The sequence below is a fragment of the Streptomyces sp. NC-S4 genome, from assembly GCF_054353315.1.
The window spans coordinates 7,933,313-7,989,720 of sequence record NZ_CM135937.1; the positions used below are offsets into that span (position 1 = coordinate 7,933,313).

Below are 56,408 nucleotides of genomic sequence, written 5' to 3' on the forward strand. Positions count from 1 at the left end.
CTCGGTGCGGGTGGCGCCCAGCCGGGCACCCAGGGCGTCGGCGGCGGCCAGGGCCCGTGCGGGCTGCGGCTGGGTCGCACTCATGCGTCGTCGTCCTCGCCTTCGTCTTCGTCCTCGTCGTCCTCGTCTTCCTCGCGGTACGCCCAGTGATCGTCGTACCAGTCGGCGCCGATGCCGGGGAACTCCTCGTCGGCGCGGTCCCGCAGGAAGGTGAGATCGGTGCGCTTGTAGCGGCGGATCTCCTGGGACAGCGACAGTTCCATCTCGTCGACGACGTCGATCCGGGCGCCGGCCGCCAGCAGGGCCCTGACCAGGTCCGCCGAACCGCCCCAGTGCACGGCCGACAGGAGCGGGGTGCGTTCGTTCTTGTCCCGGGCCTCCAGGTCGAGCCCGGCCGCCAGCAGCCGGGGCAGCAGCACCTCGTGGTCGAGCAGGTGGAGCGAGTGCAGCAGCCCGCGGCCGCGGGCGTCCCGGATCCGGGGGTCCATACCCGCGTCCAGCAGTGCCACCACACCCGGGGTGTCGCCGTGCTGGAGACGAAGGAAGAGCTCGTTCCGCTCGGCCCGGAGGGCGCGCGGCAGCCGTCCCTCGCCCGTGGTCCAGCTCTGCTGCACGGCGAAGCACCCCGAGACCGCGCCGCCGAACGCCCTCATCGCGCGCTCCCGTTGCTGCTCCTCGGGGGTGTGAGGTACGTCGAGCACGCCGTTCCGCGAGCGCACCTCGTGCCATCCGCCGCGGCAGCGCACCCGTACCGGCTCGTCCGTGCCGGGGCCGGTCGGGGGCGCTGCGGGTCCGGCGCCGGGGAACAGCGCGGCGGACACCAGCGGGTGCAGCTCGTGCGGGGAGACCACGCCCGTCCGGACCAGTTCGAGGTCGGGCAGCCGTTGCCGGACGTACCGGGGGAGGGGCGAGGCTTCGAGTGCCTCGGCCTGTTCGACGAGGCGGGCCCGCAGTCCGGCGGGTCCGGTGTGTTCGAACAGGAGGAACGTACGCCAGCCGGCCGAGAGCCGGTACCGCTCTCCCGCTCCGGCCGTCACGAGCCGCGCCACCTCCGGCGCGAGCCGGGTGAGGTCGAAGGTCATTCCGGCGAGGACCGCCTCCGGATCGTTCGACCGGCGGTACTGCTGCGGAACGGGGCCGGTCAGGTCGCACGCGATACCCGCCGCCGCATAGGCCCCGACCACGTCCCCCTGCGCCCAGAGCGGGGCGATCCGCTCGGCGAGGCCGTCCGGATCGGCGAAGCGCTCGCCCAGCCCGGAGGCGCAGCGGGCGTCCCAGAACGGCCGAACCGCTCGCCAGTCCTCCGCGGCGAACCCGCGCCCGGTGTACTGGTTCCGCTTCTTCGCGGTGACCGGCGCGCAGTGCAGGCGCAGCCGCTGCGGGCCCTCGCTCATGTGGGGCGTGGTGACCGACAGGGTCGGACCACCGGGGCCGCCGTAGGAGGCGAGCAGGATCCGCAGGTCGGTGGCGATGGTGGTGCGGCCGCCCAGGTACCGGGGCAGGTGCCAGCGCAGGAGGTCCGGGGCGAAGGACCGCAGGTCCTCCGCCACCGACTCGGCCACGGCGGCGCCGTAGCGGGCGGCGAGTTCGGGCAGCTCGAAGCCGACGTCCACGGCGGCGGCCGCGCAGGCCGCCCGCCAGTCACCGGCCAGCCGGTGCGCGGTGGCCTGCTCGATCATCCAGCCGGGCACGGCGTAGCGGCGGATCCGCCGCCAGGCCGGGCGGTCCTCCGGGAGCATGCCGCCGGGCAGGTCGGCCGGTTCGGCGTTCTCCACGCTCACCGGTACACGCTGCCGATGGCGCGCACGTCCGGGTGGGCCGCCCGGGCGGGTCGGAGCCGTTCGGTGAAGGAGCGCTTCACACGGCGGGGCAGGCCCGGGCCGAGACCCACGTACTCCAGCGGGCTGTCCGCGGGCACCGCGGACAGCAGGCACTTCGCACCGCGCCCGGTGAGGCCGGTGTGGCGCAGCTCCAGGCGGCGCAGCGGACTGCCGGGAAGGGCCGCGGCCAGGGCGTACGCCCCTTCGTCGCCGGGGTCGTTGCCGGGGGACCCGAGGCTGCGCTCCGACATGGTCCGCCCGAGGTCGAGCGCTTCGATGCCGCCGAGGGAGGCGGCCAGGCTGCGCGCTCCGGCGGCGCCTATGCCGTTGCCGCCGAGCCCGAGACGGACCGGGTGGGCGGCGTCGGCCGCGGCGGAGGCGAGGGCCGCGGCGCCCTCGTCGCCGAGGTGGTTGGCGGGGACGTACAGCTCGCGCACCCCGGCGTCCCGGATCAGGGCGGCCAGCAGCGGGGCGGCTTCGGGGCCGAGGCCGTTGCCGCCCAGGAAGAGCCGTTCCAGCGGCTGTTCGCGCTCCAGCAGGGCGTCGAGCAGCAGGCGTACGCCGTCGCCGCCGATTCCGGTGTTGACCAGGTCGAGGGTGCGCAGGGCGGTGTTGCGGCGCAGCAGCGCGGCCAGGACGCGGGCGCCGTCACCGAAGAGCGGGTTGCGCTTGAGCCAGAGGGCGCGGACGGTCGTGTCGTCGCCGAGGGCGCCGGCCAGGGCACCCACCCCGTCGGGGCCGATCCGGTTGCAGCCGAGGTAGAGGGTGTGCAGCCCGTGGTCGCCCGTGAGGGTCCCGGCCAGGGTGGCGGCGCCCGTGTCGCCGATGGCGTTGGTGCCGAGGAGCAGGTGCCTGGCGTGCGCGGAGGCGGCGGCGGCCGGCAGCAGGCGGGCGGCGCCGGCCGGGCCGAGCCCCTGCTTGCAGAGGTCGACGCGGCCGTCGGTGCGCAGGGTGCCGAGCGGGAAGGTCTCGTCGGCCTCGACGGGCCGGTCGGCGGCGAGCCGGGCGAGCAGCGGGTCGAGGCGGGCCGGGTCGGCCGGCGGCAGGTCGGGGTGCTCTATCGCGGGGCACCGTACGGGTGTCGGCTGTGTCATCACCACTCCACCGGTTTCATTCGCCGGTGCCCGGCGTCCATCACGACTTGATAGGGGGAACTGCGGAAGTAGACGCAAGACCGGTCGGATTCGAACCGACGTCCTCCAGCTCGATGCGTGGGCGCGACGACCTCTGCGCTACGGCCTTGCTGTCGGCGATCATACCCACCCGGCGGCTGAAAATCGATCACCAGTTTGGCCGACCGGCCGGGCGTGTGGTCGGTGTGCGGCCATCGTGCGGACCGAGTGGTTCCGGACAGGTTTTCGAGGGCGCGGGTGCCGCCCGCAGCTGCGGAGGCTCTGATTCTGCTTGGCGTTGCGGCGGTGGCGCGTGGCAGCGAGTGGCCGATATTCGACCATATGTTCCTGATTTGCGAAGCCCTGATACATCGTCGACATCTCCGTACGCTACGGTAACTTGACTGTCCGTTATTCCCCGGACGTCCCTTGAATCCCTCTGTCAACCACCGCCCTGGCACTCCCACGCCCCGGGCGGACCACGGAGAGCGACACACATGAGCACCACCGCACACAGTCGAATAGAAGCCTTAGGCATCTGCCTCCCGGTAGGAGTCCAGACCACTCCTCAACTCGCCGCCCTGGTCCCGGGGCTCGGGGACGTGGACATCGAGAAGATCACCGGGATCACCGAGCGCCGCGTGTACGACCCCGAACCGGCCGCCGGCGAGGACTCGTTCGGGATGGCCCTGGCCGCCGCCCGGGACGCACTGGAGGCCTCCCGCTATCGGGCCGAGGACCTCGACATCGTCATCTCCGCCTCGATCACCCGCTTCAAGGACGGCAGCCGCTTCACCTTCGAGCCGTCCTTCGCCGCGATGCTGGCCGGTGAGCTGGGCGCCCGCTCCGCCATCCACTTCGACGTCTCCAACGCCTGCGCCGGCATGATGACCGGCGTGTGGCTGCTCGACCGGATGATCCGCTCCGGCGCCGTGCGGCGCGGCCTGGTCGTCAGCGGTGAGCAGGCGACCCGCGTCGCGCAGACCGCCGCACGCGAGATGGCCGACTCCTACGACCCGCAGTTCGCCTCGCTCTCCGTCGGGGACTCGGCCGCCGCGGTCGTCCTGGACGTCTCCGCGGACGCCGCCGACCGCATCCACTACATCGAGCTGATGACCTGCTCCGAGTACTCCCACCTGTGCATGGGCATGCCCAGCGACCGGACCCCGGGCATCTCCCTCTACACGGACAACAAGAAGATGCACAACCGCGACCGGCTCAAGCTGTGGCCGCGCTTCCACGGGGACTTCCTGGCCAAGCGGGGGCGGGAGTTCGCCGGTGAGGAGTTCGACCACGTCATCCAGCACCAGGTCGGCACCCGCTTCATCGACTACGTCAACCAGACGGCCGAGGCCGAGTTCGGCGCGCCCATGCCCGACTCCCTCTCTGTGGTGGAGCGCTACGGAAACACCGCCACCACCTCGCACTTCCTGACGCTGTGCGAGCACCTCAGGTCGGGCGGCGCCCGCCCCGGGGCCAAGTACCTGCTGGTGCCGGCCGCCTCCGGGGTGGTCACCGGTGCCCTGTCCGCGACCATCACGAACGTGGGGTTCTGAGCCATGGGCATGATCATCACCGCGGCGGCGACCGCCCTGCCCGTCACGTCCGACACGTCCGCCCCGGCCTCCGGCGTGGACCTCGCGGGCCGGGCCGCCCGGGGCGCCCTGACCCGCGCAGGGGTGCCGGCCTCCTCGATCGGCACGCTCATCAACGTCGGCGTCTACCGGGAGCACAACACCTTCGAACCGGCCATGGCGGCCCTGGTCCAGAAGGAGGTCGGCATCAACCTCGACTACATCGCCGACCCCGAACCGGCCGCGGGCTTCTCCTTCGACCTGATGAACGGAGCCTGCGGCGTGCTCAACGCCGTCCAGGTGGGCCAGTCACTGGTGGAGACGGGAACCACCGAACGGCTGCTGATCACGGCTGCCGACGTGCACCCCGGCGGCGACGCGGACCGCGACGCCGACTACCCGTACGCGGACCTGGCCGGCGCCCTCCTGCTGGAGCGCAGCGCCGACCCCGGCGCCGGGTTCGGGCCGGTGCGCCACTACACGGCCGACCGGCCCACCGACGTCGAGGGCTACCTCGACACCGCCACCATGGGCCGCCACGGGCGGACCACGATCACCGTCCGGCGCGAGCCGGACCACGCGGAACGGCTGGGCGAGTTCGCGGCGCGGGCCGTCGCCGACTACGCGGGGGAGTTCGGCATCGACCTCGACCGGACCCTGGTGATCGGCCCGTCCGCGACCTCCGACGGCGAGGCCGGCCGGGGCGAGCCCCACACCGCGGCGCCGGTCCTCGGCTACCTGAGGGCGATGGACGGCGCCCGCCGCGACGACCACGACCAGTTCCTGTTCGTGTCCGTCGGCGCAGGCCCCAGCGCCGCGTGCGCCCTCTACCGGCCCGAGGGGTGGTGAGCCCCGTGCCGCAGACGAGGACCACCGGAGAGCCGGCCGTGGAAGGACCGGCCACCGACCCGGCCACCGACCCGGCCGGTGTGGCCGGGTGGCTCGAACGCAACGCCCGCGCCTTCCCCGGCAAGGCGGCCGTCATCCACCCCGACGGCCGCGGCACCGGCGGCTACGCCACCTTCACCTACGGCGAGTTGCAGGACTCGGTCGAGGAACTGGCCCGCGGATTCCGGCGCGCCGGGATCACCCGGGGCACCCGGACGGTGCTGATGGCACCGCCCGGGCCGGAGCTGTTCGCCCTCTGCTTCGCGCTGTTCCGGGTCGGGGCCGTGCCCGTCGTCGTGGATCCCGGCATGGGAGTACGGCGCATGCTGCACTGCTACCGGGCCGTGGGCGCCGAGGCGTTCATCGGACCGCCCCTCGCGCAGCTCGTGCGCGTCCTGGGCCGTCGTACCTTCGCCGGGGTGCGCGTGCCCGTCACCCTGGGGCGTCGCCGGCTCGGCCGCGGCCACACGCTGGCCGCACTGCGCGCCACCCCCGCGGCCGGCCGGTACGCGGACACGGTGGCGCCGGCCGGCGGGGACGACCTGCTGATGATCGGTTTCACCACCGGAAGCACGGGCCCCGCCAAGGGGGTCGAATACACCCACAGCATGGCGCTGTCCATCGCCCGCCAGATAGAAGCCGTCCACGGCCGCACCCGCGACGACGTCTCCCTGGTCACCCTGCCCTTCTACGGGGTGCTCGACCTGGTTTACGGATCCACCCTGGTCCTCGCGCCGCTGGCCCCCGCCAAGGTCGCGCAGGCGGACCCGGTGCTGCTCGTGGACGCGCTGGAACGATTCCGCGTCACCACGATGTTCGCCTCGCCCGCCCTCCTGCGGAACCTGGCCGGACACCTCACCGGCGCCGCCCGCGGCCGCCACCCGCTGCCCGACCTGCGCTGCGTGGTCTCCGGCGGGGCCCCGGTGCCCGACGCGGTCGTGGCCGCGCTGCGCTCCGTCCTCGACGAGAAGGCACGGATCCATGTGACCTACGGGGCCACCGAGGTCCTGCCGATCACCTCGATCGAGGCGGCCGAGATCCTCGGCGACGACGAGGCCACCACCGGTCGCGAGGCCGCCACCGGTCACGAAGGCGGCACCGGTCACGAAGGCGGCGGTACCGCGGCCCGTGCCGCGGCGGGCGAAGGGACCTGCGTCGGCCTGCCCGTCCCCGGCACCCGGGTGGCCATCGCCCCCGTCACCGACGGTCCGCTCGCCCGCTTCGACCCCGCGACCGGCCTGTCGGCCGGGCGCGTCGGCGAGATCCTGGTCCAGGGCGACTCCGTCAGCCGGCGCTACCACCGCGCACCGCATTCCGACGCCGCGCACAAGGCGACCGAGGAGCGGGCCGACGGCGAAGCGCCCCGCATCTGGCACCGGACCGGCGACCTGGGCCACCTCGACGCCGAAGGACGGCTCTGGTTCTGCGGCCGCGCCGCCCAGCGGGTCCGCACCGGCCACCGGGACCTGCACACCGTGCGCTGCGAGGGAGTCTTCAACGCCCATCCGCTGGTCCGGCGCACCGCCCTGGTCGGCATCGGGCCGGCCGGCGCGCAACGGCCCGTCGTCTGCGTGGAGACCGAGACCGCGGCGGACGGGGCGGCGCTCGACGAGGCCGCGTGGACGGAGCTGGTCGCCGAGCTGCGCACGATGGCCGAGGAGCACGCCGCGACCACCGGCCTCCAGGAGTTCCTGCGCCATCCCGGCTTCCCCGTGGACATCCGGCACAACGCCAAGATCGGCCGCGAGGAGCTGGCCCGCTGGGCCGAGCGCCTACAGGCCCGGCCCGCATCCTCCCCCGGCCAACGGGCGGCCCGGATCGTGCCGCTCGCCGGATGGGCGTACCTCCTCGGTGGGGCGGTCTGGGCCGCGGTCGGCGACGTCCCCGACGTCCCCGTGCTGCGCTGGCTGTGGTGGACCGACGCCTTCCTCAGCATCGGCGTGCACGCCGCGCAGATCCCGCTCGCGCTGCCGCGCGGCCGGGCGGCCGGGCACGGGACCGCCGCGGTGGTCGGGCGCACCATGCTCTACGGCGCGACCTGGTGGCGGACGCTGTGAAGATCCTGGTCACCGGAGCATCCGGATTCCTGGGCGGACACCTGGTCGACGGGGCCCTGCACCAGGGCCACGAGGTACGTGCCCTGGTCCGCCCCGGCAGCGCCGCCGCACGGCTGCGCTCCCTGCCCGGCGTCGAGGTCGTCACCGGCGACCTCACCGACGACGCCTCGCTCGGGCGGGCGGCAGCGGGCTGCGAGGCGGTCCTGCACAGCGCGGCCCGGGTCGTCGACCACGGCACCCGTGCCCAGTTCGAGGCCGCCAACGTCACCGGCACCCAGCGGCTGCTGGCGGCGGCCCGGTCGGCGGGGGCGCGGCGGTTCGTGTTCGTCTCCAGCCCGAGCGCGCTGATGCGGGTCCGGGAGGGCGACCGGCTCGGCATCGACGAGAGCACCCCGTATCCGGAGCGGTGGTTCAACCTCTACTGCGAGACGAAGGCCGTCGCCGAACAGTACGTACGAGCCGCCGACGGCCCGGAGTTCACCACCTGCGCCGTACGCCCGCGCGGCATCTGGGGGCCGCGCGACCACGCCGGATTCCTGCCGCGCATGGTCGAAGCCATGCGCGCGGGACGGCTGCCCGACCTGTCGGGCGGAAAGCAGGTCCTGGTCTCGCTCTGCCACGTCGACAACGCGGTGGACGCCTGCCTGCGGGCCGCCCTCGCCCCCGCCGGGCGGGTCGGCGGCAAGGCCTACTTCGTCGGGGACCGCGAGGAGACGGACCTGTGGCCGTTCCTGGCCCGGGTCGGAGCGCTCTTCGACTGCCCGCCGCCCGCCCCGCGCATCCCGCTGGTCCTCGGCCGCGCCGTAGCCGCGGCGGTCGAGACGGGCTGGCACCTGCGCCACCGGTCCGCGGCCGGCGGCGGGGGCGTCGGTACGGACGCGGGTCCGCCGCTGAGCCGCTACATGATGGCGCTGCTGACCCGCTCGGCGACGTACGACACCGCCGCCGCCCGTCACGACCTCGGCTACGCGGCTCCGCGCACCCAGGCCGACGGGCTGCGAGCACTGCGGGAGTGGGTGACCGAGGTGGGCGGCGTCACCGCCTGGACCACGGGCCCGGCCGCCGCCACCGGCACTGCCGCAGCGGCCCGCCCGGCACCCGACCACACCGAACAAGGGAACACGAAGTCATGACATCCCAGCAGGCCGACGCAGGCGCCCGGGTCGGCACCGGCGTCCGCTACCGGCGTCCGGTGTCGCCCACCGAACGCCTCTACCTCTCCGCCGGGGACGCCCGCGGGGCCATGGCCCTGCGCATCGTCGTCGAGGGCCACGGAGTGCCCGACCCCCAGGACTTCCGGGCAGCCCTGGCCCGGGCCGCCGAGTCCTGCCCGGGGTCACGACTCGTGCGCGCCGGGGCGATGTGGAGCGCCCAGGGGCAGGCGCCGCAGGTGCGGTACGACACGGCGCGCCCCGGCGCGTACGCCGATTCGGCCCCGGGGACCTTCGCGCTGCCCGCCGGAGCGTCGCGGCGAACGGAGCCGCCGGGCTGCGAGGTACTGGTCGTGCCCGGGTCGGGCGAGCGGACGGCGGACGGGAAGGCGACCACCACCATCGTCTTCAGCGCCTCGCACGCCGTGATGGACGGTCACGGCGCCCTGACCTGGGTACGGGAGGTCTTCCGGGCCCTGCGCGGCGAGGCCGCCCGGCCCGCGCCCGACACGGACACCGACGCCGGAATGCTGCGCCGGCTCGGCAGCACCGGGCCCCGGCCCACGCCGGGGCCTCCCCGGCGCTCCCCGCTCGGCCCGGCCGACGCCGGCGGCCGCCCGCTGCGGACGCTGTGGCTGCGCCGCACCCTGCCCGGCCGCCGGCCCGCGCTCACCGCCCGCCTCGCCCAGGCCCTGGCCGACGCCGCAGGGCTCGACACCCGCGTCATGGTCCCCGTCGACCTGCGCCGCCACCGGCCCGGGATCGCGGCCACGGGCAACCTGAGCCTGCCGCTGTTCCTGGATCTGCGCCCGGGGGAGGACTGGGCGGCCGCGCACACCCGCCTGCTGACCGCCCTGGCGGGCAACCGCGAACTCGCCGCCGGATTCGAAACGGCCCTCGCGCCGCTCCCGCGGCCCGTGACCGCGGCCCTGCTGCGCACCGCCCAGGCCGTGGCCTCCCGCACCGACCGGCACCTCGCTTCGGCCGTCGTCTCCCACCTCGGCCGCCTGGACCCGGCGGACTTCTCCGGCGGCGGTTTCACGGCGTCCACGACCTACGCACTGCCGGTGCACGCCCCGCTGGTCCCGCTCTCCTTCGTCGCTGCCGAGAGCGGCACGGCGACCGAGATCACGCTGGGCGTCCGGGGCGGGGGACCGGATCTCGGCGCCCGCGCCGCGCGGTTGCTGGACACGGTCCTGGCCGGCCTCGAACCGACCGCGGGGCACGGCCCCGTCGAGGCGGAGGCCGTGGCCGCGGACCCCGTACTCCGGGCGGCGGTCCCGGCTCCGGCGGTCCCGGCTCCGGCGGTCCCGGCTCCGGCGGTCCCGGCTCCGGCGGTCCCGGCTCCGGCGGTCCCGGCTCCGGCGGTCCCGGCTCCGGCGGTCCCGGCTCCGGCGGTCCCGGCTCCGGCGGTCCCGGCTCCGGCGGTCCCGGCTCCGGCGGTCCCGGCTCCGGCGGTCCCGGCTCCGGCCGTCCCGGACCCGGCTGTTCCGGACCCCGCCGTCCCGGACCCGGCCGTTCCCGAGCTCACCGTCGTGGACGCCTTCCGCGCCCAGGCCGCCCGCACCCCCGACGCGCCCGCGCTCGACGGGCCCGCGGGCCAGGTCACGTACGCCGAACTCGACCGGCGCTCCGACACCGTCGCGGCCGGGCTCCGCCGCCGTGGCGTGGGACGCGAGGACCTGGTGGGACTGGTCGTCGACCGCACGCCCGCCGGAGTGAGCGCCCTGTGGGGCATCCTCAAGGCGGGCGCCGCCTACGTGCCGCTCGACCCCGGCCATCCCGGCGCGCGGATCGCGGAGATCCTCCGGGGTTCCGCGACCGGTCTGTGCCTGACCGGACGACACCTGGTGGAGGAACTCGCCCCCTTCGTGCCGGGAACCCTGCTCGCCGTCGAAGACCTCCTCGACGGCGCCCCCGGCCAGGACGCGCCCGCGGCCGGATCCGCCGCCCCGGCGGACGTACGGCCCGCTGACCTCGCCTACGTCATCCACACCTCCGGTTCCACCGGACGCCCCAAGGGCGTGCAGATCGAACACGGCAGCCTCATGGGATTCGTGCGCTGGATGACCGGCGTCTGCAGGGTGACCGCCGGCACGCGCTTCGGCTTCGCCTCCTCCTACGCCTTCGACATCTCGTGCTTCCCCCTCTTCCTGCCGCTGCTGGCCGGCGGTACGGCCGTCCTCGCCCCCGGCAGGCCCTCGCCCGCCACCCTGCGCGAGCTGGTCACCGAGCACGGTGCCGACGCCCTCGCGCTCACGCCCTCCCACCTGGCCCTCCTCGGCGCCGCGGGCAACGGCCCCGCGGGCAACGGCCCGACGCACCGCCCGCGCCCGCGCACCCTGCTGCTGGGCGGCGAGCCCCTCACCCCCACCGCCGTACGGTCCGCGCACGCCGCCTTCGGGTCCGACTGCCGGGTGATCAACGCGTACGGGCCCACCGAGGCGACCGTCGCCGTACTCGCCCACACCGTGGACGGCGGGGAGAGCGGCGCCACCGTCCCGATCGGCCTCCCCGGCCCGTACGCCCGGGTCGACCTCGTCGCCGAGGACGGCGAGACCATCGGCTGCGGACCGGGCGACACCGGCCGCACCGGCGAGATCGTCGTACGCGGGGTCCAGGTGGCCCGCGGCTACCTGGGTCCGTCCGACGGCCGTCCTTCGCCCTTCGGCACCGGCCCCGACGGCGTCCGGACCTACCGCACCGGAGACCTCGGACGCCGACTGGCCGACGGCGGCGTCGAGTTCGCGGGGCGCATCGACGAACAGGTGAAGATCGCCGGGCACCGCGTCGATCCCGCCGAGGTCGTCGCCGCCCTCGAAGCCCATCCGGCCGTGCACCGCGCCGTCGTCGTGCCCCGCCGCCGCCCGCACTCCACGGCGGCCGTGCTCTGCGCGTACGTACTGCCGGCCGACGACGACCCCGCCGTCCGCGCGGAGCTGGCCGGGGCCCTGCGGACCGAGCTCACCCGGAGACTCCCCGCGTACCTCGTTCCCGCCCAGGTCCTCGTGATCGACGCCCTGCCCAGCACGGTCAGCGGCAAGGCCGATCTCGACGCCCTCCCCGACCCCTTCGCCCACGCCGCGCCGGGCGTACCCGCCCCCGGCACCCTGGAGGAACGGGTCAGGCACCACTGGGCGGAGGTCCTCGGCGTCGACGGCGCGCAGCTGTCGGCGGACTCCGAGTTCCACGCCCTCGGCGGCGATTCCCTGGCCCTCGTCGAGATGCTCACCGCCGTCTCCTCGGACCTGCTGACCCCGGGTCAGGCCACGCGTTTCACCGGCCGTCTCGACTGCCTCGTGCGCGACCTGACGCTGGAGCAGGTCTGCGAGCACCTGGCCGCCGCCCGGGAGGAGGTGCCCGCATGATCTTCGTCGGAGAGGGAGCCCTGCTCCGCCGCGCCGTCACCCACGCGGCCACCCGCGGCCACGCGGTCGACCTCGTCTGCTCCGCCGACCCGCTGGACGCCGCGGCCGCCGGCGCGCCCCACCTCGCGGCCGCGGACGTCAACGCCCACGCCGACTCGCTGGCCCGGGCCTGCACCGACGGCATCGTCTGGTCCCTCAACAACCGGCAGATCTTCCGGGAACCCCTGCTCCGGGCCGACGGGCTGCGCATCCTCAACATCCACAACGGACTGCTGCCACGGCATCGCGGACTGCCCTCCGTCGCCGTCCTGTTCGCCCTGCTGCACGGCGACACGGAGTACGGCGCCACCCTCCACGAGGTCGACGCGGGCATCGACACCGGCCCGGTCCTGGCCGAACACCGCTTCCCCGTCGGGCCCGAGGACCGCTACCACCAGGTCATGCTGCGCGGCATCCGGGCCTGCCGGGCCCTCTTCGAGCAGACCCTCCCCGCGGTCACCGCCGGGACCGCCCACCCCGTACGCGCTGCGGCGGCGGAGCCGTCCGCGTACTACGGCCTGCGCGCACTGGACCGGCTGGACACCTACCGGGACCACCCCGCCTACCCCAGGGCGACGGACCTCGGCCCCTTCGCCGCCCACGCCCCGGAGCTCGCCCGGGCGCTGAACCGCCCGACCCCGCCCGGACTTCCCGGGCGGTGACCGGCCCCGTGGTCCCGGCGGCACGGGCTCAGCCGCGTACGTGGAGGCCGAAGCCCGTGCGGCCCGCGGGCTCCAGGCCCTCCTTGAGGTGCAGGGAGGGGATCTCGTAGTCACCGAAGTTCTGCCGCCGGAACGCGATCGGCTCGGTCGACTCCAGGGTGAGCAGGCGCTGCTGCCAGGCCCTGGCGGCGTCCGCGTAGTCCTCGTCGGTCATCCGGTCGGTGCCGTGCAGGACGAACGGCGGCAGCACATCGATGCCCGGGTAGTAGAGGATGCCGTGCTGGAACGGGAACAGCAGGTCCTCGATGGGGCCGTTGATCCCGCGGGGCGAGTAGTGCGACTCCGGGCCGCCGACGGTCACCGACAGCAGGGCCCGGCGGCCCGCGAGGGTGCCTTCGCCGAAGCGCTCACCGTACTTGGTGTCGCTGTGCTCGCCGACGCCGTAGGCGAAGCGGTAGGTGAACACCCGGTCCACCCAGCCCTTGAGGATCGCGGGCATGCTGTACCACCACAGCGGGAACTGGAAGACGATCGTGTCGGCCCACAGCAGCTTCTCCTGCTCGGCGAGGACGTCCGGGGTGAGCGTCCCGGCGTCGAAGGCCCGGCCCGAATCCAGGGCGACGCGCAACGGACTCGACGCGTGGGGGCCGTAGTCCGCGGCGTCCACGACCGCCTTCCAGTTCATCGCGTACAGATCGCTCACCCGTACCTCGTGCCCGGCGGTCTCCAAGGTGGACACCGCGAGGTCCTTCAGCGAGCCGTTGAGCGACTTCGGCTCGGGGTGGGCGTGGACGATCAGCGTCTTCACGGGAACTCCTTCGGATCGGATGGACCGATCCTGGCCGCGGCGGCGCCCGGCGTTCAGGGGCGCTCCTTCCGTCGGACCGGAGTTCCTGGTACTGACAGGACCACCCTCACCGGCGCCGCCGAAGCCATACTGGGAGCCATGGACGATCTTGCGGGCTTCCTGCGGACCCGGCGCTCCCGGGTCGACCCGGCGGCCGCCGGCATCCCCGTCGACCGCCGCCGCCGGGTGGCGGGCCTGCGCCGCGAGGAGGTCGCGCACCTGTCCGGCGTCAGCGTCGACTACTACGTACGACTGGAGCAGGGCCGCGCGACCCAGCCCTCCGAGCAGGTCCTCGACGCCCTCGCCGGCGTCCTCGGCCTCGACGAGACCGAACGAGGGCACCTCTGCAGGCTCGCCCGGCAGAGCCGCCGCCGGGCCAAGGCACCGGGCAAGGGGGGCTCACCGGCCGGAGGCCGGGGGAGGGTCCGGCCGGAGGTGCTGCGCGTCCTCGACCTGGTCGTCGGCGCACCCGCGCTGATCATGGACCACCGCCTGGACGTGCTCGCCGGGAACCGACTCGCCGGGCTCCTCTACGGCCGGCCGCTGCCGGGCCTGAACACCGCCCGGCACATCTTCCTGGAGGAGGCGGAGCGCGGTCTGTACGCGGACTGGGAGCGATGCACCCTCGACGTGGTCGGCCACCTCCGGCTGGCCGCCGGCCAGTACCCCGAGGACCCCCGCCTGGCCTCGCTCATCGGTGAGCTGGCGATGGGAAGCGAGCGCTTCCGGCGGCTCTGGGCCCGCGCGGACGTGCGCGCCCGCACCCACGGACTCAAGGCGTACCGGCACCCGTTGGTGGGACGGCTGGAACTGCACCAGGAGAACTTCGCGCTACCGGGTGAATCCGGCATGGAGCTGCTGGTGTTGTCCGCGGCCCCGGGCAGTCCCGCCGAGGACGGACTGCGGCTGCTCGCGGGCCTGGGTGCGGACGGCAGCGGAGCCGAGCGGGTGTCGAAGCGCCCGGCGGCCACCGCGGCCGCCACCCGCACCTCGATGTGATCTCCGGCCCCCAAGGGGCGGGCGGGCGCTCGGCGTACGGGACTACACGCCCGCGACCGGCCGCGCCGGTGCGGGCACCGGGCCGCCGCCCGACATCGCGCGGGCCATCCACGCGGAGGAGCGCAGGGTCTGCGCCACGAAGGCGCCGCGGCCCACCCCCAGGGTCCGCAGGGCCGGACCGTGGTCCACCGCGACCAGGCCGGCGGCGCCGGCGAGCAGTCCGCGCCAACCCGCCGTCACCGCCCGGCGGGCGGGCCGGGGCAGCCCGGCGAGCCCCTCCCGCAGGCGCAGGCAGTGGAAGGGGACGTGCCGTTCCTCGTCCGCCAGGATCCGGCCCGCGACCTCGGCGGTCAGCGGGTCGTCGGCGCCGTCGCGCAGGGCCTGGTAGTACCCCAGGGCCACGACTTCGGCGACCATCAGCACCAGCAGTTCCACCCGCAGTCCGAGGAGCCGCCGGATCCGGACGAAGGCCGCGTCGCTCCAGTGCCCGTCGAGGGTGTCGGCCCCGCCGGCCGCCAACAGCAGCTTCAGCATCCGTGCGTGGTTCTGTTCCTCGGCGATGAAGAGCCGGACCGCCTCGGAGTAGACCGGGTCACCGGCGAGGTCGGCCTTGCCGCAGAGTGCGGAGCCGTCGCCGTCCTCGCCGACCTGGAACTTCTGGATGCTGCGGACGATTTCGGCCGGCAAGCGCGCGCCCTTGTCCCAGCCGGGGTCGCCCAGAACCGCCCGGCGCTCCCGCTCGGCCTCGAACTCGGCCACCCATGCACCGTACTCACTTTTGATCATGTTCAATAAACTAGCGATTGTTGATCGTGTTCAAAAGTACTGGAATGTCATGGGCCGGTAACAGAAAGGCGCGAACCGCCGGCCGTCCGGTTCGGTCGGCGCGCTTCCCCGTCGCCTTCAGGGTCGGAGTCCTCTTTGCCGACAGCGCGGCCGCGCCCGCCGCGTCGCGAACGTCGGCTCCGTGAGCACGGGCACCGTACCGGCGGGGTACTTCTGCGCCGCTGCCAGGGCCTCCGCCGCCACCGGCGCACCCCGCGGCCGCGTACCGGCACCTACGGCGCGAGGGTTCGACCGGACCGGCCGGCTCCCGCGCGGGGGTCGACCGGTGTGAGGACGCCGAGCCGGTCCTCGATCGCCTGGGCCGCGTCCAGGCACAGGTCCTCGCGAAACGCCCGCCCGACGATCTGGACCCCGCAGGGGAGTCCGTCGGCCGTTCCGGTCGGCACGGCCACCCCGGGCACGCCCACGAAGCTGGTCACGGTGCACAGCCGCATCCCCGACCCGACGCGGTCCCGGCCCGGCCGGTCCCGCGACTCCAGTCCCGGCTCGACGGGCGGCTCGGTGAAGACCGGGCCGAGCAGCAGCGGGTGCTCGTCGAGGAACTCGGCCCAGGAGCGGCGGATGCCCAGCCAGCTGCCCATGAGCTTCATGAGGACGTCGGCGCTCACGGGCGGGGTCCGCTCCATCGCCATCCCGATGTAGCGGTCCCCGCCCTCGCCGAGCAGCCTGCGCACCACCGGCCAGGCCGGGGCGAACTCGGTCACGGTGATGCGGCCGTAGGCTTCGAGGGCCTCGTCCAGCCGCGGTACGTCCGCCACCTCGCGCACGTCGTATCCGGCGTCGCGCAGCGCGTCGGCCGCCGCCCCGACGGCTCCGCGGACCGTCGGATGGACACCGTGTCCGCCGGGGTCCGCCACGACCGCGACCTTCACGCGCCCGGGGAGCGGTTCGCCGTAGGCGGGCACCGGCACGGCGCGCGGGTCCCGCGGATCGGTTCCGGCCAGCACCTCGTACGCGAGCCTCAGATCGCCCACGCTCCGGGCCAGCGGGCCGTCGGTGACCAGCAGCTGGGACGCCGGGCCGGGGTCCTCCGGGCCGAGGACGCGGTGGTCGGCGGGGAACCGGCCCGTGGACGGCTTCAGCCCGGCCACACCGCAGAACTGGGCCGGGATGCGCACCGACCCGCCGGAGTCGTTGCCGAGCCCGAGCGCCGCCATGCCCGTGGCGACGGCCACCGCGTCGCCCCCGCTGGAGCCGCCCGGCGTCCGGCTGCTGTCCCACGGGTTGACCGTGTCGCCGAACAGCTCGCTGCGCGTGTGCATCCCCGCCAGGATCAGGGTGGGGATGTTGCTGTGCCCGATGGGGATGGCCCCGGCCGCCCGCAGCCGGGCCACCGGCGGTGCGTCGGCGGGCGCCACCAGATCGCGGAAGCGCTCCGTGCCGAACGTGGTCGGCACGCCTTCGACGGCGGTGCTCTCCTTCACGGTGAACGGCACGCCCGCGAGCGGTCCCAGCGCTTCACCGGCGGCCCGCCGGCGGTCCAGCCGCGCCGCGGCCTCACGAGCGCGCTCCGCGAGGAGCTGCGTGACCGCGTTCACCCGCGGATTGACCTCGGCGATGCGATCGAGGTGACTGTCGATCAGTTCGAGCGCCGAAACCTCCGCGGTGCGCACGGCTTCCGTCTGCGCGGTGGCCGGCATCTGCCACAGGGCGTCCCGCATGGCCCCACCTTCCTCGTCCGGGTACGTACCGATGCGCTTGCATCGGAATCGCATCGTACTCTTGGATTCGATACGGCCGCATCGAATAAACTGGGCGGCGAAGCGGAGCACCGTGGAACGGGGAGGGCGGGCATGCCCAGGCAGGTGGATCACGAGAGCCGACGCCGTCTCATCGCCGAGGCCGTCTGCCGGCTCGCCGACGAGCGCGGGCTGGAGGGCGTGACCCTGCGCGATGTCGCCGCCCGCGCGCAGGTGTCCATGGGGGCCGTCCAGCGGTGCTTCCGCACCAAGGAAGAGATGCTCGTGTTCGCTCTCGGGTACATCGGCGAGCGGATCGGCGAGCGCGTCGGGGCCCGCCTCGTCCGGAGCCCGGCCCAGTCGGCGGCCACTGCCCTCGGGCTCGCGGCCACCGAGATCTCACTGCTCCGGGAGGAGCAGCGTGCCGAGGCCAGGGTCTGGCTCGCCTTCGTAGCGCAGGCGGCCGTCAGCGAGGCGCTGGCGGGCACGCTGAGGGCGAACTACGCCGCGCTGCAGGAGGCGTTCGCGCGCCTCGTCGCGGAGGCCGGCGGGGGCGCCGACCGCACGGTGCCCCTCGATCCGCGACGCGAGGCCCGTACGCTCCTCGCCCTGGCGGACGGCCTCACCACGCACGTCCTCATCGGTCACCTCACCCCGCACGAGGCGCACGAGGTCCTTCACGCACACCTGGCAGGCCTCCTGGAGTGACCACCCCGGCCGCGGCGGCCGCTCAGGACGGCGCGGCGGGTGGCGAATTGACCGCCCCGAAGGGTACGTGGACGCTCGGCGTGCCGGGTGCGGTGCCGTCGAGGTTGGCGACCTGGTCGTCGAAGAAGATGTGCGGGTCGAGGGCTTTCAGGACCGCGGCCTTGTCGATGCCGCCGAGGAAGAAGGCGTCGTTGACCCGCAGCCCCCACTGCTTGAGGCTCAGCAGGGCGCGTTCATGGGCGGGCGCGTCCCGAGCGGTGACCAGCGACACGCGCAGCCGGGGCCGGTATCCGCAGCCCTCCCGCCGCCGCTCCTCCTCGAGGCGCTGGACCCGGTTGACGCCCGCCAGGAAGTCCCGCAGCGGTCCCGGATCGTGCGGGGTGGTGGCGTGCCCGACCTCGTACGCGCGGAACTCGTCGATTCCACCCCGCTGGTAGACCTGCTCGGCCGCGTCGCTCGCCACCACTCCGTCGAAGTCGAACGCGATCCGGAGCTCCGGGTCGGCCTCGTCGTCGATCCGACCCGTCTTGAGGACGTGTCCCGCGGGCAGCCCGGCCGCCACCGCGTCCCTGACGTCGGGCCCGTCGGCCGACAGGAACAGCGACATGTTGAGGGCCGGCATGAACTGGTGCGAGGGACGGCCCTGCCGGAACACCGCCCGGCTGATCGGCAGGTCGTGCGCGGTGATCGAACGCATGACGCGCATCCCGGTGTCGGGGTCGTTGCGGGAGAGGATGATGACCTCGACCAGGGGGTCGGCCCGGTCCGCGAGGTCGTTCAGCGACAGCAGGCGTCTGACGAAGGGGAACGCCACCCCCTTGGCCAGCGGTTCGTCGACATGGGTCTCCTGGTAGGTCCGGTAGGCGTCCTCGCCCCGCTCCCGGAACACCGCCTCGCAGTCGGCCAGGTCGAACAGGGCGCCGGAGGCGATCCCCACCACCAGGCGATCGGACAGGTCGTACCGCATGGCACCCCCCGCTGGCACATGTGCGACGTCGGGATGCTTATCACCCCTGCACGCGGTCCGGAAACGCCTCCCGGTCCGCCGATAGGGTCGGTGGCCGGATGCGACTGCTGGGGAGTACGAGGTGGGGATGAAGATCCGCCGTCCGGGACGGCCGGAGGACCTTCCGGGAGCGAGCGTGCTGTGGGCCCGCTGGGCCGCGCTCGCCGTGGCGACCTGGAACACCGAGGAGGAGAAGGAACGCTTCCGGTACGGGTACTGGTTCGGCGGGAGCGACGAGCTGCGCTACGACGACGGCGCGTGCAGCCGGTGGGTCCTGATCCGGGCCGATGGCGGCCGGGCCGTTCTCTTCGGGCAGGACGACTCCAGCGGGGTCGCGCGGTACGAGCCGCCGATCGACCTCCTCGCCGGAGCTCCCGGGTGGGTGCGCGACGATCGGGTGCGCGACCTTCTGGAGCGGGGAAGGGCCGAGTGCGTCTACTGGTTCGAGGACGGTTCCTGGCACCGGGCTCCGTACCCCGACGACCTGCGCGATGACGGGCTCGACTGCGGGATCGGCCATCTGACCTCGCGTGAGCTCGCCGTCGACGCGCTCTGTGCGCTGTTCGAGTTCGACGAGGACTGCGGGGGCGCCGTGGAGGCCTGCGAGCAGTTCCTCGAGCACGCGGAGCGGGGCACGGTCACCGGCGAGGTGGTGCGCTCCTTCGCCGATGCGGTATTCCGGATCCAGACCGAGCACGAACTGCTCCGGCCCGAGGTCCCGGTCGCCCGTCCGGAGCCGGACCTCGCCGCGATGACGGCGCTCGCGCGCCGGCGGTGACACCGCCGGCGCGCGGACGGTCCGGGCCGCTCAGGCCGTGGCCGGGGCCGTCGCCTCGGGGGACTTCGGGGCCTCAGGGGCTTCGGCGTCGGGGTGCGGGATCCGGTGCAGCCCCTTGCGGTCGTAGAGGCGGGTGACGGCGAAGCCGAAGAGCAGCGCGGCGACGAGGGCGACGCCCATCGAGGCCCACGCCCGGGTCAGGCCCGCGTCGGCCTGGGCTCCGTAGTAGAGGAGGGAGCGCAGCCCCTCGGTGATCTGGCGCAGCGGCTCGAACTCGGCGAGGGCGCGGAAGAACCCGGGGAGAGCCTGGACGGGCACGGTGGCGCCGGAGGAGGGCACGGCCATCGCCACGAAGACGATGGTCGCCAGGAGCATGCCGGGCGTGCCGAAGGCGGCGAACAGGGCCAGGCTGCCGATGCCGACCACCGCGATGGTGGCGACCGAGTAGAGCCACAGCAGGCCGAGGTGGGAGGCGTCCATGTCGAGGATGCCGACCGTGGCGACCTCGACCAGGGTGCCCATCACCAGGGACAGGCCGAGCATGAGCGCGATGCCGATGGCGAGGGTGCGCACGCGGCTGGTGTGCCGGACGGGCTCGCGCTTGCGGATCGGGCCGTAATCGGTGTGCAGGTACCCGAGCGCGGTGTCGACCTGGGAGTTCACCACGTTGGCGCCGAGCATGCCGCAGACGACCAGGACCAGGGCGTAGTAGAAGGCGCTCAGACCCATCGCGCTGCGGGCGCCGACCGGGTGGCCGTCGGCGACCGTCACGGTCACCGGGTCGGCCAGCTTGAGCTGGGCGGCCGTCGGCAGCGGGGTCTTCTGGGCGCCGGCCTGCTTGAGGAGTTCCTGGCCGAGCTGGGCCGAGGCGGCGTGGGCGGCCTTCTGGGCGGCCTGGGAGGACATGGAGGAGCCGATGCTGCCGGCCGCCTGGTTGGTCAGGACGGTCATGGTCGGCGGCGCGGCCTTGCCCTGGGCCGCGGGCTGCGGGGCGGTGAGCCCGGCCACCGTCGCGGAGTAGTCGGCGGGTATGACGAGGGCGCCGAAGACCTTGCCCCGGCCCAGCCGCTTGTCGGCCTCCGCGCGGCTGACGACCTGCCAGTCGATGCTCTTGTCGCCCTCGGCGGCCTTCCGGATGCCGGCGACGACCTGCTCGCCCAGGTTCACGTGGCGGCCGCCCATCTCCGCGCCGGTGTCGGCGTTGACCAGGGCCACGGGCAGGTCGCGCAGGTTGCCCCGGGGGTTGACGTTGCCGCCCACGTAGAGCAGGGCGAACAGTATCGAGACCACTGCGGCGATGAGGCCCGTTCCGATCCACAGCGCGGGTCGGCGGAGCACGGAGGGGGGCGTGGGATGAGGCATCGATTCTCCGGTGCGGCGGCGGTCCAGGGGCTGGATACTCATGGTATCCAGTTACTGGATAGTGGCAGTATCTTGCTGTGGTGTCCAATCGTCGATGCCGGATACCGGACCGCACGACCAGCAGGGAAGCCGTATGAAGATCTCGGAGCTCAGCCGGCGGACCGGCGTACCGGTCGCCAGCATCAAGTACTTCCTGCGGCAGGGACTGCTGCCCGCGGGGCGGGCGACGGCCGCGACCCTGGCCGAGTACGGGGAGGAGCACGCGCAGCGCCTGCGGCTGATCAAGGCGCTGACCACGCTCGGTGGCCTGTCCATCGCCGCCACCCGTGAGGTGCTCGGGGCGGTCGACCGGGCCCACAGCTCGGAGAGCGCCCTCGGCGCGGTCAGCTACGCGCTCCCGGTGCCGGTGGCGGCGCAGGGAGCCGCCGCGGACCACGAGCAGGAGGCCGGGGCCGACGCGAGCGCCGCTGCCGAGGTGGCCGAGCTCCTCGCGGCGCTGGACTGGCAGGCGCCCGGCACCTCACCGCACGTGAAGGGGCTGACGGTGGCGCTGGAGGAGCTGCGCCGGCTGGACGCCCAGTACGCGCCGGGGGAACTCGCCGCCTACGCGCGGCTGGCCGAGTCCGTGGCCCGGCTCGACCTGGAGCGCGCGGCCGGCCTGGACGACCCGGTGGCCCTGGCCGAGCGGGCGGTCATCGTCTTCGCGATCTGCGCCCCGGTGTTCGAACTGCTGCGGCGCCTCGCACAGGAGGACCAGGTCCGGCGACGGGTCTCGGGCACGGTGTGACCGGCGGGTCGGGCGGGCGGCTCAGCGGACGGGTCCCCGCTCGGCCCCGATCGGCTGTGCGGCCTTGTACTCCACCGGCAGCTCGAGCAGGCCACGGGCCCGCAGGGACGGCCGCCACCGGGGTTCGCCCTCGGCCGGCGTCAGGCTGCCGAACCGCTCGAGGAGCGCGGCCAGCGCGATCTCGGCCTCGGCGCGGGCCAGCGGTGCGCCGAGGCAGTAGTGGATGCCGTGGCCCAGCGCCAGGTGTCCGGAGGCGTCGCGCTCGAAGTCGAGCCGTTCGGGGTGGGAGAAACGGGCGGGGTCGCGGTTGGCGGCGGACAGCGACAGCAGGACGGTGTCCCCGGCCGGGACGGTGACGTCCGCGATCGTCACGTCCTCGGTGGCGAAGCGGCGGATCGCCAGCAGCGCCGGTCCTTCGTAGCGCGCCAGTTCCTCGATCGCCCCGGGGAGCTTCGAGGGGTCCGCGCGGAGGCGTGCCAGGTGCTCGGGATGGTTCAGGAGCACGTGTATCGCATTGCCGATGAGCTGGACGGTGTTCTCGAACCCGGCGCCGAGTACAAGGAACGCGAGCGACAGGAGTTCGTCCTCGCCGAGACGGTCGCCATCGCCGTCGCGGACCGCGATCAGGTCGGAGAGCAGGTCGTCGGCAGGGTGCCGGCGCTTGTAGGCGATGAGCTCGGCGAAGAACGCGAGCATGGCGGCGCCCGCCTGCTTGGCGCCCTGGGGGCGGCTGGGATCCGGTGAGATCATCTCGCCGGTCCAGGCGCGGAAGTCCTTGCGCTGGTCGTCCGGGACGCCGAGGAGATCGCAGATGACGGTGATGGGCAGCGGCGCCGCGTACGCGGCGATGAGATCGGTGCGGCCCTCCGTGCCGAGCGCGTCGAGCAGCCCGTCCGCGGTCCGGCGGATCGGGGCGCGCAGCGCCTCCACGCGGCGCGGCGTGAAGGCGCGGCTGACGAGCCTGCGCAGGCGGGTGTGGTCCGGGGGATCCATGTTGAGGAGGTTGGCGTCCAGGGCCGGCGGCAGGAACAGGCCGCGGTACGAACTCTCGGCGGCGTTGGCCTTGTCGAGGGAGAGCCGTGGATCCGCGAGGGCCGAGCGCACGTCGTCGTATCGGGTGACGAGCCATGCCGGTTCGCCGGTGGGCCCCGCGATGCGCTGTACCGGCGCAGTGTCCCGCAGGTGCCGGTAGGCGTCGTATGGGTGCTTCATGAGGTCGCCCTGTAGATCCATGAGGTCACCCTAATTCGTCCCGCCGGCCGGACAACGCCCTGGCCAGGCACAGGGGATGAGCCGCCCTGTCACCGCAGCAGGACGGTCGTCCAGACGTACGGGCCCACGTGGCGGATCTGGCCCCGGACGGTGCATCCGTCGGGGAGGAGGCCGGGAGCGGGCCTCAGGCACAGCTCGTTGCCGTTGTCACCGCCGTGGCCGGGATCCGGGAGGACCTCCAGGTCGTGGAAGACCGGCTCGCGGGGGAGGGGCAGCGCGGTGGCCGCCTTGTAGAAGGCCTCCTTCGCCGAGAACATCACCGTGAGGAGCCGCCCGCCCGGGTCGCCGCCCGCCAGCAGCGCGCGCTCCCGTGGGGTGCAGACGAGCCCGGCGGTCTCCGGCGAGAGCCGCCCGACGCGCTCGACGTCCACCCCCACGGCCGACACGTCCGGCCGGGTGGTGGCCAGACAACTGGCGACCGCGCCCCGGCAGTGGCTGATGGATCCCCGCACCCCCGCCGGGAAGAGGGGCCGCCGGGCCTCGCGCAGCACCGGTCCCGGCCGGCCCAGCAGCCGCAGGGCGGCGGCGGCCGCGGCGCGCCCCGCGGAGAAGTCGCGGCGGCGGGCCGGTGAGCTGCCCCGGACCAGGGCCCGCTCCGCCGGGTGCAGACCGGCCGCGTCCGCGCCCGGCAGGCGCAGGACGGCGACAACACCCCGCGCGGGCCGCACCGCCAGGACCGGGGCGCCCGTACTCCTCGCGGAGGGGTCTTCCCTGCCTCCAAAGTGACAGATTCCGTCCATCCGGCCTTTCCTCCCCTCACTTTTATCGGGCTTTCATGGCGGCGCCCCACGATCAGACCCGAGGCGGAGCGAGACGGAGAAGGAGGGGGAGGCCCATGCCCGGCGGGTGTGCGGTGTCCTCACGCGGGCACGCTCCACGACGGACCCTCGGCCGGTTCGAGTCCCAGCTCGTCGCGGAGCATGGTCCTGAGCGCCTGGAAGGCGCTGCGCGCCTCACCGCGCCGGCCCGACTCCCGCAGGGACTCGATCAACGAGTGGTGGAACCACTCGTTGAAGGGGTGCGCGGCGACCAGGTCGCGCAGTTCGGGTACGAGATGGGTGTGGCGGCCGCGGCGCATCTCCGCCTCGACACCCACCTGGTGGGCCCGTACGCGCAGCTCCTCCAGGTACTGGACGTGCCCGGCGAGAACCCGTCCCGGACGCACCGTGGCCAGGGCGCGGCCCTGCCACAGCGCCAGCCCCGCGCGGCAGGCGGCGACGGCCTCGTCCGGCCGGTCCCGGGCGAGCAGCCGCTCGCCCTCCCGCAGGAGCCGGGTGAACCGGGTGGCGTCCAGCTGCTCGGGGTCGATGTCCAGGAGATAGCCGGACCGGCTGGTGCGCAGCAGCTGCTGGGCCGGTGCCTCCAGGACCTCGTCGAGCTGACGGCGCAGGTGGTAGACGTGCGTGCGCAGGGTGCTGAGCGCCCAGCGCGGGGGCCGCTCCTCCCACAGCTCGTCGACGAACGTGTCGACCTCCACCACCTGGCCCGCCCGCAGCAGGAGCAGGGCCATCACCTTGTTCACCATCGGGCCGCGCAGGGTGTGGGGAGTGGCGCCCGTGGAGACACCGAGGGCTCCGAGCACCGAGAAACAGATCTGGCCGGCCACTGCTGTCCGCCCCTCCGTCAGTACGTCGGCGACACCGTGCGCATCGCCGTTCACCGGCTGGAATACAAGCACGCACAGGGGCCCTGGCCAGCGGCTCTGCCCCGCAAGAAGCGCACGGCTGCGCCTAAAGAGACATCCGTACAGAAGGTGGAATCATGACCGAAACGTCGCAGGTGCTCATCGTCGGAGCGGGCCCGGTGGGTCTCGTGACGGGGATCGAACTCCTCAGGCGCGGCGTGCCGGTGCGCGTCGTCGACCGCTCCGAGCGCCCCAACCCCCACTCCAAGGCGATCGCCCTGTGGCCGCGGGGCATCGAGGCCCTGGCCCGGTTCGGCGCCGCGGACGAACTGCACCGGCGCGGCGTGGTGTTGCGCGCGCAGAACTACCACTCGCAGGGGGAGCGGGTCGCCCGGCTGGCGTTCGGCGGCATGCGCCGCACCCGCTACCCGTACGCCCTGTCGATCCCGCAGCAGGAGACGGAGGCGGTCCTGCGGGACACCTTCCGAGGGCTGGGCGGGACCATCGAGTTCGGGACGGCCCTGACCTCCTTCACCCAGGACGGCGCCGGGGTGAGCGCCGAACTGGAGACGGCACGGGGCCGGGTGACGGAACGCGTCGGCTGGCTCGTCGGCTGCGACGGCGCGCACAGCAAGGTCCGGGAGGTACTGGGAGTGCCCTTCCGGGGCAGTTCCTACCCGCAGCAGTTCCTGCTCACGGACGGGCCGGTCCGCACCTCGCTGGCCCATGACGAGGTCCACTACTTCATGTCGCCCGCCGGAGTGCTGGTGGTGGTGGGGCTGCCGGGCGGCATGTACCGGACCTTCGTGAGCGCGGCGCCCGACCTGGCGGTGGACGACGCCCGCGAAGCCGTGCAGCGCGCGGCGTCCGAGCGCTGCCCGGTGCCGATCGAGCTGCTCGGTGAGCAGCGCAGCGGGGTGTTCCGGGTGCACCGCAAGGTGGCCGACCGGCTGCGGTCCGGCCGGGTGCTGCTGGCGGGAGACGCCGCGCACATCCACAGCCCGGCGGGCGGTCAGGGGCTGAACACCGGTATCGAGGACGCCGCTTCGCTGGCCTGGCGCCTCGCCGGGGTGCGCGAGGGCCGGTGGGACGAGGCGGTGCTGGCGCAGTGGGAGGAGGAGCGGCTCGGGGTCGCGCGGGCCGTGGTCGGCGACACCGACCTGCAGACCCGGATGTGGATGATGAGCGGCTGGCGCGCGCGGGCCCGGGACGCGGCGCTGGAGGTCGCGGGCCGCAGCGGTGTCCTGAACCGCGTCGTCGTGCCGCGCCAGGCGCAGCTGTCGTTCGAGCTTCCGGGCCCGCGGCAGCGGTCCGGCCATCTGCGGACGGGGATGCGGCTGCCGGACGTGCCGCTCGACGCGGAGCGCGGCCGCTGGCTGCGGGACGAACTGGGCTCTCCCGAGCCGCTGTTGCTGCTGTTCCCGGGGACGGGCAGGCACCGCAGGGAAGTCCAGGGCGTGGCCGATATCTTTCGGAAAGCGCACGAGGGCCTTCGCGTCACCGTGATTTCCGATGCGAACGATATCGGCCATTCGCTGCTGCGACTCAGCCACCCCTGTGCCGTTCTCGTACGGCCCGACGGGACCGTCGCCGCGCTGCTCGACCCGTTCCGTGACGAACTCCACTCGGAGGCACGGCATTTGACCGGGCACGCCGCTCCGGCGCGATAGTTAGGATGACACGTGCTTCTTTCAGAATTCTCGCAATTGCCTCTCCCCGCTGTCCTGTTCGCCGACGGAGTATTCGCCCATCCCGAGGGAAAGACCGTCCAGGGGGTGATCCGGCACAGTACGGTGCTCCGCCCCGTCGCGGTCGTCGACCGCTCCCACCCCCACCCGACCTCGGCATCCGTCCTGCCGGGGACGGACATCCCGGTCGTCGGGTCCGTCGCCGAGGCCATGAAATACGGCCCCGAGGCATTGGTGGTGGCGCTGACCGAGTCCGATTTCGGTGAGTCGCTCGACGGTAAGTTCCTGCACACGCCGAGAGATCCGGGCGACCTGCCGGACCTCTGGTGGGACGAGATACGCACCGCGGTACGCGGGGGCCTCCACGTCATTTCCTGTCTTCATGTGCGGCTGCTCGAAACGGAGATTGCCGGGATGCTCTCGGAAGGGCAGCGCATTGTCGACGTGAGGCGGCCGCACGACGTGCTGCCCAAGTATTCCGGACGGGTCCCCAGGAGCCGGGCCAAACTGATTCACGTCGCGGGCAGCGACTGCGTCGTCGGAAAGCGCACCACGGCTCTCCAGATACATCGGGAAGCCCTTTCCCGTGAGATCGACTCGGGCTATGTGGGAACCGGCCAGACCTGCCTGCTCGCCGGATGCACCGAAGGCGCGATCATCGACCGGACACCGGTGTTCCAGGCGGCCGGTCTCGTCGAGCACCTGGTGCAGCAGGCCGACCCCCGCCACGACCTGCTGATCATCAAGGGGCAGGCGTCCGTCATGCACCCGGCGTTCGGCGGCCTGGCGAGCGCGATCCTCCAGGGCTCGCAGCCCGACGCGGTCATCTTCGCGCACGACCCCGAGCGCGCCTCGCGCTACCACTGGGACCATCTGCCCCTCGCCGACCTGGAGACGGAGATCCGCACGGTCGAAGCCCTCGGTGGCGCTCCCGTCGCGGCCATCGCCACCCGTGGCCGGGACAGCGTGCGCCGGCTCCGCCATCTGGGACTCCCGGTCGCCGACGTCCTCGACGGTGACGGTGCGGCGGTCCTGCTGGACGCGGCCGAGGCCGTGTGGTCCCCGAGCACGGGTACGACCGGGGACGCGGGCCGGGCGGGGGCCGCGCGGTGAGCGTGGAGGTGGTGCTGCGCGCGGCGGCCGCCTTCGCCGAATGCCCGACCTGGGACCCGGCCGACGGAACGCTGCTGTGGGTCGACATGAACCGCAGCGAGGTGCACCGGCTGCGCCCCTCGGACGGCACCGACACGGTCCTGCGCTTCGCACAGCCCGTCGCCGCCGCCAAGCCCCGGGCCGGCGGCGGCCTGGTGCTCAGCATGCGCGACGGGGTGGCGGTGCGCGAGCCCGACGGTTCGCTGCGCCCGCTCGCCGACTGGTCGGCCGAAGGAGTACGGGGCAACGACGCGGGCATCGACGCGCGGGGCCGCCTCTGGGTCGGCACCATGGCCGGCCCGTCCGCCCCGGGCTGGCTGGGCCGGGTCTCGCCCCGGGGCGAGACGCACCGCGCGCTCTCCGGCACCCGCCTGAGCAACGGCATCGCCTGGAGTCCGGACGGCCGGCGGATGTACTTCGTCGACACCCCCACGTGCCGGATCGACGTGCTCGACTACGACCTCGCCGAGGGGGAGGCCTCCGCTCCGCGTCCGTTCGCCGAACTGACCGGCACGGCCGGGGTGCCCGACGGCCTGTGCGTCGACACCGACGGCGGCGTGTGGGTGGCCCTGTTCCGCGGCGGCGCGGTCCGCCGGTACACGCCCCGGGGCACGCTCGACCGGGAGATCCGCTTCCCCGCCGCGCTCACCACGGCGTGCGGCTTCGGCGGTCCGGACCTGACCGACCTCTACGTCACCACGGCTCGGCGCGCGCCCGAATTCGACGAACCCCTCGCGGGCAGTGTCTTCGTCGTGTCCGGGGCCGGACAGGGCCTGGCCGCCACGGCGTTCGCCGGCTGAGACCGCTCACGCCCTGACGGCCGGGCGGTCCGTGACGGGCCCGGCGGGCGGCGCGGCGGGTATGCGGGCGAAGGCCCGGGAGACCTCGACCAGCCAGCGCACGTCGGCGGAGAAGTCCAGGTCGTCCGGACTCATCACGGGTACCGGCCCGGCGTCGTCCGCGCGGTCGTCCTGCCGCCCGTCGCGCCCGGGCCGCGCCGCGAGGGCGGCCGCGACGCGCGCCGCCTCCCACCGCGCCCGCTCCTCCTGGCTCCCGTCCGGCCCCGGGGCGGGAGCCAGCCCGGGGGCGACCTGCCCGCCCACCGCCAGGTAGCCGTCCCGGATCTCGATCACCCGCCGGTGCAGGCGGAAGCGCAGGTCCCAGAGGGCGAAGAGATCGCTGCGGGGAGCCGGCTGCAGGGACGTCTCGGGGTGCGCCCGGTACAGGGCGTACCAGAGCGGCCGCAGCCGGCGGAAGCGCCGGTAGTCGGCCCACCAGGCCAGCACCGCCTGTACCCGCGAGCCCCACAACGGCGCCGTCCACCCGATGGTGTTCAGGGTCAGCCCCACCGTCAGGCAGGTCCGGGTGACGTCCGCCCACGCGGCCGGGTCCCATCCGCGGTGCACGAGGAAGATGTCCGCGAACCGCCCCAGGGAGTACACGAGGTCGAGGCACGCACCGACCGCCGCGGTCCGCAGCCCGCGCCGTACCCACTTGTCCTCGGTCAGCCGGGCGTAGTACCAGCACGCCTTCGCCACCACGGCCTTGCCGAGGGCGAAGGCCGTGAGGTAGACGACCTGGTAGGCCACGAAGTACGGCTGCTCCCGCGGGTGTACGAAGGTGTTCCGGGGATGCCCGTGCATCAGGGCGAGCTCGAAGAGGACGGCCATCGCCACCGGCACGCAGGCCAGCAGGGCCAGCCTGCGGCGCGCGCGGACGCGGGCCGCCTCGCGCGGGTGCAGCCAGTGGATGAGCAGCACCTGCTGGCAGGCGATCGCCGCGATGATCCACATCTGGACGGACACGTTGTACCAGGTGACCGGGCCGAAGAGCTTCCCGGTCAGGTGCGTGGGCGTGGACATGGCCAGGTACATGCCCTGGCAGCCGAAGGACGCGCACAGGGCGACGAGCGCCGCCTCCCGTCCGCGCCGCAGGACCGGCGGAAGGGTACGGGCGAACGCCAGCCAGCAGACCAGCGCGCCCAGCGGATAGCGGAGACTGTTCACGTCCGGTCCCGTCGGCGCCAGTCGAGCGAGCCCTGGATGCGGCCGAGCACCCCGTCCGCCTCGGCGGCGGCCGTGCCGGGCTGCGAGCGCAGGCCCTCGCCGAGGAGGAACGCCATCACCTCCGCCTCCCGCTCCTGGGTGTCGGAGTAGTTGTCCCGGCACAGCAGGTCCTGCACCAGCGAGGGGTCGAGGTCCGGGAAGAGGGTGGCGACGGCCGGCGAGTCGGCGGTGCCGCTGCGGTGGCCGCACAGCATGTGCGCCAGCTCGTGGGCGATGATGTGCTCCTGGTGGTGACGGCTGGTGTTCTGCTCGTAGACCACGTAGTCGGCGTCGGCGAAGGCCAGCCACAGTCCGCACGGACCCGACGCGTCCAGGGGCATGGGCAGCAGGTGGACGGGCCGGCCCCGCGTGTCGCTGAGGTGGTCGCACAGGGTCATGAGGTCGTAGGAGCCGGGCAGTCCGAAGGAGGCCAGCCGCTGCCGGCTCTCCCGGCGCAGTGCCTGGAGGTCCGACCGTCGCCGGTGTCGCTGCAGGAATCGCATGGGCTGTCTACTCCCCGGCGCCCGCCGTGCCGCCGGACTCTCTGCCCTCCGGGGCGTCGGCCGTCCCGCTGCCGCGCTCCGCCTGCCCGCGGGCGGATGCCGCCGAGTGCAGCAGACTGACCTCGCGGATGATGCGTGCCAGGTGCTTGCGGCCGGAGTCGTCCATGCTCATGGCCCGCAGGGCGATGTCGCGGACCTCGGCGTTGCCCATGGCCGAGGCGATGGCGAGCTGTGCGTCGACCCGCTCGGCGGTGTCGTCGTCGAAGAAGTACGCGGCCGGCACGCGGAAGAACGCCGCCAGCGCCTCCAGATGCCGTTTGGTGGGGTTGTCGCGCTGTCCGGTGCGCAGCTGCCACACGTACGTCTTGGAGAACGTGCCGCCGCTCAGTTCGCTGCAGCCACGGGCGACTTCCTCGTACGTGTACTCCCGCCCGTTGGTGCGGATGGTCCTGAAGAGCTTGTCGACCTTGTCGGCCAAGGGGGGCATCAACACTCCTTCTCGTCCGCCAGTGTGAACCAGCAGGGTGGGCGCGCTTCATCGTAGTTGACAGCCCGGGGGTCCGCACCTACGGTCGGATCGTTAGCTGAGATGAACAGGCGGGTGGATTCCGGCAGCCGCAGACAGTCGGCCGGTCGGTACGGGGCCCGCTTCGGGGGAGGCTTGGGTGGGAGACATCTCTGTGCCGGACCAGGGCGGCGACGCGGCCGGCCCACGGCTGAGGGAGGCGGCCGCCGAGGTGCTGGCCCGCTACGCGGACGCCCTGCGGGCCGAGGGCCATCCGCTCCTGGACCTTCCGGACCTGTGGCGGGACACCCGGGCCGGGGCCGCGCTGGTCCTCGCGGAGTGCGTCCGCGCGCTGGAGGCGCCCGCCCGGCCGCGCCCCCGCGGACACCTGGACCGCGTACGGCCCGCCGAGGCGTCCTTCCACGGGCTCGGCGCCCGGTGGGCCGCCGCGGACCTCGGACTCGCCGACTGCCTGTCCGCCATGGACCGGCTCGCGCAGACGCTCGTCGCCGCGGTGGACCCGGCGGGCGCGGTGGACACGGCCGGCCGGGGGCCGCGCGCCGGGCAGGACGCGGCGGACCTCGTGCGGGAGGTGTCCGCCCGTCACACCCGGGCCGCCGCCCAGGGCTACGAGAACCGGCTGCGGGCGCCCCGGCCGGGCCCCGGCGACGACTGCTGCGGCCGCCTGGCCCGCGAAGCCCATGACCACCTGGGCGGCAGCCTCGCGCTCGCCTTCCGCCACCTGGAGCTCCACCGGCTGCGGACCCGGACCGCGGGCGCGGGCGGTCCGGGCGCGGACCGGCACCTCGCGGCGATCCACGACGCCCTCCAGGAGGCCACCGCCGTCACCCGCGCACTGGTGAGCGGACTGCGCGAGGCCCGCGCCAGCGTGCGGGAGGGCCTCGGGGAATCACTGCGCCGCCATGCGGACCGGCTCAACCTGGCCGGACTTCCCGTCCGGCTCACGGTGGAGGGCGACGAGTCGCGGGTGCCGCCCGCCCACCGCCGGGAGATCGTCCTCGTCGTCGGGGAGTTCCTGCGCAACTCCTTCGCCCACGCCGATCCGCAGGCCCTGACGATCGCCGTACGCGTTTCGCACCACCGCGTCGCGGTCCGGGCCACGGACGACGGGCGGGGCTTCCGGTACGACACCCTGCGCACGCACGGAGGCGGACTGACGGCCATGCGCGAGCGGGTGGCCGGGATGGGCGGGCGCAGCCTGCTGCTCAGCGCTCCGCGAAAGGGCACCCGGCTGCTGCTGTGGGTGCCGCTGACCAGCGGCCACGGGCCGCACCCGGGGGAGAAGACATGGAACTCATTCGCATCCTGATAGCCGACGACCACACCCTGCTGCGCGACGCGCTGGCGGAACTCCTCGACGCGGAGGAGGACTTCGAGGTGGTGGGCGTGGCCGGCGACGCCGCGGGCACCGTGCGCCTGGCCGCCGAACTCCGGCCCCACGTACTCCTCCTGGACATCGAGATGCCCGGCAACGAGGACCCGGCCACCACCGTCCGGCACCTGCGCCGGGCCGCGCCGCAGACCCAGGTCATGGTGCTGACCATGCACGACGACCCCGGGCTGGTCCAGGCGCTGCTGCCGCTCGGCATCCGGGGTTTCCTGCACAAGACCGTGAGCCACCAGTCGCTGGCCGGCACGGTGCGCGATGTGTGCGCCGGCGGGAGCCGGGTCACCATCTCGCTCTCCGCCAGGAGCCTGGCCGCCCCCGTACCCGCGGACGACGCCCCGCTCTCGGTCCGCGAGACGCAGGTCATGGAGCTCGCCGCCGGGGGACTGAGCAACTACCGCATCGCACGCCGGCTCGACATCGCCGAGGGAACCGTGAAGCGCCACATGCGCAACATCTTCGACAAGCTGGGCGCGGGCTCCCGGGTGGAGGCGGCCAACAAGGCGGTGGAGCGCGGCCTTATCGCTCCTCCCGTGACCGCCCCCCCGCGGGCTGCGGGACCCCCGCCGGCTGCCTGACGTCGTACTGCGGGGCCCGCACGGCCTGCCCGAAGCCGTCCTGAGGTAGCACCTGGAGGGACGGCCCCGGGCGCGCGGGTCCCGCGGACGGGTCAGACGCCCATGCCGATGCCGCCGCCCACCGGCAGGACCGCGCCGGTCACGTACCCGGCCTGCTCCGAGGCGAGGAAGCGGACCGCGGCGGCCACCTCATCGGCCGTGCCGGGCCGGCCGAGCGGAGTCATCCCCATGACCTCCTTCATGCGCCGCTCGGTCAGCCCGCTGGTCATGTCCGTGTCGATGATCCCCGGCGCCACCAGGTTCACGGTGATTCCCCGCGAGCCCAGTTCCCAGGCGAGCGAGCGGGCGAACCCCAGCAGTGCGGTCTTCGCCGCGGCGTAGTTGGTCTGCCCCGGGGAGCCCAGGAAGCCCAGCGCGGACGACACCAGCACGATCCGGCCCCGGCGGGCGGCGAGCATGCCGCCCGCCGCGGCCCGCACCGTACGGAACACACCCTTCAGGTTCGTCTCCAGCACCTCGTCGAACGTGGCGTCGTCCATGCGCAGCAGCAGGGTGTCCCGGGTGATGCCGGCATTGGCCACCAGCACCTCCACAGGACCCTGCTCCTGCGCGACGGAGGCGAAGGCCGCCCGGACAGAGGCGTCGTCCGTCACGTCGCAGAGCACCCCCCGAAGCCCTTCCGGGGGCGTCCCGGTCCGGTGGCCGACCGTCACCCGGTCGCCGTCCGCGGCCAGGGCCCGCGCCACGGCCAGACCGATCCCCCTGTTGCCGCCGGTGACGAAGACGGAACGTGACATGTTTTTTCTCCTTCTGGGACACCGGGCGCTCGCCCGGTCTCGTGAACGGCGCGAAGGTCATCGCGCCGGGGACTCCACCAGCAGGCACGACCAGGTGAAGCCGGCCCCCGCGCTGAAGACGAGGGCACTGGAACCGGGTTCGGGCAGGCCCAGAGCCGTCAGGTCGGCGAGACCGGCGAGCGCGTCGCCCGCGCCCAGGTGTCCGGTCTCCCGGCCGAGGTCGAGCAGGTGCGCGCCGCCCACCTGCTCCGTCAGGACCGGGATCCACGACTCGGCCAGCGTCTTGGCCCCGAACCGGGGGAGCACGACGTGCGTCAGACGCGGGTCGCGTCCGTCCATGCCGCCGTTGGCCAGCGCCTGTGAGACGACCGTGCGGATCGCCCGGCGGTTGGACGAGGTGAACGGCAGCGTCCCGTGCGTGCGCAGGTAGGACCGCTTGGTGGCGCGCATGTCGACCCGGTCGCGATGGCCGCGGGCGACCGGCGAGAAGGGATCCGTGCCGCGGTGCATCTCCTCCAGCAGGGGGTCCGCGACCGTCGCGACCGACCGCAGCAGCAGTACGTCACCGTCCGCGGCCGGCCGGCGGAGCAGCACGGCCGTACCGGCGTCTCCGTACGCCACCCCGAAGTCGCCCGCCCAGCGGTCGAATCCGGGCTCCGCGAAGCGGTCCCCGGTGGTGACCAGGCCCAGCCGCGACCGCGCCGAAGGGCCCTGGTCCGACGAGGCCAGCCACGCCGTCACCAGCCCCAGCGCGGCGGCGCCGCCGTTGCACACCTGCTGGATGCCCACCGGCACGGCCCGCAGCGCGCCGAGGCGGCGGGCGACGTAGTGGGCGGGCGACCACAGGTCGTGCCCCTGGTAGTACATCCACGCGTGCGCCAGCACATCCAGCTCGCCGGCTTCCAGCCCCGCCGCGTCCAGTACCCCGCGGGCCGCGAGGACCGCGGCGTCGGGCGGGGCCACGGCCCGCGCGTCCGGAACGCTCTCATGGCCCAGGGCCACCGCGTCACGCTCGCGCAACCGCCCCGCGGCGACCGCGTCCGAGGCGCTGGAACGCCCCTCGGGCAGCCACAGTCCGGCCGCCACTATTCCCACCGGCTCGGTCGGTCTCATCCCCCGCACCACCTGTCCGTACATCGGGTCGTCCTCAACGCCGGAATGCTCGGGCGCCCCGATGAAAGCGCGGGCAAAAGACGGCCGGAAACCCCACCGCCCGGGGCGGAACACCCCCATGGGCGGACGGGACCGACTCCGGCGGGGCAGCACCCATGTCACTTTCGGAGTGCTTGCCGCTGCCTCCGGACCTGGGATTGGCTGGTTCAAGCCGCACCGGGAACACGTAGATCCCCTGGTTCCGGCCTCCCACAAGCAGCGATTCGAAGGGCCATCAGATGAGTGACATCGCGATATCCGAGGACCGGCGCGCACAGGTGCGGGCCATCGTGGCGGACGTCCTCGAGGTGGACCCGGACGCCCTGACCGACGAGAGCAGCTTCGCCGAGGACTTCGACGCGGACTCGCTGCTGATCATCGAGATCTTCTCGCGCTTCGAGCGCGACCTCGGCATCCGGATCCCGCAGGAGGACCTCACCGAGCTCGACGAACTGCCGAGCGCCTACCGCCTGGTCGAGAAGCACAGCACCCCGGAGGCGCTGGGTGTCTGACGGGGCCTCCGCCACCGGGCGCCGGGTCGTCGTCACCGGGCTCGGCGCGGTGAGCAGCCTCGGGCTCGGCGCCCGCGCGCTCACCGCGGCGGTCCGGGCCGGGCGCAGCGGCATCGGCCCGATCGGGCAGTTCGACGGTACGGGCTTCGAGCGCGTCCTCGCCGGTGAAGTGCGCGGATTCCACGCGGAGATGCACCTGCGGGGCACCGACCCCGCGCAGTGGGGGCGCAGCGGCCGCTTCGCCGCGGCGGCCGCGCGCATGGCGGTCACCGACGCCGGAGCGAATCCGGCCGCACTGTCCGAGGGAAACACGGCGAGCTGCTTCGGCACCACCAACGGCGAGTCACAGGTCCTGGAGGAGCTGACCCGGCAGTGGGTCGACGACGGCCTCGCCGCCCTCGATCCGGCGCTGGCCGGTCAGGCCGACGCCGGCCGGATCGCCGCCGCCGTCAGCGCCGAACTCGACCTGAGCGGCGAGTCCGTCACCCTGGGCACCGCCTGCGCCGCCGGCAACTACGCCATCGGCTACGGCTACGACCTGGTCCGCACCGGCGAGGCGGATGCCGCACTGTGCGGCGGAGCCGATGCCTCCAACCGGGCCACCCACGCGGGGTTCCACCGCCTCGGGGCCCTCGCCGCCGACGTGCCCCGCCCGTTCGACGAACACCGCGACGGCATCGTCACCGCGGAGGGCGCCGCCGCACTGCTCCTGGAAGACCTCGACACGGCGCTGGCCCGCGGGGCCCGGATCTACGCGGAGGTCCTCGGGTACGGCATGACCTGCGACGCCCGCCACATGACCAACCCGGACGCCGCGTCGATCGCCGAGTGCATCCGGCGCGCCCACCGCCACGCCGGCATCGAGCCGGGCGACGTGGACTACATCTGCGCCCACGGCACCGGCACCAGGGCGAACGACTCCACGGAGACGGCCGCCGTGCGCGAGGTGTTCACCGACGGCCTTCCGCCGATCAGCTCGATCAAGTCCATGCTCGGGCACACGATGGGCGCGGCCGCCGGTTTCGGGGCCCTCGTGTGCTGCGCCGCCCTGTCCGAAGGCTTCCTGCCGCCGAGCGCCACGCTCCGCCAGGTGGATCCGGCACTGGGACCGGGACTCGACTGCGTCCAGGGGCGGGGCCGGGCCGCCCGGCCGCGCATCGTACAGAACCACGGCTTCGCCTTCGGGGGGAACAACGCCGTGACGATCTTCGGAGAGTTCACCGCATGAGCATCGTGGACGACCAGCGGCGTCCGGCCGCCACCGCGCGGACGGTGGTACCCCTGGCACTGGAGACGGCCGGCGTGGTCAGCGCGGCCGGCCCGGGACTGCAGCCCCTCGCCGACGCACTGCGGCGGGGCACGGCGGTGGGCGGCGCGCCGCCCACCGCCCAGGAGGCGGAGGAGTACCCGCCGCTCGCCCTGCGCCCGGCGGACTTCGATGCCGCCGGCCTCCTCGGGCCCAAGGGACTGGGCCGGCTCACGCGCGCCGAACAACTGGGCATGGCCGCGTGCACCCTGGCGCTCGGACCGGTCATCGACCCCTCCGCCCCGTCCGGGACCGGGGTGGTCCTGGGGAGCGCGGTCGGCAGCACCGGCGGCGTCGGGCGCTTCACCCGGGACACCTTCGTCCAGGAACGCCCGTACATGGTCAACCCGTCGGCCTTCCCGGGTACGTTGATGAATGCCGCGGCAGGCCGCACGGCCATCCGCCACGGGCTCACCGACGTGAACGCCACCGTCTCGGGCGGACCGCTGGCCTCACTGCACGCACTGCGTTTCGCCCGCAACACGCTCGTGGCCGGGCACGCGCACCGGCTGCTGACCGGCGGTGTGGAGGAACTGTCGCCGCAGGGCGCCTGGGCCTGGCACCGGGCCGCAGCACTCGTACCCGGCACGGCGCTCGGCGAGGGCGCCGCGGTGTTCGCCCTGCGGGCCGCTTCGGACACCGGTCCGGAGACCCCGGCCGAGGCCGCCGGCGGGCGTCCCCTCGCCCTCGTCATGGCGGTCGAGACCGGTTTCGCCGCGGGCGGCCCCCTCGCCGTCGCCCGCCGCCTCACCGCCTGTGTCCGGCGTGCCCTCGCCCGCAGCGGCGTCGGCGCCGCCGACGTCGCCGTGGTCGCACCCGGCGCTGCCGGCCGGCGGGGCTGGGCGGCCGTGGAGCGACGCGCCCTGCGCGCCGCGCTCGACGACCGCGCCGGCCCGCATCTGCTCCGCGTGCAGGAGGCGCTCGGCGAGACCCATGGTGCGAGCGCCGCCCTCCAGGTCGCCGCCGTCGTCGCCCGCTGGCACGACCCTCACCTCGACATCCGCGGTGAGCGGGCCGGCCTCGTCACCTCCGTCGGCCCGGACGGCTCGGTCGGCTGCGCCGTCCTGCTGCACCCGCACGCCGGGGCCTGAGGCGTTCCGGCCCAGCCCAGGCCCCGGCCCCGATCCCCTCACCGATCCACCACCACACCACGTAAGGACGTACCCTCCCCATGCGTTACCGCTATCTCGGCCGGACCGGCCTTCAGGTCTCCGAGCTGTCCTTCGGGGCGGCCACTCTCGGCACCCCCGGCGCGTTCGGCGGACTGCCCGGCGCGAACTGGTCCCAGTTCGGCGTCAACGCGGGCGACGACGCCGTCCGCCTCGTCCACGCCTGCCACGACGCGGGCGTCAACTTCTTCGACACCGCCGACGTCTACCGCGACGGCGAGTGCGAGGAACTGCTCGGCCTCGCGCTGAAGGACCGCCGCGACAAGGCCGTCATCGCCACCAAGGCCCGCTTCCGCACCGACCCCGACGACATCAACGCGGCCGGCTCCTCCCGGCACCACCTGGTGCGCGCCGTCGAGGCCAGCCTCCGACGGCTCGGCACGGACTACATCGACGTGCTCTACCTCCACGGCACCGACCCGCGGACGTCCCTGGAAGAGACCCTCGCGGCCCTCGACGACCTCGTGCGCGCCGGGAAGCTGCGCTACATCGGCTGCTCCAACTTCGCCGGCTGGCAGCTGATGAAGGCCCTCGACATCTCCGACCGGCGCGGTCTCGCCCGCTTCGCCGCCTACCAGGGCTACTACAACCTGGGGGCCCGCGAGCTGGAGCACGAGATCGTGCCCGCCGCCGCCGACCAGGGCGTGGGCATTACCGTCTGGAGCCCGCTGGCGGGCGGGTTCTTCAGCGGGAAGTACCGGCGCGGGCAGGACGTCTCCACGGACTTCCGCCTGGCACACGAGGGCCCGGCCTCCATCGCGCCCCTCGCCGACCGCGAGCAGGCCTACGACGTGGTGGAGGTGCTCGACGGCATCGCCCGCGACCGCGGCGTCTCGATCGCCCAGGTCGCCCTCAACTGGGTGCTGAGCAAGCCCGGCGTCACGTCCGTGGTCTTCGGCGCCAGCCGCCCCGCCCAGCTCCAGGACAACCTGGGCACCGTCGAGTGGGAGCTCACCACCGAGGAGCGGCAGCGCCTGGACGCGGCGAGCGAGCGGCCCGCGCCCTACCCGTACTGGCACATGCGCGCGATCGCCGGCGACCGGAACCTGCCCGGCGACATCCAGCCCTGACCACGGCCGCGCCCGGCCCCACCCGTTCCGCAGCAGCCCGACCCAGGAGCACAGCCGTGCCCATTGCCGTCATTGCCCTGTCCCTCAGCGGTTTCGCCATCGGAGTCGCCGAGTTCATCATCGCGGGGATCCTCCCCGACATCGGATCCGACCTCGCCGTCTCCATCCCCACCGCGGGACTGCTGGTGTCCGGGTACGCGCTCGGCGTCGTCGTCGGCGCCCCCGGCCTCACCGTCCTGTGCGCCCGCACCGAACGCCGCAGCCTGCTCATCCGGCTCATGCTGCTCTTCCTCGCCGGAACGGTGCTGTCCGCCCTCGCCCCCACCTACGGGCTGCTCATGGCGGGCCGGGTGCTGTCCGCCCTCGCCCACGGCGCGTTCTTCGGCGTCGCCATGGTGGTCGCCTCCGACCTCGTCCCCGAGGACCGCAAGGGCCGCGCCGTGTCGATGGTCGCCGCGGGTCTCACCCTGTCCACGATCCTCGGCGTCCCGGCGGGCACCTTCATCGGCCAGCACTTCGGCTGGCGCTGGGCGTTCTGGATGGTCGCCCTCTTCGCCGCGGTGGGCCTGGCGGGCATCGTCTCGCTCGTGCCCCGGACCCCGGCGCCCCAGGGCACCGGTCTGCGCTCCGAACTGACGGTGCTGCGCCGCCCGCAGGTGCTGATGGTCCTGCTCACCACCGTGCTCGGCTTCGGCGGCGTCATGACCTCCTACACCTACATCGCCGAAATGGTCACCCAGGTGACCGGGTTCACCGATGACGCCGTCACCCTGATCATGGTCCTCTTCGGCGTCGGCATGTTCGTCGGCAACTGGGCCAGCGGCCGGATCGCGGACCGCGCCCCCAGGAGCGCCATGTGCGGTGCGCTGGCCCTGCTCACCCTCGTCCTCGGGGCGTTCACCTTCACGGTGCACGACAAGACGGCCACCTGCGTGACCGTCTTCCTCTTCGGCGCGGCCACCTTCGCCACCATCGCCCCGCTCCAGATGCGGATCATGACCAAGGCCGACGGCGCGCCCACGCTGGCCTCGGCGTCGAACATCGCCGCCTTCAACCTCGCCAACGCCGCCGGTCCGCTGCTCGGCGGCAGCATCATCGACGCCGGCCTGGGCTACCCCGCCCTCAACTGGGCCGGAGCCCTCGTCACCCTCGCCGGCCTGCTCCTCGCCGGCCTCGGAGTTGCGGCGGAGCGCAAGGAGCGCGCCGCCGTGCCCGTAGCCGCGCACTGAACACCGCCCCTAGGAAAGGAAGTCACCGTGGAAGCCCCCCTCCTCGACCTCGACGCGCCCCGCGGTCCCACCGCACCCCCCGGTGCCACCGCACCCGTCACCCCGGCCTACGACCGGACCGTGTCGCGCTCGCTCGTCCACCGCTGGGCCCTGTCCGAGGTGTTCCTCACCGATGCCGTCGCCACCGGCGAGGGCGTCTTCACGGCCGCCGCGCAACTTCCCCTGTCCCACGCGTACTTCCGCGACCACGTACCGGGACGGAGCTTCCACGACCCGCTGCTCGTGCTGGAGAGCTGCCGCCAGGCGGTCACCTACGCCTCACACCTCTTCGAGGCGGTGCCGCGCGACACCACGTTCATGGTCACGTCCTGGACGCTCGACATCACCGAGCCGGAAGCGCTCCGATGCGGTGAACGGCCCGGGGAACTGCGCATGGACGCGGAGGTCACCGCACGCACCCGGCGCGGCGGGCGGCTGCGCCGGCTGGCCTTCGCGATGGACCTCACGCTCGACGGCCGCCACCTGGGCCGGCTCACCATGGACACCAACTGCACGCCCACCGACCAGTACCACGCACTGCGCCGCATGCAGCGCGGCACGGCCGTCCCCACGGCCTACACCCTGCCCGCAGAGCCCGACGGAGCACCGGTCGACCCGGCCCGGGTACGCCGACTCGACCCGGCGAACTCCGTCCTCGACGCCGTGCACGGGGACGCGGCCGCCCTCACCGCCCGGCTCAGCCCCCGTACCTACCGCAACCGCAGCATGTACGACCACCCCTACGACCACGTCCCGGCCATGGTCTTCAGCGAAGCGGCGCGCCAGTGCGCCCTGCTGCTCGGCCCCGAGGACGCCGCCGCACGTGTGCTGCGGCTGTACGGCAGCTTCCTGAAGTTCGCGGAACTGGACGACGAGGTGCACCTGGTCGCCGTACGCGAGGAGGCCGACGGCCACGAGTCCTTCCGCATGAGCGCCGTCCAGCGGGACGAGACGGTGGCCGAGGTGCACGTGGCACTGGGCTGAGCCACCCTCCTTCCCCGCCTTCCCCCCTTGCTCCCTTCCCCCTTCTCGCCTCCGGAGTTCTCCGTGACCACGGCACCGCCGCCCACCACGCACGCCGTCGCCTTCTTCGACGTCGACGAGACGCTCACCACCGTCAAGACCATGTTCGACTTCTACGACTACTTCCTGGAGGCCGTCGGGCACACCCCGGAGGAACAGCGAAGGCTGCACCAGGACGCCCGCGACCTGCTGCGCCCCGGCATGCCGCGGGAACAGGGCAACCGGATCTTCTACCAGCGGTTCGCCGGCTACGGGGCCGAGCGGACGGCGGCCGTCGGCCGGGCCTGGTTCGCACAGCACCTGCGGCAGGGCGGCTTCTTCCACGAGGACGTCCTCGCCGCGCTCACGGCCCACCGGGAGCGGGGGCTGGCCACCGTCCTCGTCTCCGGGTCCTTCCCCGCGGCGCTGGACCCGGTGGCCGCCCACGTCGGTGCCGACGCGGTGCTGTGCACGCGTCCGGAGATCCAGGACGGGGTGTACACCGGGGAAGTTCTGACGACGATGATCGGCGACGCCAAGACCCTGGCCGCCCGGGAGTTCCTGTCCGGGCGCGGCATCGGCCCCGGAGAGTGCTTCGCGTACGGCGACCACGTGTCCGACCTGGGCCTCCTCCGACTCGTCGGCCACCCGGTCGTCGTCGGCGACCACCCGGACCTGCTGGCGGAGGCCGCTCTGCGCGGCTGGCACCACCTGGCGGGCGTTCCGGGCGCGAAGAAGCCCCTGTTGGCTTGATTCCGCCGGCGCGGCCGGATTGCGTTCGGGCGGGTTCGGCCCAGCAGTACACCCAGGGCGCGGGCCGCACGCCGGCGCACCGAGGGCTGGTTCGACGCCACCACCAGGGCCACCGACCCGAACTACGACTGGCGCCTGCACACCGTCCTCGACCACCCCGGTGGGCGCGACGACCCCGGTCGGCGCCGAACGCTGACCCCGCACGGATCCGCCCGCCGTCCGCCCGCCGCCCCGCGACGGGCGGACAGCGCTCACAGGGCGTGCCCGCGCTCCACTTGCCGACCGTCACGGCGGGCCTCGGGGGCCACGGTGACCTGGGGGATCCCGGTGCCCGGGTGCCGGGTCACCTCCGCTTCCACACGGTAGACCTCGGCCAGCAGATCCCGGGTGAGGACCTCCCGCGGAGTCCCGGTCGCGACCACACGGCCGGCGTCCAGCACGCAGATCCGGTCGCAGAAGGACGCGGCGAGATTGAGGTCGTGCAGGGCGATCACGGCGGTGACCCCGACCCTGCCGACGAGCCGGAGCGCGTCGAGTTGATGACGCAGGTCCAGGTGGTTCGTCGGCTCGTCCAGCACCATCGTCCCGGTGCGCTGGGCCAGCGCGCGGGCGATCAGCACCCTCTGCTTCTCGCCGCCCGAGAGACGGTCGAACGGCGCCTGCGCCAGGGCGGCGACATCGAGCTCCTCCAACGAGCCCATGATGATGTCGAGGTCGTCGGCGTCGTCCCCCGCGAAGGCGCGTTTGTGCGGGGTGCGTCCCATGGCCACCACCTCGTAGACGGTGAGTTCGAAGTCGCCCGCCGTCTCCTGCAGTACGGCGGCGAGGCGCTGCGCCAGCCGCTTGCCGGGCATCCGCCACACGTCCTCGCCGTCCAGCAGGACGTGTCCGGACGTGGGGCGCAGCACCCGGTAGAACGTGCGCAACAGCGTCGACTTGCCTGCCCCGTTGGGACCTACGAGCGCCAGCACCTCACCGGGTGCCACGTGCAGGGAGACGCGGTCGACCAGGGTCCGGCCGTTCACCACGACCGTGACGCCCTCGGCGTCGAGCGCGCCGGGTACGGGTACGGATACGGGGCCGTCGGTCATCGCGGTGCCTTTCGTCGCATCAGCCAGAGGAAGAACGGGCCGCCGACGAGGGCGGTCAGGATGCCGACGGGTATCTCCTCCGGACTCATGAAGGTGCGCGCGCCCAGGTCGGCGGCGATCAGGAAGCTCGCGCCGAGGAGGGCGGCGGCGGGCAGCGCGCGCCGGTGGTCGGCGCCCACCAGCAGACGTACGACGTGCGGCAGGATCAGTCCGACGAAGCCGATCTGGCCGCTGACCGCGACGATGGTGCCGATCATCAGGGCGACCAGGGTGAACAGGGCCCCGCGGAACCGGTGGACGTCCAGTCCCAGCGCCGCGGCGGCTTCCTCCCCGGCCAGCAGCAGGTTGAGGGACCGGCACACTCCGAGCAGGACGGCCGTGCCGACGAGCACGGCACCCACGGGGATCCATACCGTCGTCCAGGTGGTGCCGGCCAGCCCCCCGAGCATCCAGCGCAGGGCCGACTGCGTCTTCTGCGGGTCGCTGGAGGTGACGATCAGGAAGCTGGCCACCGCGGAGAGGACCTCGGCCATGGCGACACCCGCCAGCACCAGCCGTACGGTGGTCATCCGCCCGCCGGAGCGGGCCAGGAAGTACACGGCGACCAGTGCGGCCAGGGCTCCGCAGAACGCCGCCACGGGCAGCGAGAACATCCCGAACAGGGTCACGTGGAAGACGAGTACCAGTACCGCGCCGACCGACGCGCCGGAGGAGACCCCGAGCAGCATCGGGTCGGCCAGCGGATTGCGGACCAGGGCCTGCAGCGCCATGCCCGACACCGACAGGCCCGCGCCCACCACGCCGGCCAGCAGTACCCGGGGGAGCCGGACGTCGACGACGATCGTCTCGCGGACCGGTGTCCAGGTCGGATCGGCGAGGACCGGGTGGATCCGGTGCAGCAGGATCCCCCACACCTGGCCGGCCGGGACACTGATCGAGCCGACCGCGATACCGGCGGTCGCCGTGGCGGCCAGCACGAGCGCCAGGGCCAGGAGCAGCAGGGGGTAGGGAACGGACCGGCGGCGGGCCCCGGCCGCCGGGGTCCTCGCCGGAGCGACGACCGCCCCGCCCGTGTCCGTCGTCCCGGTCACCGGAAGCGGTCCGGGTGGATCTGGCGGGCCAGGGACTCCACGGCCGCCGGGACGCGCACGCCGAGCACCGTCGACGACAGGGGGAGCACCGCGAACCGCTGGTTCTTGATCGCGGGGACGTCCTTCAGCGCCGGGTTGGCGAGGAGGAACTTCTTCTTGTCCTCGACGCTCTGGTCGCCGTAGTCGTAGATGACGACGACCTCGGGCGCGCGCTCCGCCACCTGCTCGAACGACACGTCTCCGAAGGCCTTGTCCAGGTCGGCGAACAGGTTGACCCCGCCGGCCCGCCTGATCAGCTCGTTGCCGATGCCCTTGCCGCCCGCGGTGAAGGCGGTCTTGTCACCGCTGTCGTAGACGAAGAGCCTGGCCGGGGCGACACCGGCCAGTTTGCCGTCGACCCGGTCGAGGGTGCCGTGCAGCTTCTCCACCTGCTGCTCGGCCCGGTCCGGTACGCCGAAGATCTTGGCGACGGTACGTATCTCCTCGTCGACGGTGGCCATGGTCACCGGCCCGGCGGGGCACTCCTCGATGTTGAGGTGGGTGTTGATCCCGGCCTTGGCGAAGGCCGGACGGCCGCGGCCCTCCTTCTCGGCGAAGGTGGAGCCGAACCCGCCGTAGACGAGGTCCGGTTCGGCGGCCAGCAGGGTCTCGAAGGACGGGTACTCCTTCGACAGCACCTTCACCGAGTCGAACGCGGCCTGGTACTCCGGCAGGACCTTGTCGTCGAGGTAGCCCGTGCCCACCATCGACTTCTCCAGCCCGAGCGCCAGCATGACCTCCGTGGCGTGCTGGTTCAGGGACACCGCGCGCTGCGGCGGCCGTTGGTAGGTGCTCTGCACCCCGCAGTTGGACACGGTGACGGGGAACCCTTCGGCCCCGGGTCCCGATGCGGCGGTGCGGTCGCGGGCCTTGCCTCCGCAGGCCGGGACGAGCAGTACGGCGGCCACGGCCAGGAGCGCGGACAGCGGGCGTATGCCCCTCATGCGGTGTTTCCTCTCAACGGTTCTGTCGGATGGTCGCGTGCCGGACGTACCCGTCGGCGAGCGGACCGGGCGGGGCGAAGGGGGTGGGGGTCCGTCAGGAGGCCATGACGGGCGGGGCGGGGAGCGGGGTCAGGGAGGCGTACTCCAGCGGTGCGGACGGGTCGATGGACACGTTCAGCGGGGCCGGCTCCGCCCCGGAGCGGACCAGCAGGTCACCGACGGCCGCGATCATGGCGCCGTTGTCCGTGCACAGGGTCATGGGCGGGACCCGCAGTTCGATGCCGGCGGAGGCGCACCGGCGTTCCGCGAGGGCCCTGACCCGCGAGTTCGCGGCCACGCCGCCGACCACGACCAGCGTCTTCACGTCGTAGGCGCGGCAGGCGGCGAGGGCCTTGCGGGTCAGTACGTCCGCGACCGCCTCCTGCAGTGCGGCCGCTCCGTCGGCCACCGGCGGCTCCTCGCCGCGCAGGCGGTGCTTCTCGGCCCAGCGGGCCGCGGCCGTCTTCAGGCCGGAGAAGGAGAAGGCGTACGGGTCGTCCCCGGGCCGGGTCAGCGGGCGCGGGAAGGTCACGGCCTTCGGATCGCCGTCGCGGGCGGCCCGGTCGATGGCAGGACCGCCCGGATACGGCAGGCCCAGGATCCGGGCGACCTTGTCGAAGCACTCGCCCGCCGCGTCGTCGAGGGTGTCGCCGAGGTGCAGGATCGGTTCGCGGACCAGGTCCCGGACCAGCAGGAGCGAGGTGTGGCCGCCGGAGACGATCAGCACCACGCAGGGGCGGGGCAGCGGCCCGTGCTCCAGGGTGTCGGCGGCGACGTGTCCGGCCAGGTGATGGACGCCGTACAGCGGGACCCCGGCCGCGTACGCCAGCGTCTTCGCCCCCGCCAGGCCCACCTGCAGCGCGCCCGACAGGCCGGGCCCGGTGGTGACGGCGACCGCGTCGATCTGACCCAGCCGCAGTCCGGCCTGGTCCAGGGCCTGCCGGACGACGGGGTTGAAGGCGTGCAGGTGCGCGCGGGCGGCGATCTCGGGCACGACGCCGCCGAAGCGGGCGTGCTCGTCCATGCTCGACGCCACCACGTGTGCGAGCAGCCTGCCGTCCTGCACGATTCCCGCGCCGGTCTCGTCGCACGACGACTCGATCCCCAGTACCACCGGTCCGCTCACTGCGATCCACCTTCTTCTGCACATTCCCTGCAACTGCGAACTATATGCAATAAAGAGGAGAGGCTGGATCCGGTCAAGTGCGTGCGCCGGGCCGGAAATGGACCGGGGCCTGGAAGCGGGCCTTGCGGGCGGCGCGGCGGAACGTGGTCAGCACGGCCGGTGCCGCGAGGGTGATGCAGATGAAGTTGGTGACGGCGCGGCCGGTGTCCCAGCCCAGGGACGTGGCGAGGTCGAAGGCGAGGTAACGCTGGAACTGCTCGGTGAAGGGGAGGCCGGGCAGGTACGCGATGGAACTGTTGGGGTCGAGGGAGAAGGGCCAGAAGGAGAGGTTGAGGAGGAAGCCGAACAGGTAGCCGGAGACGGAGCCGTAGAGGGCGAGCATGACGATCTCGCGGCGGCCCGAGGCCTTCGGGAGGAACCCGGCGAGCATGCCGACGAAGGCGCAGCCGAACATCTGGTACGGCATCCAGGGCCCGACCCCGCCCGTGATCAGGGCGGAGGCGAACAGCGAGGTGCAGCCCAGGGTGAAACCGAAGCCCGGACCGTAGACCCGGCCCGCCAGGACGAGGATGAAGAACACCGTCTCGATGCCGGCCGTACCCGCGCCCAGCGGGCGGATCGCCGCGTTGACGGCGGACAGGACCCCGAGCATCGCCAGGGCCTTGGAGTTGATGCCGCCCTCGGCGATCTCGGAGATCACCACGCACAGCACGATCACCAGCAGCACGCCGAAGATCAGCGGCGGGGCGTAGTGCGAACCGAACGTGCCGGGCGCGACGAGGAACGGCCAGAAGAACGCGACCACCCCGAGGAACGCGGCCAGGGCGATGACGACGCCCGCCCGCGCGTTGATACGGATGGCCGCCGTGCGTGCGGCGGTGGTCATGAGGCCCGGTCCGTCTCGTCGTCGGGGAGGGCGGCGGCCACCTGGGCGACCGTCAGGTAGGGGAGCGGGGCGAGGACCTTCGCGGTCTGCGGCGCGAAGACGGGGGAGGCGACGATGATCTCGCCGGTCGGGCCGTCCGCGACGACGTCGCCCTCGGCCATGACCACGACCCGGTCGGCGGCGCGGGCGACGAACTCGACGTCGTGGGTGGAGATGACGACGGCACGGCCCTCCGCGGCCAGGTCGTCGACGATGCGGATCAGTTCCGCCTTGGCCCGGTAGTCGAGGCCCCGGGTGGGTTCGTCGAGGAGCAGGACCCTGGGCGCGGCGGACAGCTGGATGGCGAGGACGAGGGCGAGCTTCTGCCCCTCGGACAGGTCGCGGGGGTGGGTGGCGTCGTCGATCCCCGGCGCGAGGCGGTCGAGGATGGCGCGCGCCGCGGGGGCGTCCGCGCCGGCATCGGACTCCGAGTCCGCCTGGTCGAGTTCCTGCTTCACGCTCTCCAGGTACAGCAGGTCGGTGGGCGTCTGCGGGACCAGACCGACGAGGCGGCGGGCCGCGGCGGCGGACAGCTTCTGCGGGTCGGCGTACTCGCCCCCGTCCCCGGGGGGAATGTGCACGGTGCCGGCCTTGCGGGGACCGGAGCCCTGCAGGGCCCACAACAGGGAGGACTTGCCGGAGCCGTTGCGGCCCATCAGGGCGGTGATCTCGCCGCCGCGCAGGTGCAGGCCGACCTCGCGGACGGCCGGGACGCCCTGATAGGTCACCGTCACCCCACGGGCCCGCAGCAGTTCGGCCGGCTCCGCCGCGGGACCCGGCCGCACCGGCGGGGGAGTCCGGCCGGCGAGCCGGGTCCGCAGGGGCCCGGCCGCGCGGCGGGCGTCGCGGATCGAGAGGGGGAGCGGGTCCCAGCCGGCGGCGCGGCCGAGTTCCACGATGGGCGGCGCGATGGACGACGTACGGAAGATCCCGGCGGGCGGGCCGCTGACGACCCGCCCGTCACCGGGGAGGTGGATGACGCGGTCGGCGTACTGGACCACGCGCTCCAGGCGGTGCTCGGCGAGCAGGACGGTGACGCCGAGGTCGTGCACCAGGCGGGTGACGGCCGCCAGTACCTCCTCCGCGGCCGTCGGGTCCAGCGCGGAGGTCGGCTCGTCGAGGACCAGGATCCGGGGGTGGGCGGTGAGCACCGAACCGATGGCGACGCGCTGCTGCTGGCCGCCCGACAGCTCGTGCAGCGCGCGGTGGCGGAGGTCGGCGAGCCCGAGGAGGTCGAGGGTCTCCTCGACGCGCTTGCGCATGGTGGCCGGCGGGATCGCCAACTGCTCCATGGCGTAGGCGAGTTCCTCCTCGACGGTATCGGTGACGAAGCCGTCGAGCGGGTCCTGTCCCACGACGCCCACGACATCGGCGAGTTCCCGGGGCGGGTGCTCGGCGGTGTCCCGGCCGTCGACGAGGACACGGCCGTACAGGGTGCCGCCGGTGAAGTGCGGGACGAGGCCGTTGACCGCGCCGAGCAGCGTGGACTTGCCGACGCCGGTGTGGCCGACGACGAGGCACAGCTCGCCCTCCTCGACGGTGAGGTCGACATCGCGCAGGACCGGCTCGGCCGTGTCCTCGTACTGGACGGTGACCTGGTCGAAGGTGATCACTTGGGTTCCTCGGTGCGTGGTGCCGGTACCGCCGGGCGGGCGGGGGCGGTCGGAGGCGGGGCCAGGAAGCCGGCCGCGCCGGCGAGCAGGATCGCCGCGGCCGGTAGCAGCGGCAGGGTCGGCCAGCTGAGGGGATGGATCGAGGGGTTCAGCTCGGCGGCGTTGAAACCGACGTTGGTGAAGAGCAGCACGGCGGACAGCACCCCGCAGCCGGCCACCGCCCATTCCGCGGCCCGCCAGGGGTCCGGCCGGTAGGTGGTCCGGGTGATCCGGCGCCCGCCGAGCCTGAGCCCCGCGAAGCACAGCACCGACCCCGCGGCCATGGCCGGCAGGCCCAGCGGTTTCGGCGCGGTGGCGTCCAGGAGGCCGTAGGCCCCGGCGCACAGGCCGCACATGCCGAGCAGCATGAGGGCGCCGGTCAGCCGGCGGGAGCGGCGGGTGGCGGTCCCGGCCCGTCCGTAGCCGCGGGAGTCCATGGCGGCGGCGAGCCGCAGGGACCGCTCCAGGGCGTCCTCGAGGACGGGGACGATGATGCCGCGCAGGGCGCGCAGGCCCTTGGTGCGGCCGGCCCGCAGCCGCCTCGCCCGGTGGACGCGCTGGACGCTCGCCACCAGTTGGGGTGCGACGCTGATGGACACCGTGACGGCGACCCCGAGCTCGTAGAGGGCGCCGGGCAGCACCCGCAGGGCGCGCTTGGGATTGGCGAGGGTGTTGGCCGCGCCGATGCAGCACAGCATGCAGGCGAGCCGCAGCCCGTCGGTGGCGGCCGACAGCAGGGCCTCGAGGGAGACGGGTCCGCCGAGCTGGATGCCCGCGTACCAGTCGGGGGTGGGGACGTGGGGCAGGGAGAAGAGGAAGTGGTCCCGCGGGGTGATGCCGGTGGCGAAGACGGCGCGGAACAGCACACGGATCGTCACGACCGTGAGCGCCAGGTAGAGGTAGTACTTGAAGCCGCGCGCCCAGGGGGCCTCGGTGCGGCGCATGGTGATCACGTAGCCGAGGACCGCGAGGACGAGGAAGAGCAGCAGCGGATTGTTGGTGCGGCTCACCGCGGTGGCCAGGGCGAGTGCCCAGATCCACCAGGCGACCGGGTGCAGGGTACGGGGCAGGCGGCGGCCGCCCGCGTCCGGCGCGGGGCCGGACGCGGGCGGGACCGCCGCCTTGGCCGAGGTGGTGACAGTGGTGCGTGGCACGCGGCTACTCCGTACGGCGGCGGCGCCTGGCCGCGAACACGGCGGCGGGGCCGATCAGCAGCACCAGCGCTCCGGTGGCGACGGCGGGCAGGAAGGAGCCCGCGTCGTGCTGCGCGTCGGCGGCGGGCGCGGCCTCGACCACCTGGGGGCCGGGCGGCGGCGCGGCGAGCGCCGGATCGCCGGACGGGGACGACGCGGAAGGCGTGGGCGCGGTGCTCGCGGTGGGGCTCTCCGGGGCCGGGGCCGGGATCGGGTCCGATACCGGGGCCGTGGGGCCGGGCGCCGGCGTCGTGGCGGAGGACGCCGCACCCGGCGGCGGGTTCTCCGGCCTGGGACCGGTGTTGGCGTTCGGCGGCAGCGGCGCCGCCGTGCGGGTGTCCTTCGGCGCGGGTCCGCCGGCGGGCCGGGTGTTCTTGGCGCGCAGCTGGTCGGGGGTGACCGTGGGCTTCCCCTCGGTGCCCTCGACGTTCGTCCCGCCGAAGATCCACAGGTCGACGCTGCCGGGCTTCGGCCTGTAGAGCATGGCGCCGAGCCGGCTGTACTCCCAGGTGTTCTGGCCGGGGTTCGCGTGCCAGTACGACCAGTAGGCGGAGGCGGGCGGGGTCAGGACGCAGTCGTCCTCCTGCGGGGTCGGGAACTGCCTGCCGCCCTGGTGGCCGCTGTAGCCGATCCGGCAGATGAAGGCGGGCCCGTCGTGGCCGGTGCCGGTCGTGGCCCAGCCGCCCTGGTTGAGCAGCTCGTAGCCGGTGGTGGGGGTCGTACCGCAGGAGCGGTAGACGGGTCCGCCCCAGCGGCTGAAGTCCACCGCGAGGACGACCCCGGACGAGGTGGTGCACTGCCCCATGGGCTGCGGGGCGGCCCCCGCCGGGGCCGCGGTGGCGGCGAAGGCCGCGACCGTCAGCCCCAGCGCGGCCGCTGCACGGGCCGGGGCCCGCAGGGTGCGCTCGCGCATCACGCCCGGCCTCCGGTCGTCCCGTGCCGGCGCCGGCGGCGGGCGACGCGGGTCGTACCCCAGCCGCCGAGCACCAGGGCCGCGGCCGCGGCGGCGAGGCCGGCGACCTGGGTTCCGGTGGAGGCGAGATGGCCGCCCGACCCCGAGCCGCTGCTGCCGCCGGCCGTCTCCCCGCCCGGGGTCACGATGACGGGAGTGCCGGGAGTGCCGGAAGTGCCGCTGGGGACGGGCTGCGGGGTGGTGCCGTCCAGGCTGCGGGTGAGGGTGGCGAAGGAGATTCCGGTGGCGCCGCCGACCGCCTGGGTGGAGGCGCGGACGTCCGAACCGGGCTGGCCGCCCTTGTTGACGACGAATCCGCCGTCGCCGTTCTGCTGGGTCGCCAGGAACGCGCGGGCCTTGGCGATCTGCGTACGGTACTTGGGCGTGTCCAGGGACATGCCCTGGACCGCGAGGGCGGCGGAGTTGACGGAGTTGCCGGAGGCTCCGGGGAATCCGCCGTCGTCCGTCTGCTGCGCGGCCAGCCAGACCAGGGCCTTGTCCACGGCTGCCTGCGCCTTGGCGTCCGCAAGCAGGTCGAGGGCCATCGCCGCCATGGCGGTGGAGTCGACCTCGGCGCCGCTGGGCGTCCCGATCAGGCTGGGCCAGGCGCCCGAGGGCTCCTGGAGGCTCTCCAGGTACGCGATCGGATCGGCCGCCGCGGCGCTCTCGCCGGCGCGGACCTGGGCGATGACGGCGAGGGACTGGGAGAAGACGGACGGGGCGTTGGTGTAGGCGCCCTTGGCGGCGCAGCTCCGGTCGGGCGCGGTGCTCGGGGCCGGGCAGACGGCCTTGGCGAGGGCGGCGATCAGGTCCTGGCCGCCGAAGGCGCGCGGATCGCGGCCCACCGCCTCGGCGAGCAGGGCGGTCTTGCCGATGTACCCGCCGCCGGCGTACTTGGTGCCGATCAGGGTCCAGTCGTGGACGCCGCGGCCCTTGCCGTCCTTGCCGCCCTTGTCGAGGAAGTCGACGATGTTGCGCAGCGCGGCGTTGTTCTCGCCGGTGGCGGCCAGGGCGTAGGCCCCGTCGATGGTCATGCCGTAGTCGGCGAAGCCGCTGCCGGGGGCGTTCTCGTAGTAGCGGCCCTGGATCAGACGGGTGGTGTCGGTGAGGTACGCGATGCCCTTCTTCAGGTCCGGTCCGTCGCCCGGGGGAGTGGTGGGAGGCGAAGGCGTGGTCGGGGGCGAAGGAGTGGTCGGCGGCGTGGGCGGGTCCGCCTTCTTGGTGGTCAGCTTCACCAGGTCGCTCTTCGCGGCCGCGACGACGGCGGGGGCGGTCGGGTACAACTGCGGCTCGGTCAGGCCCTCTTCGAAGCCGAAGGCCCCGCCCGGGAGCTGCTGCTTGGAAAGCCAGAACAGGCCCGCGTCCGCGTACGGGGTGTCGCCGAGGGCGCGCATGGCCTGGGCCGCCCAGCCGGTGGACGCCGCGTTGCCGGTGGTCATGTAGGCGGCGGCGGGCCAGGCACCGGTGGGCAGCTGGGACTTCCGCAGGTGGGCGCGGGCCTTTTCGACGACGGCGTCGTGGCCTCCGGCCCGCTTGAGGGCCAGGGTGATCAGCGCGGTGGCGTTCGCGTCGCTGTCGCACCATCCGCCGGCGCGGATGAGGATGCTGGTGAACCCGCCGTCCTCGCACTGGAGGGCGGTCAGCCGCTTCACGGCGTCGGCGGGAGGCGTCACGCCGCCGTTCAGCAGGGCGATGACGGCCATGGCCTGGGCATCGGACTGGCCGGTGGTGCGGAAGTCGCCCTTGGTGAGGCAGCCTTCGATCGTCTCGCCGTCGCCGATGTCCCTCGGGCAGACGTACTTGAGCAGGTCGCCGAGCAGGTCGTGCCCGCCGAAGGCACGGGGATCCCTGCCCGTGGCCTCGGCGACCAGCGCGAGTCGCGCGGCGGCGGTCGCGTCGGGGATCCCGGCCTTGCCGGCCGGATAGGCGTACGCGTCCGTGTGCGCGGGCGTGGCCAGGAAGTCGGCGGCCTTGCGGGCCGCCGGGCTCTTGGGGTCGGCGCCGGCCAGGGCGTACACGGCCTCCGTGGTGAGCAGGTAGTTCGGGGTGGTGGCGCCCTCGTCCACGACCCGCTCGCCGTCGGTCAGCCTCCCGGTGATCCAGCGGGTGGCGGCGGCCACGTCGACGGTGCCCGGCGGCACGGGGGGCGGACCCGTCGGGTCCGGGTCGGGCTTGCCGCCCGCGGCGCGCACGTCGTCGGGGGAGAAGGCGGGCTTGCCCGAGGTGCCGCCGATGTCCGTGCTGCCGAACACCCAGGCGTCCACGTCACCGGCCCTCGGGATCCGGGCCATCGCGCCCAGCGAGCTGTAGGTCCAGCTCTTCTGGCCGGGGGACGCGGTCCAGTACGACCAGTACGCGGTCGCCTGCGGGGTCAGGACGCACTTCTCCTTGTCCGCCGTGGGGTACTGGGTACCGGAGTTGAAGGATCCGCTGCCGATGCGGCATATGAAGCCGGGGCCGTCGTGCTGGGTGCCCTCCGTGGTGAAACCGCCGGCGCTGAGCAACTCGTAGCCCGTGGTGGGGCTGGTGTCGCAGCCCCGCTCGACCTTCCCGCCGAACGGGCCGAAGTCGACGGCGACGATGGCGCCGGTGGTGGCCGTGCACCCCTCGATCGGGTCGGCCGCCGCGGACGTCGTACCGGTGCCGAAGGCCACGCCGGTGCCGAAGGTCAGCAGCGCCGCCGACAGCAGCGACACCCGCCTCTTCCGCCTCGTGCGTCGCTCTGCTCGCTCTGCGGTCCCCACCACGGCCCCTCGTGTCGGCCGGGCGGACCAGTGCGTGGCAAAGGGCTCCCCGTACGCGCAGGGCGCGGGCCGCCGGGCACGGAGCGCCGGGCGCGGCGCAGAACGCTGAGCGCGGAGGAAGCCTTCGAACCACGCCGTAGTCCGCGACGGCGTTTCTCGCTGCAAAAACCTGGCTCCAGGCATTCCGGCTCGCCCGGTGGGACCGGGCCTACGGTTGCGGGTCAGCGCCGGAATCAGACCGGCTTCCCCTGGAGTTGAGTGCTTATCAGTCGGAGTGGAACACGCCGATAAAGACAGCGTCAAGGTGGCCTGCGTCTCAGGGGACACGCTCCGGACGGGTCCCGCCGGACCGCTCCCGCCCGGCTGGCGGACCCTTGATCACTCGGGTAGCGTCCAGGGCTGCCAGATGGGGGAATCCGGTGGGAAGCCGGAGCTGACGCGCAGCGGTGTGGGACGGCGGGGCCGTCCCCGAGCCCGAATGCCCATACGGCGATGCAGCACAGGAAGCCGTACCACGCGTTCCGGACGGCGGCCCTCCGGCATGCCCGGCCGTGCCTCCGCACGGTGATCGGGGCGTCGGCAGCGGTCGGCGTCCGCCGATTCCAGGAGCAGGCCATGTCCCGTCCCCGTACCTCCCGCCGGCTCGCGCTCGCGGTGCCCGCCGCGCTCGGCGCGTTCGCCCTCACCGCGCTGCCCGCGTCCGCGACCTCGTCGCCCGCGCAGCTCGCCACCTCGAAGACCAACGGCGTCGCCTACCTCAAGTCCCTTCAGGCGGCGGACGGTTCGTACGCCGGTGCGGGCCTTTCCAACGAGTGGGCGTTCAGCGCCTTCGCCGCGACCGGTACGGCCGTCGTGGACGTCTACCCCGGTGGCGACACGACGAAGAACGCCCGCACCGTCTACCGCAACCTGATCCAGGCGGCGGGCTGGCCGTCCGCCTCCCCGGTGGTCACCGACTACGAGCGCGGCGTCCTGAACGCGTACGCCGCCGGCATCGACCCGGCCCGCGTCTCCGCCTCCCGCAACCTCGTGGCGAACGTCTACTCCTACTGGCAGACGGCGGAGGCGGGCTACTTCGGCACCTCCGGCAACTTCAACGGCACGGTCTTCGCGGCCCTTTCGCTCGGCGGCGCCAGGACGCAGGCCGGCGGCGCCCGCATCCCGCAGGCGCTCACCGACTCGATCGTCACCCGGATCCGCGCCAACCAGCACGTGGACGGCGGCTGGACCTTCCAGAAGGCCGAGGGCAACCCGACCGTCCTCAACTCCGCGAGCGACGTCGACATGACCGGGGCGGCCATGGCGGCCCTGTGCGTCTCCGGCGTCCCCAACACCGACACGGACGTCGTCCGGGCGAAGAACTTCCTCAAGAGCACGCTGGCCCCCTCCACCGGTGCCTTCAACTCCCTCTACGGGGTCAACACCAGCTCCAACGGCTGGGGTGTCGCGGGCCTGAACGCCTGCGGCTTCAACCCGCAGACCGGCGACTTCCTCACGGCCACCGGGAAGACCCCGGTCGACTTCCTGATAGCCAACCAGTACAACCCGGCGGGCGGCTTCAAGTACAAGCCCTCCGACACCGTCCCCTCCGCCTACTCCTCCATCGACGCCCTGCGCGCCGTCGCGGGCGGCGGCTTCACCACGGCCCCGCCCGTCCCGGTCACCCCCGGCGCCCCGCAGTGGGTCGCCCAGCCGACCTTCACCGCGGGTACGGCCACCAAGCTGGCGCTGACCGTCGACGACGGGGCCGGGAACCTCAAGGTCTGCTCGGTGGCCTTCACCCCGACCGGTACGACCACCACCCTCGGCGACGTCCTGAACGCGGCCACCACCGGGGCGACCCCGGCCGGCTGCGTCACGAGCGTGACCCCCTCGTCGGGCACGGGCACCGTCACCGCCGTGGGCGGCAAGGCCAACAGTGGCTCCAACACCTGGAAGGTCAGCGTCGACGGCTCCGCGTTCGCCGGCGCGGTCCGCAACAAGGTCATCAACGTGGGCGACACCATCGCCCTGCGCTGGGGCGCCTGACCACCGAACACCGGTGGGGCTGCGGACCTTCGAGCCCGTGGCCGCGCCCGCTGATGTGGGCCTGTCCCGGGCCGGGATCGGTGCCTGAGCCGCAGCGCCGCTTCGCTCACCGGGCTGTGGAGCGCGCGCTGGCCGTGGCGCGGGGGCGGCGCGCGGTGGTCGGACCCTGAGCGGTACGGCGGGACGGTCCGCCGTTGCCGTACCGGCCGCGGTCGGGCAGGTACGGCAACGCCCGACCGGGGCCGGGTGGGCGGGCTGCTCAGGCGGCAGCGCCCAGAACGGCGTCGATCAGCTGCCGCTGGTCCTCGGTGAGGTACGGATCCTGCAGTTCCATCAGCTTGCCGTCGACGCTGACGGAGTAGCTGAAGCCGTCGGGAACGGGGTGCTGCCCTGCCGGGCCCTCACCGCTGAGCGCGAGCTCTGCCAGCCGCTCCAGCTCGGGCCCGTCCGCGCGGCACTCCGTTTCGACGGACGCGGTCCGCTCCCTGCCCGCGAACCCGCCCGTGCGTGTGACGGTGATCAGCATGATGAGACCTCCTTGGAGAGAGCACCGCCCGCCCGTTCGGTCGTTCGGCCGTTGGGCCGGAGACGATCCCGGAGGCGGTGCATGGCTGTGGTCAGCGTTCGTCTGCCCGCGAAAGCCGCACACGCGCCTCCGCACGCGCATCGATCGGCAAGATGTCCGAAAGCGGCCCTGCTGCACCCGCGGTGTCGGCCGATGCGGGTCCGTCACGCCGGAGGTGGACTTGAAGGGGTAAAAGGGTGCAAATTGTCTTGTGGCAGGGGACGCGGAGGGTGATGTGGCGCGAGATCGGATCGGGCTGGCCGAGGTACTGGCTGAGGCGGGCGCCGCCGCCCCGGTGAACTCCCTCGACGTGGTCGCGCGCAATCTGAGTGACCGGTTCGGCGCGCGGTACGTGTCGTTCCTGTTCGTCGATGTCGTCGGCCGACGCCTCCTGCGCGTCCACGACACGGTGGCCACGTACCAGGAGGAGCGTGCCGCGCAGGTCTCCCTCGCCGGCCACGGTGTCTACGACGAGGTCCTGCGGACCCAGAAGCCGGTGCTGGCACCGGAGGGCGAGCAAGGACAGCGGGTG

Annotated in this window: 49 protein-coding genes, 3 pseudogenes and 1 riboswitch (2 of these 53 running past the window's edge); of the genes and pseudogenes, 25 read left to right on the forward strand and 27 right to left on the reverse strand. The window is 73.7% G+C overall.

Annotated elements, in window-relative coordinates:
* The 4 genes and pseudogenes from ACXNSR_RS35475 to ACXNSR_RS35490 all read right to left on the reverse strand — a co-directional run.
* Positions 1-84, reverse strand: partial view of an AAA family ATPase gene (locus ACXNSR_RS35475; RefSeq protein ID WP_458639427.1) — the beginning only. 1,116 nt of this gene lie to the left of the window's left edge; the window shows 84 of its 1,200 coding nt (coding positions 1-84); it begins with the start codon at positions 82-84; its stop codon lies off the left edge, out of view.
* The gene (locus tag ACXNSR_RS35480) at positions 81-1,781 is read right to left on the reverse strand and encodes an ankyrin repeat domain-containing protein (protein WP_458639428.1); all 1,701 of its coding nucleotides are present in this window, start codon (positions 1,779-1,781) and stop codon (positions 81-83) included. Before ACXNSR_RS35480 ends, ACXNSR_RS35475 begins: the two co-directional genes overlap by 4 nt.
* Positions 1,778-2,914: a leucine-rich repeat domain-containing protein gene (locus ACXNSR_RS35485; protein WP_458639429.1), complete on the reverse strand. Its 1,137-nt coding sequence runs from the start codon at positions 2,912-2,914 to the stop codon at positions 1,778-1,780. Before ACXNSR_RS35485 ends, ACXNSR_RS35480 begins: the two co-directional genes overlap by 4 nt.
* Before the next feature lie 75 nt (positions 2,915-2,989).
* A pseudogene (locus ACXNSR_RS35490) lies at positions 2,990-3,062 on the reverse strand.
* 367 nt (positions 3,063-3,429) lie between these two features.
* Between ACXNSR_RS35490 and ACXNSR_RS35495 the strand changes: the two are divergent.
* The 7 genes and pseudogenes from ACXNSR_RS35495 to ACXNSR_RS35525 all read left to right on the forward strand — a co-directional run bounded on the left by ACXNSR_RS35495 (position 3,430) and on the right by ACXNSR_RS35525 (position 12,671).
* Positions 3,430-4,488 carry a 3-oxoacyl-ACP synthase III family protein gene (locus ACXNSR_RS35495; protein ID WP_458639430.1) on the forward strand — a complete coding sequence of 353 codons (1,059 nt, stop codon included), beginning with the start codon at positions 3,430-3,432 and terminating at the stop codon, positions 4,486-4,488.
* 3 nt (positions 4,489-4,491) lie between these two features.
* Positions 4,492-5,355, forward strand: a complete 864-nt coding sequence (locus tag ACXNSR_RS35500) for a hypothetical protein (protein ID WP_458639431.1) — start codon at positions 4,492-4,494, stop codon at positions 5,353-5,355.
* A 5-nt stretch (positions 5,356-5,360) separates the two neighbouring features.
* Positions 5,361-7,451 (forward strand): fatty acid CoA ligase family protein, encoded by a 2,091-nt coding sequence (locus tag ACXNSR_RS35505; RefSeq protein WP_458639432.1) that lies wholly within the window; start codon positions 5,361-5,363, stop codon positions 7,449-7,451.
* Entirely contained in the window at positions 7,436-8,584 is a 1,149-nt protein-coding gene (locus ACXNSR_RS35510; RefSeq protein ID WP_458639433.1) for an NAD-dependent epimerase/dehydratase family protein, read from the forward strand. The genes ACXNSR_RS35505 and ACXNSR_RS35510 overlap by 16 nt, the downstream gene beginning before the upstream one ends.
* Before the next feature lie 1,176 nt (positions 8,585-9,760).
* Positions 9,761-10,018, forward strand: a pseudogene (locus tag ACXNSR_RS35515) (pentapeptide repeat-containing protein); the annotation flags it as partial.
* Positions 10,019-10,137: 119 nt separating this feature from the next.
* The gene (locus ACXNSR_RS35520; protein ID WP_458643481.1) at positions 10,138-11,970 is read left to right on the forward strand and encodes a non-ribosomal peptide synthetase; all 1,833 of its coding nucleotides are present in this window, start codon (positions 10,138-10,140) and stop codon (positions 11,968-11,970) included.
* Positions 11,967-12,671 (forward strand): formyltransferase family protein, encoded by a 705-nt coding sequence (locus ACXNSR_RS35525; protein ID WP_458639434.1) that lies wholly within the window; start codon positions 11,967-11,969, stop codon positions 12,669-12,671. The genes ACXNSR_RS35520 and ACXNSR_RS35525 overlap by 4 nt, the downstream gene beginning before the upstream one ends.
* Positions 12,672-12,699: 28 nt before the next feature.
* On the opposite strand, the gene ACXNSR_RS35530 is transcribed toward ACXNSR_RS35525, so the two are convergent.
* The gene (locus tag ACXNSR_RS35530) at positions 12,700-13,479 is read right to left on the reverse strand and encodes an NAD(P)H-dependent oxidoreductase (protein WP_458639435.1); all 780 of its coding nucleotides are present in this window, start codon (positions 13,477-13,479) and stop codon (positions 12,700-12,702) included.
* 138 nt (positions 13,480-13,617) lie between these two features.
* On the opposite strand from ACXNSR_RS35530, the gene ACXNSR_RS35535 reads away from it, so the two are divergent.
* Positions 13,618-14,517: a helix-turn-helix transcriptional regulator gene (locus ACXNSR_RS35535; RefSeq protein WP_458639436.1), complete on the forward strand. Its 900-nt coding sequence runs from the start codon at positions 13,618-13,620 to the stop codon at positions 14,515-14,517.
* Between the two features lie 42 nt (positions 14,518-14,559).
* On the opposite strand, the gene ACXNSR_RS35540 is transcribed toward ACXNSR_RS35535, so the two are convergent.
* Entirely contained in the window at positions 14,560-15,303 is a 744-nt protein-coding gene (locus tag ACXNSR_RS35540; protein WP_458639437.1) for a ferritin-like domain-containing protein, read from the reverse strand.
* 272 nt (positions 15,304-15,575) lie between these two features.
* Positions 15,576-17,024 carry an amidase gene (locus ACXNSR_RS35545; RefSeq protein WP_458639438.1) on the reverse strand — a complete coding sequence of 483 codons (1,449 nt, stop codon included), beginning with the start codon at positions 17,022-17,024 and terminating at the stop codon, positions 15,576-15,578.
* A 132-nt stretch (positions 17,025-17,156) separates the two neighbouring features.
* Here ACXNSR_RS35545 and ACXNSR_RS35550 point away from each other — a divergent pair, with 132 nt between their 5' ends.
* Positions 17,157-17,750, forward strand: coding sequence for a TetR/AcrR family transcriptional regulator (locus tag ACXNSR_RS35550; protein ID WP_458639439.1), 594 nt, complete (start codon positions 17,157-17,159; stop codon positions 17,748-17,750).
* A gap of 22 nt (positions 17,751-17,772) precedes the next feature.
* On the opposite strand, the gene ACXNSR_RS35555 is transcribed toward ACXNSR_RS35550, so the two are convergent.
* On the reverse strand, positions 17,773-18,717 hold the full coding sequence (locus ACXNSR_RS35555) for a 5'-nucleotidase (RefSeq protein ID WP_458639440.1): 945 nt from the start codon (positions 18,715-18,717) through the stop codon (positions 17,773-17,775).
* 127 nt (positions 18,718-18,844) lie between these two features.
* Between ACXNSR_RS35555 and ACXNSR_RS35560 the strand changes: the two genes are divergently transcribed.
* On the forward strand, positions 18,845-19,534 hold the full coding sequence (locus tag ACXNSR_RS35560; protein WP_458639441.1) for a hypothetical protein: 690 nt from the start codon (positions 18,845-18,847) through the stop codon (positions 19,532-19,534).
* A gap of 30 nt (positions 19,535-19,564) precedes the next feature.
* Here the strand turns inward: ACXNSR_RS35560 and ACXNSR_RS35565 are convergent, their stop codons facing one another.
* The gene (locus ACXNSR_RS35565; RefSeq protein WP_458643482.1) at positions 19,565-20,896 is read right to left on the reverse strand and encodes a YhgE/Pip domain-containing protein; all 1,332 of its coding nucleotides are present in this window, start codon (positions 20,894-20,896) and stop codon (positions 19,565-19,567) included.
* 133 nt (positions 20,897-21,029) lie between these two features.
* Between ACXNSR_RS35565 and ACXNSR_RS35570 the strand changes: the two genes are divergently transcribed.
* Positions 21,030-21,683, forward strand: a complete 654-nt coding sequence (locus ACXNSR_RS35570; protein ID WP_458639442.1) for a MerR family transcriptional regulator — start codon at positions 21,030-21,032, stop codon at positions 21,681-21,683.
* 21 nt (positions 21,684-21,704) lie between these two features.
* Here ACXNSR_RS35570 and ACXNSR_RS35575 read toward each other — a convergent pair whose 3' ends face one another.
* The 3 genes from ACXNSR_RS35575 to ACXNSR_RS35585 form a co-directional block, all read right to left on the reverse strand.
* Positions 21,705-22,916, reverse strand: a complete 1,212-nt coding sequence (locus ACXNSR_RS35575) for a cytochrome P450 family protein (protein ID WP_458639443.1) — start codon at positions 22,914-22,916, stop codon at positions 21,705-21,707.
* 68 nt (positions 22,917-22,984) lie between these two features.
* Complete coding sequence (locus ACXNSR_RS35580; RefSeq protein WP_458639444.1) at positions 22,985-23,695, reverse strand: 4'-phosphopantetheinyl transferase family protein; 711 nt, start codon at positions 23,693-23,695, stop codon at positions 22,985-22,987.
* A gap of 119 nt (positions 23,696-23,814) precedes the next feature.
* Positions 23,815-24,615 (reverse strand): AfsR/SARP family transcriptional regulator, encoded by an 801-nt coding sequence (locus tag ACXNSR_RS35585; RefSeq protein ID WP_458639445.1) that lies wholly within the window; start codon positions 24,613-24,615, stop codon positions 23,815-23,817.
* A 101-nt stretch (positions 24,616-24,716) separates the two neighbouring features.
* Between ACXNSR_RS35585 and ACXNSR_RS35590 the strand changes: the two genes are divergently transcribed.
* Genes ACXNSR_RS35590 through ACXNSR_RS35600 form a run of 3 tightly spaced genes read left to right on the forward strand, consistent with a single transcriptional unit; the run spans position 24,717 to position 28,219 of the window.
* Complete coding sequence (locus ACXNSR_RS35590) at positions 24,717-26,249, forward strand: FAD-dependent monooxygenase (protein ID WP_458639446.1); 1,533 nt, start codon at positions 24,717-24,719, stop codon at positions 26,247-26,249.
* A gap of 36 nt (positions 26,250-26,285) precedes the next feature.
* Positions 26,286-27,380, forward strand: a complete 1,095-nt coding sequence (locus ACXNSR_RS35595; RefSeq protein ID WP_458639447.1) for a DUF1611 domain-containing protein — start codon at positions 26,286-26,288, stop codon at positions 27,378-27,380.
* A complete protein-coding gene (locus ACXNSR_RS35600) occupies positions 27,377-28,219 on the forward strand; it encodes an SMP-30/gluconolactonase/LRE family protein (protein WP_458639448.1) in 843 nt (280 codons plus the stop codon). The genes ACXNSR_RS35595 and ACXNSR_RS35600 overlap by 4 nt, the downstream gene beginning before the upstream one ends.
* Positions 28,220-28,225: 6 nt before the next feature.
* On the opposite strand, the gene ACXNSR_RS35605 is transcribed toward ACXNSR_RS35600, so the two are convergent.
* Genes ACXNSR_RS35605 through ACXNSR_RS35615 form a run of 3 tightly spaced genes read right to left on the reverse strand, consistent with a single transcriptional unit; the run spans position 28,226 to position 30,454 of the window.
* The gene (locus tag ACXNSR_RS35605) at positions 28,226-29,425 is read right to left on the reverse strand and encodes an MAB_1171c family putative transporter (RefSeq protein ID WP_458639449.1); all 1,200 of its coding nucleotides are present in this window, start codon (positions 29,423-29,425) and stop codon (positions 28,226-28,228) included.
* Positions 29,422-29,967 (reverse strand): toxin, encoded by a 546-nt coding sequence (locus ACXNSR_RS35610; protein ID WP_458639450.1) that lies wholly within the window; start codon positions 29,965-29,967, stop codon positions 29,422-29,424. Before ACXNSR_RS35610 ends, ACXNSR_RS35605 begins: the two co-directional genes overlap by 4 nt.
* Before the next feature lie 7 nt (positions 29,968-29,974).
* Entirely contained in the window at positions 29,975-30,454 is a 480-nt protein-coding gene (locus ACXNSR_RS35615) for a helix-turn-helix domain-containing protein (RefSeq protein WP_458639451.1), read from the reverse strand.
* A 178-nt stretch (positions 30,455-30,632) separates the two neighbouring features.
* Here ACXNSR_RS35615 and ACXNSR_RS35620 point away from each other — a divergent pair, with 178 nt between their 5' ends.
* Both ACXNSR_RS35620 and ACXNSR_RS35625 read left to right on the forward strand, forming a co-directional pair.
* Positions 30,633-31,802, forward strand: coding sequence for an ATP-binding protein (locus ACXNSR_RS35620; protein WP_458639452.1), 1,170 nt, complete (start codon positions 30,633-30,635; stop codon positions 31,800-31,802).
* Positions 31,781-32,458, forward strand: a complete 678-nt coding sequence (locus ACXNSR_RS35625; RefSeq protein WP_458639453.1) for a response regulator — start codon at positions 31,781-31,783, stop codon at positions 32,456-32,458. Before ACXNSR_RS35620 ends, ACXNSR_RS35625 begins: the two co-directional genes overlap by 22 nt.
* A gap of 92 nt (positions 32,459-32,550) precedes the next feature.
* On the opposite strand, the gene fabG is transcribed toward ACXNSR_RS35625, so the two are convergent.
* A complete protein-coding gene (fabG, locus tag ACXNSR_RS35630; RefSeq protein WP_458639454.1) occupies positions 32,551-33,255 on the reverse strand; it encodes a 3-oxoacyl-ACP reductase FabG in 705 nt (234 codons plus the stop codon).
* A gap of 57 nt (positions 33,256-33,312) precedes the next feature.
* Positions 33,313-34,368 (reverse strand): ketoacyl-ACP synthase III family protein, encoded by a 1,056-nt coding sequence (locus tag ACXNSR_RS35635; protein WP_458639455.1) that lies wholly within the window; start codon positions 34,366-34,368, stop codon positions 33,313-33,315.
* Between the two features lie 278 nt (positions 34,369-34,646).
* Between ACXNSR_RS35635 and ACXNSR_RS35640 the strand changes: the two genes are divergently transcribed.
* The 7 genes from ACXNSR_RS35640 to ACXNSR_RS35670 all read left to right on the forward strand — a co-directional run bounded on the left by ACXNSR_RS35640 (position 34,647) and on the right by ACXNSR_RS35670 (position 41,487).
* Entirely contained in the window at positions 34,647-34,919 is a 273-nt protein-coding gene (locus tag ACXNSR_RS35640) for an acyl carrier protein (RefSeq protein WP_458639456.1), read from the forward strand.
* On the forward strand, positions 34,912-36,147 hold the full coding sequence (locus ACXNSR_RS35645) for a beta-ketoacyl-[acyl-carrier-protein] synthase family protein (RefSeq protein WP_458639457.1): 1,236 nt from the start codon (positions 34,912-34,914) through the stop codon (positions 36,145-36,147). Before ACXNSR_RS35640 ends, ACXNSR_RS35645 begins: the two co-directional genes overlap by 8 nt.
* On the forward strand, positions 36,144-37,316 hold the full coding sequence (locus tag ACXNSR_RS35650; protein ID WP_458639458.1) for a beta-ketoacyl synthase N-terminal-like domain-containing protein: 1,173 nt from the start codon (positions 36,144-36,146) through the stop codon (positions 37,314-37,316). The genes ACXNSR_RS35645 and ACXNSR_RS35650 overlap by 4 nt, the downstream gene beginning before the upstream one ends.
* A gap of 80 nt (positions 37,317-37,396) precedes the next feature.
* On the forward strand, positions 37,397-38,464 hold the full coding sequence (locus ACXNSR_RS35655) for an aldo/keto reductase (RefSeq protein ID WP_458639459.1): 1,068 nt from the start codon (positions 37,397-37,399) through the stop codon (positions 38,462-38,464).
* Between the two features lie 56 nt (positions 38,465-38,520).
* Positions 38,521-39,693: an MFS transporter gene (locus tag ACXNSR_RS35660; RefSeq protein WP_458639460.1), complete on the forward strand. Its 1,173-nt coding sequence runs from the start codon at positions 38,521-38,523 to the stop codon at positions 39,691-39,693.
* A gap of 27 nt (positions 39,694-39,720) precedes the next feature.
* Positions 39,721-40,716, forward strand: coding sequence for an AfsA-related hotdog domain-containing protein (locus ACXNSR_RS35665; RefSeq protein WP_458639461.1), 996 nt, complete (start codon positions 39,721-39,723; stop codon positions 40,714-40,716).
* 63 nt (positions 40,717-40,779) lie between these two features.
* Positions 40,780-41,487 carry an HAD family hydrolase gene (locus ACXNSR_RS35670; protein ID WP_458639462.1) on the forward strand — a complete coding sequence of 236 codons (708 nt, stop codon included), beginning with the start codon at positions 40,780-40,782 and terminating at the stop codon, positions 41,485-41,487.
* Positions 41,488-41,738: 251 nt separating this feature from the next.
* Here ACXNSR_RS35670 and ACXNSR_RS35675 read toward each other — a convergent pair whose 3' ends face one another.
* From ACXNSR_RS35675 to ACXNSR_RS35715, 9 genes are all read right to left on the reverse strand, one after another.
* Positions 41,739-42,578, reverse strand: a complete 840-nt coding sequence (locus tag ACXNSR_RS35675; RefSeq protein WP_458639463.1) for an ABC transporter ATP-binding protein — start codon at positions 42,576-42,578, stop codon at positions 41,739-41,741.
* Positions 42,575-43,669, reverse strand: a complete 1,095-nt coding sequence (locus tag ACXNSR_RS35680; protein ID WP_458639464.1) for a FecCD family ABC transporter permease — start codon at positions 43,667-43,669, stop codon at positions 42,575-42,577. Before ACXNSR_RS35680 ends, ACXNSR_RS35675 begins: the two co-directional genes overlap by 4 nt.
* Positions 43,666-44,652, reverse strand: a complete 987-nt coding sequence (locus tag ACXNSR_RS35685) for an ABC transporter substrate-binding protein (protein WP_458639465.1) — start codon at positions 44,650-44,652, stop codon at positions 43,666-43,668. Before ACXNSR_RS35685 ends, ACXNSR_RS35680 begins: the two co-directional genes overlap by 4 nt.
* Positions 44,653-44,746: 94 nt before the next feature.
* Positions 44,747-45,841: a tRNA (adenosine(37)-N6)-threonylcarbamoyltransferase complex transferase subunit TsaD gene (tsaD, locus tag ACXNSR_RS35690; RefSeq protein ID WP_458639466.1), complete on the reverse strand. Its 1,095-nt coding sequence runs from the start codon at positions 45,839-45,841 to the stop codon at positions 44,747-44,749.
* Positions 45,842-45,890: 49 nt separating this feature from the next.
* On the reverse strand, positions 45,891-46,703 hold the full coding sequence (locus ACXNSR_RS35695; protein ID WP_458639467.1) for an ECF transporter S component: 813 nt from the start codon (positions 46,701-46,703) through the stop codon (positions 45,891-45,893).
* Positions 46,700-48,355 carry an ABC transporter ATP-binding protein gene (locus ACXNSR_RS35700; protein ID WP_458639468.1) on the reverse strand — a complete coding sequence of 552 codons (1,656 nt, stop codon included), beginning with the start codon at positions 48,353-48,355 and terminating at the stop codon, positions 46,700-46,702. Before ACXNSR_RS35700 ends, ACXNSR_RS35695 begins: the two co-directional genes overlap by 4 nt.
* Complete coding sequence (locus tag ACXNSR_RS35705) at positions 48,352-49,548, reverse strand: energy-coupling factor transporter transmembrane component T (protein WP_458639469.1); 1,197 nt, start codon at positions 49,546-49,548, stop codon at positions 48,352-48,354. Before ACXNSR_RS35705 ends, ACXNSR_RS35700 begins: the two co-directional genes overlap by 4 nt.
* A gap of 4 nt (positions 49,549-49,552) precedes the next feature.
* On the reverse strand, positions 49,553-50,500 hold the full coding sequence (locus ACXNSR_RS35710) for a hypothetical protein (RefSeq protein WP_458639470.1): 948 nt from the start codon (positions 50,498-50,500) through the stop codon (positions 49,553-49,555).
* The gene (locus ACXNSR_RS35715; RefSeq protein WP_458639471.1) at positions 50,500-53,283 is read right to left on the reverse strand and encodes a prenyltransferase/squalene oxidase repeat-containing protein; all 2,784 of its coding nucleotides are present in this window, start codon (positions 53,281-53,283) and stop codon (positions 50,500-50,502) included. The genes ACXNSR_RS35710 and ACXNSR_RS35715 overlap by 1 nt, the downstream gene beginning before the upstream one ends.
* A 371-nt stretch (positions 53,284-53,654) precedes the next feature.
* Positions 53,655-53,782: riboswitch (cobalamin riboswitch) on the forward strand.
* A 116-nt stretch (positions 53,783-53,898) separates the two neighbouring features.
* Between ACXNSR_RS35715 and ACXNSR_RS35720 the strand changes: the two genes are divergently transcribed.
* Entirely contained in the window at positions 53,899-55,311 is a 1,413-nt protein-coding gene (locus ACXNSR_RS35720) for a prenyltransferase/squalene oxidase repeat-containing protein (RefSeq protein WP_458639472.1), read from the forward strand.
* A 259-nt stretch (positions 55,312-55,570) separates the two neighbouring features.
* Here the strand turns inward: ACXNSR_RS35720 and ACXNSR_RS35725 are convergent, their stop codons facing one another.
* Positions 55,571-55,837 carry a protealysin inhibitor emfourin gene (locus ACXNSR_RS35725; RefSeq protein ID WP_458639473.1) on the reverse strand — a complete coding sequence of 89 codons (267 nt, stop codon included), beginning with the start codon at positions 55,835-55,837 and terminating at the stop codon, positions 55,571-55,573.
* 274 nt (positions 55,838-56,111) lie between these two features.
* Here ACXNSR_RS35725 and ACXNSR_RS35730 point away from each other — a divergent pair.
* Positions 56,112-56,408, forward strand: a pseudogene (locus ACXNSR_RS35730) (PP2C family protein-serine/threonine phosphatase); it runs 897 nt beyond the window's last position.

Coding starts and splice junctions, on each gene's coding strand:
- ACXNSR_RS35485 (WP_458639429.1), bottom strand. CDS start 2,914: ATGACACAGCCGACACCCGTACGGTGCCCCGCGATAGAGCACCCCGAC.
- ACXNSR_RS35495 (WP_458639430.1), top strand. CDS start 3,430: ATGAGCACCACCGCACACAGTCGAATAGAAGCCTTAGGCATCTGCCTC.
- ACXNSR_RS35500 (WP_458639431.1), top strand. CDS start 4,492: ATGGGCATGATCATCACCGCGGCGGCGACCGCCCTGCCCGTCACGTCC.
- ACXNSR_RS35525 (WP_458639434.1), top strand. CDS start 11,967: ATGATCTTCGTCGGAGAGGGAGCCCTGCTCCGCCGCGCCGTCACCCAC.
- ACXNSR_RS35535 (WP_458639436.1), top strand. CDS start 13,618: ATGGACGATCTTGCGGGCTTCCTGCGGACCCGGCGCTCCCGGGTCGAC.
- ACXNSR_RS35540 (WP_458639437.1), bottom strand. CDS start 15,303: ATGATCAAAAGTGAGTACGGTGCATGGGTGGCCGAGTTCGAGGCCGAG.
- ACXNSR_RS35545 (WP_458639438.1), bottom strand. CDS start 17,024: ATGCGGGACGCCCTGTGGCAGATGCCGGCCACCGCGCAGACGGAAGCC.
- ACXNSR_RS35550 (WP_458639439.1), top strand. CDS start 17,157: ATGCCCAGGCAGGTGGATCACGAGAGCCGACGCCGTCTCATCGCCGAG.
- ACXNSR_RS35555 (WP_458639440.1), bottom strand. CDS start 18,717: ATGCGGTACGACCTGTCCGATCGCCTGGTGGTGGGGATCGCCTCCGGC.
- ACXNSR_RS35560 (WP_458639441.1), top strand. CDS start 18,845: ATGAAGATCCGCCGTCCGGGACGGCCGGAGGACCTTCCGGGAGCGAGC.
- ACXNSR_RS35565 (WP_458643482.1), bottom strand. CDS start 20,896: ATGCCTCATCCCACGCCCCCCTCCGTGCTCCGCCGACCCGCGCTGTGG.
- ACXNSR_RS35570 (WP_458639442.1), top strand. CDS start 21,030: ATGAAGATCTCGGAGCTCAGCCGGCGGACCGGCGTACCGGTCGCCAGC.
- ACXNSR_RS35575 (WP_458639443.1), bottom strand. CDS start 22,916: ATGGATCTACAGGGCGACCTCATGAAGCACCCATACGACGCCTACCGG.
- ACXNSR_RS35580 (WP_458639444.1), bottom strand. CDS start 23,695: ATGGACGGAATCTGTCACTTTGGAGGCAGGGAAGACCCCTCCGCGAGG.
- ACXNSR_RS35590 (WP_458639446.1), top strand. CDS start 24,717: ATGACCGAAACGTCGCAGGTGCTCATCGTCGGAGCGGGCCCGGTGGGT.
- ACXNSR_RS35610 (WP_458639450.1), bottom strand. CDS start 29,967: ATGCGATTCCTGCAGCGACACCGGCGACGGTCGGACCTCCAGGCACTG.
- ACXNSR_RS35615 (WP_458639451.1), bottom strand. CDS start 30,454: ATGCCCCCCTTGGCCGACAAGGTCGACAAGCTCTTCAGGACCATCCGC.
- ACXNSR_RS35625 (WP_458639453.1), top strand. CDS start 31,781: ATGGAACTCATTCGCATCCTGATAGCCGACGACCACACCCTGCTGCGC.
- fabG (WP_458639454.1), bottom strand. CDS start 33,255: ATGTCACGTTCCGTCTTCGTCACCGGCGGCAACAGGGGGATCGGTCTG.
- ACXNSR_RS35635 (WP_458639455.1), bottom strand. CDS start 34,368: ATGAGACCGACCGAGCCGGTGGGAATAGTGGCGGCCGGACTGTGGCTG.
- ACXNSR_RS35640 (WP_458639456.1), top strand. CDS start 34,647: ATGAGTGACATCGCGATATCCGAGGACCGGCGCGCACAGGTGCGGGCC.
- ACXNSR_RS35650 (WP_458639458.1), top strand. CDS start 36,144: ATGAGCATCGTGGACGACCAGCGGCGTCCGGCCGCCACCGCGCGGACG.
- ACXNSR_RS35655 (WP_458639459.1), top strand. CDS start 37,397: ATGCGTTACCGCTATCTCGGCCGGACCGGCCTTCAGGTCTCCGAGCTG.
- ACXNSR_RS35675 (WP_458639463.1), bottom strand. CDS start 42,578: ATGACCGACGGCCCCGTATCCGTACCCGTACCCGGCGCGCTCGACGCC.
- ACXNSR_RS35685 (WP_458639465.1), bottom strand. CDS start 44,652: ATGAGGGGCATACGCCCGCTGTCCGCGCTCCTGGCCGTGGCCGCCGTA.
- tsaD (WP_458639466.1), bottom strand. CDS start 45,841: ATGTGCAGAAGAAGGTGGATCGCAGTGAGCGGACCGGTGGTACTGGGG.
- ACXNSR_RS35695 (WP_458639467.1), bottom strand. CDS start 46,703: ATGACCACCGCCGCACGCACGGCGGCCATCCGTATCAACGCGCGGGCG.
- ACXNSR_RS35710 (WP_458639470.1), bottom strand. CDS start 50,500: ATGCGCGAGCGCACCCTGCGGGCCCCGGCCCGTGCAGCGGCCGCGCTG.
- ACXNSR_RS35720 (WP_458639472.1), top strand. CDS start 53,899: ATGTCCCGTCCCCGTACCTCCCGCCGGCTCGCGCTCGCGGTGCCCGCC.
- ACXNSR_RS35725 (WP_458639473.1), bottom strand. CDS start 55,837: ATGCTGATCACCGTCACACGCACGGGCGGGTTCGCGGGCAGGGAGCGG.